This window comes from Micromonospora sp. NPDC003944 (assembly GCF_053605225.1).
The window spans coordinates 1-56414 of record NZ_JBSGIV010000012.1; the positions used below are offsets into that span (position 1 = coordinate 1).

At 71.5% G+C, this 56414-nt stretch carries 53 protein-coding genes, 1 tRNA gene and 1 other RNA gene (1 of these 55 running past the window's edge); 42 read left to right on the forward strand and 13 right to left on the reverse strand.

Features of this window, described 5'->3' with window-relative positions; all coding sequences use genetic code 11:
- Positions 1-168 precede the first annotated feature (168 nt).
- The 8 genes from nfi (at position 169) to ahcY (ending at position 9010) form a co-directional block, all read left to right on the forward strand.
- Complete coding sequence (gene nfi, locus ACWER9_RS08225) at positions 169-861, forward strand: deoxyribonuclease V (protein WP_452301142.1); 693 nt, start codon at positions 169-171, stop codon at positions 859-861.
- Positions 862-1031: 170 nt separating this feature from the next.
- Positions 1032-2093 (forward strand): hypothetical protein, encoded by a 1062-nt coding sequence (locus tag ACWER9_RS08230; protein ID WP_452301143.1) that lies wholly within the window; start codon positions 1032-1034, stop codon positions 2091-2093.
- 70 nt (positions 2094-2163) lie between these two features.
- Positions 2164-3549 carry a phosphomannomutase/phosphoglucomutase gene (locus tag ACWER9_RS08235; protein WP_452301144.1) on the forward strand — a complete coding sequence of 462 codons (1386 nt, stop codon included), beginning with the start codon at positions 2164-2166 and terminating at the stop codon, positions 3547-3549.
- A gap of 61 nt (positions 3550-3610) precedes the next feature.
- Positions 3611-3796 (forward strand): Trm112 family protein, encoded by a 186-nt coding sequence (locus ACWER9_RS08240; protein WP_091394023.1) that lies wholly within the window; start codon positions 3611-3613, stop codon positions 3794-3796.
- Positions 3793-4989 (forward strand): SIS domain-containing protein, encoded by a 1197-nt coding sequence (locus tag ACWER9_RS08245; RefSeq protein ID WP_452301145.1) that lies wholly within the window; start codon positions 3793-3795, stop codon positions 4987-4989. The genes ACWER9_RS08240 and ACWER9_RS08245 overlap by 4 nt, the downstream gene beginning before the upstream one ends.
- Positions 4990-5056: 67 nt before the next feature.
- Positions 5057-6064 (forward strand): cation diffusion facilitator family transporter, encoded by a 1008-nt coding sequence (locus tag ACWER9_RS08250; RefSeq protein WP_452301146.1) that lies wholly within the window; start codon positions 5057-5059, stop codon positions 6062-6064.
- A gap of 3 nt (positions 6065-6067) precedes the next feature.
- Positions 6068-7231 carry a mannose-6-phosphate isomerase, class I gene (gene manA, locus ACWER9_RS08255; protein WP_452301147.1) on the forward strand — a complete coding sequence of 388 codons (1164 nt, stop codon included), beginning with the start codon at positions 6068-6070 and terminating at the stop codon, positions 7229-7231.
- A 279-nt stretch (positions 7232-7510) separates the two neighbouring features.
- The gene (gene ahcY, locus ACWER9_RS08260; RefSeq protein WP_452301148.1) at positions 7511-9010 is read left to right on the forward strand and encodes an adenosylhomocysteinase; all 1500 of its coding nucleotides are present in this window, start codon (positions 7511-7513) and stop codon (positions 9008-9010) included.
- 190 nt (positions 9011-9200) lie between these two features.
- On the opposite strand, the gene ACWER9_RS08265 is transcribed toward ahcY, so the two are convergent.
- On the reverse strand, positions 9201-9347 hold the full coding sequence (locus ACWER9_RS08265; protein WP_452301149.1) for a hypothetical protein: 147 nt from the start codon (positions 9345-9347) through the stop codon (positions 9201-9203).
- 137 nt (positions 9348-9484) lie between these two features.
- Here ACWER9_RS08265 and efeU point away from each other — a divergent pair, with 137 nt between their 5' ends.
- The 8 genes from efeU to hpf all read left to right on the forward strand — a co-directional run bounded on the left by efeU (position 9485) and on the right by hpf (position 18864).
- Entirely contained in the window at positions 9485-10384 is a 900-nt protein-coding gene (gene efeU / locus ACWER9_RS08270; protein WP_452301150.1) for an iron uptake transporter permease EfeU, read from the forward strand.
- A 22-nt stretch (positions 10385-10406) separates the two neighbouring features.
- The gene (gene efeO / locus ACWER9_RS08275; protein ID WP_452301151.1) at positions 10407-11540 is read left to right on the forward strand and encodes an iron uptake system protein EfeO; all 1134 of its coding nucleotides are present in this window, start codon (positions 10407-10409) and stop codon (positions 11538-11540) included.
- A 25-nt stretch (positions 11541-11565) separates the two neighbouring features.
- Positions 11566-12843 carry an iron uptake transporter deferrochelatase/peroxidase subunit gene (gene efeB, locus ACWER9_RS08280; protein WP_452301152.1) on the forward strand — a complete coding sequence of 426 codons (1278 nt, stop codon included), beginning with the start codon at positions 11566-11568 and terminating at the stop codon, positions 12841-12843.
- Between the two features lie 156 nt (positions 12844-12999).
- On the forward strand, positions 13000-13689 hold the full coding sequence (mtrA, locus tag ACWER9_RS08285) for an MtrAB system response regulator MtrA (RefSeq protein WP_030331519.1): 690 nt from the start codon (positions 13000-13002) through the stop codon (positions 13687-13689).
- 12 nt (positions 13690-13701) lie between these two features.
- Positions 13702-15459, forward strand: coding sequence for an MtrAB system histidine kinase MtrB (mtrB, locus tag ACWER9_RS08290; protein WP_452301153.1), 1758 nt, complete (start codon positions 13702-13704; stop codon positions 15457-15459).
- Positions 15456-17270: an LpqB family beta-propeller domain-containing protein gene (locus ACWER9_RS08295; RefSeq protein WP_452301154.1), complete on the forward strand. Its 1815-nt coding sequence runs from the start codon at positions 15456-15458 to the stop codon at positions 17268-17270. Before mtrB ends, ACWER9_RS08295 begins: the two co-directional genes overlap by 4 nt.
- Before the next feature lie 4 nt (positions 17271-17274).
- Positions 17275-17982: a ComF family protein gene (locus ACWER9_RS08300; RefSeq protein WP_452301155.1), complete on the forward strand. Its 708-nt coding sequence runs from the start codon at positions 17275-17277 to the stop codon at positions 17980-17982.
- A 246-nt stretch (positions 17983-18228) separates the two neighbouring features.
- Positions 18229-18864: a ribosome hibernation-promoting factor, HPF/YfiA family gene (gene hpf, locus ACWER9_RS08305; RefSeq protein WP_452301156.1), complete on the forward strand. Its 636-nt coding sequence runs from the start codon at positions 18229-18231 to the stop codon at positions 18862-18864.
- Between the two features lie 54 nt (positions 18865-18918).
- On the opposite strand, the gene ACWER9_RS08310 is transcribed toward hpf, so the two are convergent.
- Entirely contained in the window at positions 18919-20031 is a 1113-nt protein-coding gene (locus tag ACWER9_RS08310) for a GNAT family N-acetyltransferase (RefSeq protein WP_452301157.1), read from the reverse strand.
- Complete coding sequence (locus ACWER9_RS08315; protein WP_452301158.1) at positions 20028-21179, reverse strand: GNAT family N-acetyltransferase; 1152 nt, start codon at positions 21177-21179, stop codon at positions 20028-20030. The genes ACWER9_RS08310 and ACWER9_RS08315 overlap by 4 nt, the downstream gene beginning before the upstream one ends.
- Before the next feature lie 168 nt (positions 21180-21347).
- Here ACWER9_RS08315 and secA point away from each other — a divergent pair, with 168 nt between their 5' ends.
- Complete coding sequence (secA, locus tag ACWER9_RS08320; RefSeq protein ID WP_452301159.1) at positions 21348-24275, forward strand: preprotein translocase subunit SecA; 2928 nt, start codon at positions 21348-21350, stop codon at positions 24273-24275.
- A 116-nt stretch (positions 24276-24391) separates the two neighbouring features.
- On the opposite strand, the gene ACWER9_RS08325 is transcribed toward secA, so the two are convergent.
- Both ACWER9_RS08325 and ACWER9_RS08330 read right to left on the reverse strand, forming a co-directional pair.
- A complete protein-coding gene (locus ACWER9_RS08325) occupies positions 24392-24982 on the reverse strand; it encodes an Rv3235 family protein (RefSeq protein WP_452301160.1) in 591 nt (196 codons plus the stop codon).
- 282 nt (positions 24983-25264) lie between these two features.
- Positions 25265-25492 (reverse strand): helix-turn-helix domain-containing protein, encoded by a 228-nt coding sequence (locus ACWER9_RS08330; RefSeq protein ID WP_357353395.1) that lies wholly within the window; start codon positions 25490-25492, stop codon positions 25265-25267.
- 216 nt (positions 25493-25708) lie between these two features.
- On the opposite strand from ACWER9_RS08330, the gene ACWER9_RS08335 reads away from it, so the two are divergent.
- Positions 25709-26218, forward strand: coding sequence for a DUF6912 family protein (locus ACWER9_RS08335; RefSeq protein ID WP_452301161.1), 510 nt, complete (start codon positions 25709-25711; stop codon positions 26216-26218).
- A 91-nt stretch (positions 26219-26309) separates the two neighbouring features.
- Here ACWER9_RS08335 and ACWER9_RS08340 read toward each other — a convergent pair whose 3' ends face one another.
- Positions 26310-27419 carry a hypothetical protein gene (locus tag ACWER9_RS08340; protein WP_452301162.1) on the reverse strand — a complete coding sequence of 370 codons (1110 nt, stop codon included), beginning with the start codon at positions 27417-27419 and terminating at the stop codon, positions 26310-26312.
- Positions 27420-27848: 429 nt separating this feature from the next.
- On the opposite strand from ACWER9_RS08340, the gene pruA reads away from it, so the two are divergent.
- The 10 genes from pruA (at position 27849) to ACWER9_RS08390 (ending at position 36597) form a co-directional block, all read left to right on the forward strand.
- The gene (pruA, locus tag ACWER9_RS08345; protein ID WP_452301163.1) at positions 27849-29477 is read left to right on the forward strand and encodes an L-glutamate gamma-semialdehyde dehydrogenase; all 1629 of its coding nucleotides are present in this window, start codon (positions 27849-27851) and stop codon (positions 29475-29477) included.
- A 175-nt stretch (positions 29478-29652) separates the two neighbouring features.
- Positions 29653-30168, forward strand: coding sequence for a PadR family transcriptional regulator (locus ACWER9_RS08350; protein WP_091393967.1), 516 nt, complete (start codon positions 29653-29655; stop codon positions 30166-30168).
- A gap of 64 nt (positions 30169-30232) precedes the next feature.
- Positions 30233-31354 carry a peptide chain release factor 2 gene (gene prfB / locus ACWER9_RS08355; RefSeq protein ID WP_452301164.1) on the forward strand — a complete coding sequence of 374 codons (1122 nt, stop codon included), beginning with the start codon at positions 30233-30235 and terminating at the stop codon, positions 31352-31354.
- Positions 31355-31472: 118 nt separating this feature from the next.
- Entirely contained in the window at positions 31473-32153 is a 681-nt protein-coding gene (ftsE, locus tag ACWER9_RS08360; protein ID WP_030331491.1) for a cell division ATP-binding protein FtsE, read from the forward strand.
- 67 nt (positions 32154-32220) lie between these two features.
- A complete protein-coding gene (gene ftsX / locus ACWER9_RS08365) occupies positions 32221-33096 on the forward strand; it encodes a permease-like cell division protein FtsX (RefSeq protein WP_452301165.1) in 876 nt (291 codons plus the stop codon).
- Between the two features lie 148 nt (positions 33097-33244).
- On the forward strand, positions 33245-33724 hold the full coding sequence (gene smpB / locus ACWER9_RS08370; protein WP_357593003.1) for an SsrA-binding protein SmpB: 480 nt from the start codon (positions 33245-33247) through the stop codon (positions 33722-33724).
- A 104-nt stretch (positions 33725-33828) separates the two neighbouring features.
- Positions 33829-34203, forward strand: a transfer-messenger RNA (tmRNA) gene (gene ssrA / locus ACWER9_RS08375).
- A 72-nt stretch (positions 34204-34275) separates the two neighbouring features.
- Positions 34276-34953, forward strand: coding sequence for a hypothetical protein (locus ACWER9_RS08380; RefSeq protein ID WP_452301166.1), 678 nt, complete (start codon positions 34276-34278; stop codon positions 34951-34953).
- A gap of 136 nt (positions 34954-35089) precedes the next feature.
- Positions 35090-35599: a hypothetical protein gene (locus ACWER9_RS08385; RefSeq protein ID WP_452301167.1), complete on the forward strand. Its 510-nt coding sequence runs from the start codon at positions 35090-35092 to the stop codon at positions 35597-35599.
- Between the two features lie 44 nt (positions 35600-35643).
- A complete protein-coding gene (locus tag ACWER9_RS08390; RefSeq protein ID WP_452301168.1) occupies positions 35644-36597 on the forward strand; it encodes a hypothetical protein in 954 nt (317 codons plus the stop codon).
- Between the two features lie 6 nt (positions 36598-36603).
- On the opposite strand, the gene mdlC is transcribed toward ACWER9_RS08390, so the two are convergent.
- The gene (gene mdlC, locus ACWER9_RS08395; protein ID WP_452301169.1) at positions 36604-38199 is read right to left on the reverse strand and encodes a benzoylformate decarboxylase; all 1596 of its coding nucleotides are present in this window, start codon (positions 38197-38199) and stop codon (positions 36604-36606) included.
- A gap of 322 nt (positions 38200-38521) precedes the next feature.
- On the opposite strand from mdlC, the gene ACWER9_RS08400 reads away from it, so the two are divergent.
- On the forward strand, positions 38522-39112 hold the full coding sequence (locus tag ACWER9_RS08400; RefSeq protein ID WP_112582369.1) for a YqgE/AlgH family protein: 591 nt from the start codon (positions 38522-38524) through the stop codon (positions 39110-39112).
- A gap of 89 nt (positions 39113-39201) precedes the next feature.
- Positions 39202-39274: transfer RNA gene (locus ACWER9_RS08405), tRNA-Ala, on the forward strand.
- A 221-nt stretch (positions 39275-39495) separates the two neighbouring features.
- On the opposite strand, the gene ACWER9_RS08410 is transcribed toward ACWER9_RS08405, so the two are convergent.
- Positions 39496-39618 (reverse strand): 50S ribosomal protein L36, encoded by a 123-nt coding sequence (locus ACWER9_RS08410; protein ID WP_030331473.1) that lies wholly within the window; start codon positions 39616-39618, stop codon positions 39496-39498.
- Between the two features lie 365 nt (positions 39619-39983).
- On the opposite strand from ACWER9_RS08410, the gene ACWER9_RS08415 reads away from it, so the two are divergent.
- Positions 39984-40895 carry a lytic polysaccharide monooxygenase auxiliary activity family 9 protein gene (locus ACWER9_RS08415; protein WP_452301170.1) on the forward strand — a complete coding sequence of 304 codons (912 nt, stop codon included), beginning with the start codon at positions 39984-39986 and terminating at the stop codon, positions 40893-40895.
- Between the two features lie 27 nt (positions 40896-40922).
- Here the strand turns inward: ACWER9_RS08415 and mgrA are convergent, their stop codons facing one another.
- Positions 40923-41918, reverse strand: coding sequence for an L-glyceraldehyde 3-phosphate reductase (gene mgrA, locus ACWER9_RS08420; RefSeq protein WP_452301171.1), 996 nt, complete (start codon positions 41916-41918; stop codon positions 40923-40925).
- Between the two features lie 71 nt (positions 41919-41989).
- On the opposite strand from mgrA, the gene ACWER9_RS08425 reads away from it, so the two are divergent.
- From ACWER9_RS08425 to ACWER9_RS08460, 8 genes are all read left to right on the forward strand, one after another.
- Positions 41990-42970 carry an aldo/keto reductase gene (locus ACWER9_RS08425; protein WP_452301172.1) on the forward strand — a complete coding sequence of 327 codons (981 nt, stop codon included), beginning with the start codon at positions 41990-41992 and terminating at the stop codon, positions 42968-42970.
- A 5-nt stretch (positions 42971-42975) separates the two neighbouring features.
- Positions 42976-43473 carry a hemerythrin domain-containing protein gene (locus tag ACWER9_RS08430; RefSeq protein ID WP_030331463.1) on the forward strand — a complete coding sequence of 166 codons (498 nt, stop codon included), beginning with the start codon at positions 42976-42978 and terminating at the stop codon, positions 43471-43473.
- 55 nt (positions 43474-43528) lie between these two features.
- Entirely contained in the window at positions 43529-44773 is a 1245-nt protein-coding gene (locus tag ACWER9_RS08435; RefSeq protein WP_452301173.1) for a sensor histidine kinase, read from the forward strand.
- A complete protein-coding gene (locus ACWER9_RS08440; protein ID WP_452301174.1) occupies positions 44770-45420 on the forward strand; it encodes a response regulator transcription factor in 651 nt (216 codons plus the stop codon). Before ACWER9_RS08435 ends, ACWER9_RS08440 begins: the two co-directional genes overlap by 4 nt.
- 76 nt (positions 45421-45496) lie before the next feature.
- Positions 45497-46564, forward strand: coding sequence for a hypothetical protein (locus ACWER9_RS08445; RefSeq protein ID WP_452301175.1), 1068 nt, complete (start codon positions 45497-45499; stop codon positions 46562-46564).
- A 57-nt stretch (positions 46565-46621) separates the two neighbouring features.
- Positions 46622-48082, forward strand: coding sequence for a magnesium chelatase (locus ACWER9_RS08450; RefSeq protein ID WP_452301176.1), 1461 nt, complete (start codon positions 46622-46624; stop codon positions 48080-48082).
- A gap of 2 nt (positions 48083-48084) precedes the next feature.
- Positions 48085-50037, forward strand: a complete 1953-nt coding sequence (locus ACWER9_RS08455) for a VWA domain-containing protein (RefSeq protein ID WP_452301177.1) — start codon at positions 48085-48087, stop codon at positions 50035-50037.
- A 28-nt stretch (positions 50038-50065) separates the two neighbouring features.
- A complete protein-coding gene (locus ACWER9_RS08460) occupies positions 50066-50530 on the forward strand; it encodes a hypothetical protein (protein WP_452301178.1) in 465 nt (154 codons plus the stop codon).
- Between the two features lie 165 nt (positions 50531-50695).
- Here ACWER9_RS08460 and ACWER9_RS08465 read toward each other — a convergent pair whose 3' ends face one another.
- Positions 50696-51703, reverse strand: coding sequence for a GlxA family transcriptional regulator (locus ACWER9_RS08465; protein ID WP_452301179.1), 1008 nt, complete (start codon positions 51701-51703; stop codon positions 50696-50698).
- A gap of 1 nt (position 51704) precedes the next feature.
- Here ACWER9_RS08465 and ACWER9_RS08470 point away from each other — a divergent pair, with 1 nt between their 5' ends.
- On the forward strand, positions 51705-53060 hold the full coding sequence (locus tag ACWER9_RS08470; protein ID WP_452301180.1) for an MFS transporter: 1356 nt from the start codon (positions 51705-51707) through the stop codon (positions 53058-53060).
- 19 nt (positions 53061-53079) lie between these two features.
- Here the strand turns inward: ACWER9_RS08470 and ACWER9_RS08475 are convergent, their stop codons facing one another.
- From ACWER9_RS08475 to ACWER9_RS08485, 3 genes are read right to left on the reverse strand one after another with little or no spacing between them, the layout of a single operon-like run.
- Positions 53080-53793 carry an RICIN domain-containing protein gene (locus tag ACWER9_RS08475; RefSeq protein WP_452301181.1) on the reverse strand — a complete coding sequence of 238 codons (714 nt, stop codon included), beginning with the start codon at positions 53791-53793 and terminating at the stop codon, positions 53080-53082.
- A gap of 46 nt (positions 53794-53839) precedes the next feature.
- The gene (locus tag ACWER9_RS08480; RefSeq protein ID WP_452301182.1) at positions 53840-54124 is read right to left on the reverse strand and encodes a DUF427 domain-containing protein; all 285 of its coding nucleotides are present in this window, start codon (positions 54122-54124) and stop codon (positions 53840-53842) included.
- 52 nt (positions 54125-54176) lie between these two features.
- The gene (locus ACWER9_RS08485) at positions 54177-54647 is read right to left on the reverse strand and encodes an aminoacyl-tRNA deacylase (RefSeq protein WP_452301183.1); all 471 of its coding nucleotides are present in this window, start codon (positions 54645-54647) and stop codon (positions 54177-54179) included.
- A gap of 93 nt (positions 54648-54740) precedes the next feature.
- On the opposite strand from ACWER9_RS08485, the gene ACWER9_RS08490 reads away from it, so the two are divergent.
- Together ACWER9_RS08490 and ACWER9_RS08495 are read left to right on the forward strand one after the other, a co-directional pair.
- On the forward strand, positions 54741-56138 hold the full coding sequence (locus ACWER9_RS08490; protein ID WP_452301184.1) for an FAD-binding oxidoreductase: 1398 nt from the start codon (positions 54741-54743) through the stop codon (positions 56136-56138).
- Positions 56135-56414, forward strand: the beginning of a protein-coding gene (locus ACWER9_RS08495; RefSeq protein WP_452301185.1) for a class I SAM-dependent methyltransferase. 1064 nt of this gene lie beyond the right edge of the window; 280 of the gene's 1344 nt are visible here — the first part of the coding sequence; its start codon is at positions 56135-56137; its stop codon lies beyond the right edge, outside the window. Before ACWER9_RS08490 ends, ACWER9_RS08495 begins: the two co-directional genes overlap by 4 nt.

The following is a 56414-nucleotide window of genomic DNA, read 5'->3' on the forward strand; positions in this document are numbered from 1 at the left end:
CGAACTCAACGGACGACCACGCCAAACCCTCGACTGGCAGAATCCAGCCGAGGTACTCCACAAACACCTCGTTGCAACAGCCGCTTGAAACCGCCACCCTCGGATGGCCCGACTTTCGTGAAGTCGAGTGGATCATCGCGAGCGCCGCGCCGTGGACGCGCGCTGGGCATGAGGGGCGCGCCGGGCAGAGGGGGCGCGCCGGGCAGTGTTGCCGAGGCGGTGGCCGTACAGGAGGAGTTGCGGCCGCTTGTGGACCTGGTCGGGCCGGGGCCGAGCGCGCCCGCGACGGTGGCCGGCCTGGATGTCGCGTACGCCGAGGGTGGTGACCTGCTGGCGGCGGCCGTGACGGTCCTGGATGTTCGGACGTTGGCCGTGGTGGACTCGGCGGTCGGCCTGGGGCGGCCGGCGTTCGACTATGTGCCGGGGCTGTTCGCCTTCCGTGAGGTGCCCGCGTTGCTCGGTGCGCTCGATCGCCTGACCACCGCCCCGGACCTGCTGGTCTGTGACGGGCACGGACTGGCCCATCCGCGCCGGTTCGGGCTCGCCTGCCATCTCGGGGTGGTCACCGGGTTGCCGGCGATCGGGGTGGGGAAGACGCCGCTGGTCGGGACGTGGGACCCGCCGTCCGCCGAGCGGGGTTCCTGGTCGCCGCTGCGCGACGGCGGTGAGGTCGTCGGTCGGGTGCTGCGGACCCGGGACGGGGTGAAGCCGGTCTTCGTCAGCGTCGGCCACCGGATGAGCCTGGAGAACGCGACAGCGCAGGTGCTGGCGTTGACGCCGCGCTACCGCCTGCCGGAGACGACCCGCACCGCCGACCGACTCTGTCGCGACGCCCTCGCCGAGGCGGAGCGGGCCGGCTGACTGCCGGAACAGGCCGACGGATCGGCTGGTCGGTCCGGCCAACGACAGGTCGCGGGGTGGGTGCTAAACCGTAACGCCGCACACATCCGGGCCGCTCTATAGCCGATGAGGTGGGTGGGCCGGTAGTAGCCTGACCCGCGGACCCCACCCGGGAGAACGGCGAGGTGATCATGACAGTGCGTCGACGCGTGGCACGGCTCGCGGCGGTCTGCGGTCTGGCGGGCGGCCTGGTGATGCTCGGTGCGTCGCCGGCCCTGGCCGATCAGGACTCGGTTCGGGTGGGTGCGGCCAGCAGCTTCGCCGCCGGTGGTTCCGCTCAGGGGGTGAACGTCGCGGTGCGCAAGCGCACCGACGGCTGCGTCCTGCTGCGTACCGCGCTGGGTTTCCGCCTGGACGGTCTGCAACCGAACCAGGTGACGGTCGAGGTCAACGCGGGCGGGCGCTGGTTCCCGGTCGCCGTCACCGGCGGTGCCGGCAGCGTGGCGACCGCGCAGACGTCACCACTGAAGCCGACTCTGTGCAAGGGCAAGGGCATCACCGTGCGCTACCGGGTGGCGTTCGCCGCGGGAGCCCCGGGCGGCCGTCTCGTCGTCACGGGCGCGGGGGTCAGCGCCGCCGGCCAGGAGTTGGGTCGGGCCACCGACGCCGCTCGGCTGACCGGAGCGCGGGTCACGCCGTCGCCGACCCCGTCGCGGTCGAAGACGCCGACGCCCACCCCGAGCCCGACCGAGGTCGCGACCGTCGACGAGGCGGTGAACCCGGCGGCGCAGGGCGTGGTGTCCGGCGCGCCGAACACCACGCCGACCGCCGCCGAGTCGTCCGGGGGAGGATCGCCGGTGATGTACTTCGGCATCGTGCTGGTGGCGGTCGGACTGCTGCTCATCGTGCTGTTGATCCGTCGCTCGCGGCAGGACCGGAAGCCGTCCGACGACGAGCCGGGCGCCGTGCCGGGCAACCCCGGCGGCACCACCTACCGGGCCGGGGGTGGGTTGCCGGCCGCGCCGGGTCGCCCCGGTCAGGTGTACGGCCAGCAGCCGCCGGCCGCCGGTTGGGGTACGGTGCCGTCCCCGCGTCCCGCCACCGGCGGGGTCTACGGAGCCCGGCCGGACACCCGGCCGCCGGCACCGGAGGCGACGCAGCCGATGCCGGGCCGGCCCGACGGTCGGCAGTCACCTGGTGAGCCGCCCGCCGACGGCGGCCACACCGTGTTCATTCCCCGGCTCCCCGGCTGAGCGGAGGACTGCCCGGCCGCTCCGTTAGGCTCAGGATCGGTGTCTAACCTGCGGCCAAGGAGTGGAACACGTGTCTGACCTGTCCCAGATCGTGAAGGCGTACGACGTCCGCGGGACGGTGCCGGACCAGTGGGACGAACGGGTCGCCGAGGCACTTGGTGCCGCCTTCACCCAACTGCTCAACTCCAGCGACGAGCCGGGCGACGCGGTCGTCGTCGGCTACGACATGCGGGCCACCTCGCCCGGCCTGGCCGCCGCCTTCGCCGCCGGCGTACGCGCCGAGGGGCGCTCGGTGATCGAGATCGGTCTCGCCTCCACCGACCTGCTCTACTACGCCTCCGGTTCGCTCGACCTGCCCGGCGCGATGTTCACCGCCAGTCACAACCCGGCCCAGTACAACGGCATCAAGATGTGTCGTTCCGGCGCCCGTCCGATCGGCCAGGAGAGCGGTCTGGCCGAGATCCGGGAGCGCGCCCAGGCCCTCCTCGACTCGGGCGACGCCCGTCCGGCCGGCCCGCCGACCCGGCCCGCCCAGCGGCGTGACCTGCTCCCCGACTACGCCGGCTACCTGCGCAAGCTTGTCGACCTCTCGGGCATCCGACCGTTGAAGGTGGTCGTCGACGCCGGCAACGGCATGGGTGGCTTCACCGTTCCGACGGTGCTCGGCGACGCGGCCCTGTCGGCGCTGCCGCTGGAGATCGTGCCGCTCTACTTCGAGCTGGACGGCAGCTTCCCCAACCACGAGGCCAACCCTCTGGACCCGGCGAACCTGGTCGACCTCCAGCGCGCGGTGGTCGAGCACGGGGCGGACATCGGGTTGGCCTTCGACGGTGACGCCGACAGGTGCTTCGTGGTGGACGAGCGGGGCGAGCCGGTCTCGCCGTCGGCGATCACCGCGCTCGTCGCCGCACGTGAGCTGGCCAAGCACCCGGGCTCCACGGTCATCCACGGTCTGATCACGTCAAGCGCGGTCGCGGAGATCATCCGTGAGCACGGCGGTCAGCCGGTCGTCGCCCGGGTCGGGCACTCGTTCATCAAGGCGGAGATGGCCCGCACCAACGCCGTCTTCGGCGGCGAGCACTCCGCGCACTACTACTTCCGGGACTTCTGGTTCGCCGACACCGGGATGCTCGCGGCGATGCACACGTTGGCCGCGCTTGGCGAGCAGTCGCTGCCGCTGTCCGTGTTGGCCGGTGAGTACGAGCGGTACATCGCCTCCGGCGAGATCAACTCGACGGTGACCGACCAGGCGGCGGCGGTCGCCGAGGTGCGCGCCGCGTACCCCGACGCGGTCGCCGACGAGATGGACGGCCTCACCCTACGTTTCTCCGATGGCGCCTGGTTCAACCTGCGTGCCTCCAACACGGAGCCGCTGCTGCGGCTCAACGTCGAGGCGCCCACCCGGGATCGGATGGTCTCGCTCCGGGACGACGTGCTCGACCGCGTTCGCCGATAAGATCGCCTGCGCCGGTCGGCACCGCCGTCGGTCAAGCCGCACACGTGGAAGGAGCCGTGCCATGGCCCTGGATCCGCAGTTGCTCGAGATCCTCGCCTGTCCGGACACGCACCACGCCCCGCTCACCTATGACGCCGAGGCGCAGACGTTGACCTGCACGGAGTGCGGTCGGATCTTCGAGGTCCGCGACGACGTGCCGGTCCTGCTGCTCGACGAGGCGCGCGGCGGCCCCGGACAGTCCTCATGATCGACGGTACGGCCGGGGTCAGCGGGCGGCGTGACGCCGACGAGGCCCTGCTCGACAACCCGCAGGCGCTGGCCGAGGCCGACCCGGGCGGCATGCTCCGGCACACCGCCTCGGCCGGTGCTCAGGTCCGCGAGAGTGCCGCGCTGGCGGCCGAGGCGAACCTGGCGGTGCTCGCCGACGACGGGCGGCCCCGAGCCGTCGTGATCGCCGGCATCGGCACCGCCGGGCGTACCGGGGACGTGCTGGCCACTGTCGCCGGGCCACGCTGCCCGGTGCCGATCATCGGGCACCGCTCCGCCGGCGTACCCGGTTGGGTGGGCGCGGCCGACGTGGTGATCGCGGTGAGCGCGTCCGGCCGCAGCCCGGAGGCGCTCGGCGCGGCCGAGGCGGCCCACCGTCGCGGAGCCCGACTCGTCGCCGTGGGCGCCCCGGACTCCCAGTTGCAGTCGATCGCCGAGCAGGCCCGGGCGCCGTTCATCCCGGTGCCCCGGCGTGCCCCGGCTCGGGCCAGCCTCTGGGCGCTCACCGTGCCGGTCCTGCTCGCCGCCCGTTCCCTCGGGCTCGTGAAGGTCAACGAGGCGGACCTGGCCGAGACCGCGGCCCGGCTCGACGCGGACGCGGACCGCTGCCGGTCCGCCGCCGAGTCCTTCGTCAACCCGGCGAAGTCACTGGCGCTGGGTCTGGCCGGCTCGATCCCCATCGTCTGGGGTTCGTCCCCGCTGGCCACGGTGGCCGCCCGCCGGTTCGGCGACACCCTGTCGGCAAACGCCCGCTACCCGGTGGTCACCGGCGCGCTGGGTGAGGCCGGGCGGGGTCGCGTCGGGCTGCTCGACGGTGTCTTCGGCGGCCTGGCCGAGGGGGAGCGGGACATCTTCGCCGACCCGGCCGAGGACGACGGCGAGGGCACCCGGCTGCGGCTGGTGCTGCTGCGTGACGGAGGGCTCAACGCCGAGGACGACACCGACGAGCCGCTCGCCGTCGAGGAGCGTCGTGCGGACGCGGTGCAGACCCTCGCCGAGCGCCGTGGCGTGCGGTGCGACGTGGTGACCGCCGAGGGCGGCTCCGCCCTGGAGCGGCTGGCGTCGCTTGTCGCCGTCCCGGACTTCGCCTCGATCTACCTTGCGCTGGCCCACGGGCTGGACCCGATGGCCGTTCCGGCCATCACCGAGATGAAGGAGCTGTCGAACCAGTGAACGGACGTACGGGGCGGCGCGTCATGCGCGGGCCGGTCGGCTTCGTGCGGCGAAACGGAGCGGTGGCATGAGCGCGAACGGTGGGACGAAGGCGATCGTCGCCGCCCTGCTGGCCAACATCGGCATCGCGGTCACCAAGTTCATCGCGTTCCTGCTCTCCGGCTCGTCGTCGATGCTGGCGGAGGCGGTCCACTCGGTCGCCGACTCCGGCAACCAGGGCCTTCTGCTGATCGGCGGCAAGCGGGCGAAGCGCGCGGCCACCCCGGAACACCCGTTCGGGTACGGCCGGGAGCGCTACATCTACGCGTTCATCGTGTCCATCGTGCTGTTCAGCATCGGCGGCCTGTTCGCCCTGTACGAGGCGTACCACAAGTGGGACCACGCGGAGGGCATCACGTCCTGGCACTGGCTGCCGGTCGTCGTCCTGGTGGTGGCGATCGTGCTGGAGTCGTTCTCGTTCCGGACCGCCATCAAGGAGTCCAACCACGTCCGGGGCAAGCAGTCCTGGGTGCGTTTCATCCGTCGCGCCAAGGCGCCGGAGCTGCCGGTGGTGCTTCTGGAGGACTTCGGCGCGCTCGTCGGTCTGGTGTTCGCGCTCTTCGGCGTCGGCATGACGTTGATCACCGGCAACGGCCGGTGGGACGCCGCCGGCACCGCGATGATCGGCATCCTGCTTGTCGTCATCGCCGTCGTGCTGGCCATCGAGACGAAGAGCCTGCTGCTCGGTGAGGGCGCCGAGGCGTCCGACCTGGCCACCATCGAGCGGGCCGTCACCGACGGCCCCGAGGTGGAGCGGATCATCCACATGAAGACGCTCTACCTGGGCCCGGAAGAGCTGATGGTGGCCGCGAAGATCGCCGTTCCGGAGTGGGAGAGCGCGCACGACCTGGCCCGCGGCATCAACGCCGTGGAGGCACGGATCCGCGCCGCGGTGCCGATCGCCCGGGTGATCTATCTGGAGCCGGACGTCTACAGCGCCGCCGCCGCGAAGGCCGGCACCGGTGCCGCCGCCGACACCGCAGTGTCGCAGCCGCAGGACGCGTCGGGCGAGGCGGCCGGGCGGCCCGGGGGCTGACGGGTGGAGCCACTGTACGGGCCGATCCGGGACTACGCCTGGGGCTCCCGCTCGGCCATCGCCCTGCTACAGGGGCGCTCGGTGCCGAGTGCCGGCCCGGAGGCGGAGCTGTGGTTGGGGGCCCACCCGGGCGCCCCGGCCCATGTCGACCGCGCCGGTCTGCGGGTGAGCCTCTGCGAGCTGGTGCGGGACGAACCAGGGCAGTGGCTCGGCCAGCGGGTGTCCGAGCGGTTCGGTAGTCGGCTGCCGTTCCTGCTCAAGGTGCTCGCGGCCGACGCTCCGCTGAGTTTGCAGGCGCATCCGGACGCCGAGCAGGCGCGGGCCGGCTACGCGGCGCAGGCGGGGCGTCCCGAGGGGCAGCGCAACTACTCCGACCCGCACCACAAGCCGGAGTTGCTCGTCGCGCTGACCCCGTTCGAGGCGCTGTGCGGTTTCCGGGATCCGGCGGAGTCGGCCGAGGCTCTCGCCGCGTTCGGCGTACCGGCGTTGGCGCCGGTGGTCACCGCGTTGCGGGCCGGGCCGGCGGGGCTGCGCACGGCGGTCCGGACGCTGCTCGGCTGGCCGGTCGCCGACCGTCATAACCTGCTGGCCGCCGTGCTGGCAGCGCCGGCCGACGGCCCGGACGCGGAGCTGACCCGCCGGCTGGCCACGGCGTACCCGGGGGATCCGGGTGCGCTTGTCGCGCTGCTGTTGCACCACGTGCGGCTGGTGGCGGGGGAGGCGATCTGGATGCCCGCCGGCAACCTGCACGCCTACCTGAGCGGTTGCGGCGTGGAGATCATGGCGGCCAGCGACAACGTGCTCCGGGGCGGCCTGACCCCGAAGCGGGTGGACGTCGACGAGCTGGTGCGGGTGCTGCGCTTCGAGGTGCTCGACGATCCGGTACGGGCCGCGCAGCCGGTCGGCCCCGGCGTGGACTGGTGGCCCGTACCGGTGGACGACTTCGCGCTGCACCGGGTGCGGGTCGACGCGGCCGTGCCCTCGGTGACGCTGTCGGTGCCCGGCCCCCGGGTGGTGCTCTGCGCCGGCGGCTCGATCACCGTTGACGACGGTGCCGGCTCGGTGACGCTGGTCTCCGGCGAGGCGGCGATCGGTACGGCATCCGGAGCGGCGCTGCGGATCGAGGGTGCCGGTGTGGCGTTTGTGGCGACGTCCGGCCTGCGCTGACCTGCACGCAGGAGAACGACACAAGTCCGACTTTCCCGGAATGGCTTGACGTTGCCCTGCCTGAGTGTGACTCTATGGGTACGCAGCGTTATCGCGACGACGGTCCGACAACGTGCGGGGGAACCAAACCGGGGGGATGCGCGGGGCGGGCGGGACGTGGGCGGGTAGGTCCGTCCATCACCGACCGCCCCGTGCGCTGTGTGCGGACCGTGCCTGATGCCTGTCGCCGACGCGCGTAAGGTGGAGGGTCGGCGCAGACATCGTTCGACAGGAGCTTTCATGACCAGCACCCTCCCGGCGTCCGCCAGCGGCACGCCGTCCGAGGCCCGGCCGAGCACGCTCGCCGACGGCGACTTCAAGGTGGCGGATCTGTCGCTCGCCGAGTTCGGGCGTAAAGAGATCCAGCTCGCCGAGCACGAGATGCCCGGCCTGATGGCGATCCGTCGGGAGTTCGCCGAGGCGCAGCCGCTCGCCGGCGCGCGGATCACCGGCTCGCTGCACATGACCATCCAGACCGCCGTCCTGATCGAGACGCTCGTCGCTCTCGGCGCTCAGGTGCGCTGGGCTTCGTGCAACATCTTCTCCACCCAGGACCACGCCGCCGCGGCGATCGTCGTCGGCCCGGACGGCACCCCCGAGGCTCCGGCCGGCGTCCCGGTGTACGCCTGGAAGGGCGAGACCCTTCCGGAGTACTGGTGGTGCACCGAGCAGGTACTCGCCTGGCCCGATGGGCAGGGCCCGAACATGATCCTCGACGACGGCGGCGATGCCACCCTGCTCGTACACAGGGGTGCCGAGTTCGAGAAGGCCGGTGCGGTCCCGCCGGTCGAGTCGGCCGACTCCGAGGAGTACGCGGTCATCCTCGAGCTGCTGCACCGCTCGCTCGGCGAGGACGGCCAGCGCTGGACCCGGATCTCCGCCGGCATCAAGGGCGTGACCGAGGAGACCACCACCGGCGTGCACCGGCTCTACGAGATGCACCGGGCCGGCACCCTGCTCTTCCCGGCCATCAACGTCAACGACTCGGTGACCAAGAGCAAGTTCGACAACAAGTACGGCTGCCGGCACTCGCTCATCGACGGCATCAACCGCGCCACCGACGTGCTGATCGGCGGCAAGATGGCTGTCGTCCTGGGCTACGGCGACGTGGGTAAGGGCTGTGCCGAGTCGCTGCGCGGCCAGGGCGCCCGGGTCGTGGTGACCGAGGTCGACCCGATCTGCGCGTTGCAGGCCGCGATGGACGGCTACCAGGTCGCCACCCTGGACGACGTGGTCGAGCAGGCCGACATCTTCATCACCGCCACCGGCTGCTTCGACGTCATCACCAACGAGCACATGGCCCGGATGAAGCACCAGGCCATCGTCGGCAACATCGGCCACTTCGACAACGAGATCGACATGGCCGGGCTGGCCAAGCGTTCCGACGTCGAGCGGGTCAACATCAAGCCGCAGGTCGACCTGTGGCGCTTCGCCGACGGGCACGCCATCATCGTGCTGTCCGAGGGCCGCCTGCTGAACCTCGGCAACGCGACCGGGCACCCGAGCTTCGTCATGTCGAACTCGTTCGCCAACCAGACGATCGCCCAGATCGAGCTCTTCACCAAGACCGAGGAGTACCCGATCGGCGTCTACGTGCTGCCCAAGCACCTCGACGAGAAGGTCGCCCGGCTGCACCTCGGCGCGCTCGGCGCCAAGCTGAGCACGCTGACCAAGGAGCAGGCCGCCTACCTCGGCGTCTCCACGGAGGGTCCGTTCAAGCCGGACCACTACCGCTACTGATCGACATCTCCGGACCGGGTCGGCTGCTGTCCGCAGCCGGCCCGGTCCGTCGTCTCCGCCCGCCCCGCCCTCACCCTTCCCGTTCCCGCGATCTTGCAGTTTCGGTTGGCGCTTCGCGGCTTGTGGTGCGATATGCCGCAGCAGAAAGTGCAAGATCGCGAGGGCGGGGGCGGGGCGGGGCGGGGGTGGGTTAGTTGCGGCGGGTGGGGCGGAACCAGGTCCACAGGCACCAGGCCAGCCAGCCGAGCGAGACGAGGGTGGCAAGTGCCCGTAGGCGTAGTGCGCTGAGCAGCAGCACCACGGCCAGCACCGTCAACCACGGCAGGAATCCCCTCACGGCGCGATCTTCGCACAGTGGTGTTCGCCGCAGACAGGGTGAGCTTGTCGTGAACGACTTGACGACGGCGCTGACCAGGGAGGAAGGTATGCCTGCCCTAAGTCAGCCAAGGCGTGCCTAACCTACTCGGAGCCCGGATGTTCGCCACCTACCTGATCGGTCTGCGGGAAGGGCTGGAAGCCACCCTGGTGGTCAGCATCCTCGTCGCCTTCCTGGTGAAGTCGCAGCGCCGGGACCGACTGCCGCAGGTCTGGGCTGGCGTCGGCCTGGCCGTGGTGCTGTCGGTGCTCTTCGGCTGGCTGATCGAGTACACGTCGACCTCGCTGCTGTCCCGTTCCGAGGACCGTGAGTTGTTCGAGGCGATCACCTCGGTCGCCGCCGTGGTCTTCGTGACCTGGATGATCTTCTGGATGCGTCGGGCCGCACGGACCATCGCCGGTGAGCTGCGGGGCAAGCTCAGCGAGGCGCTTGCCGTCGGGTCCCTCGCGGTCGCCGGGATGGCCTTCCTCGCGGTGATCCGGGAGGGCCTGGAGACCGCGTTGATCTTCTACTCGGCCGCCCAGGGCGCGGCCGGCGACAGCGGGCCGCTGCTCGCGTTGATCGGCGGAATCGTCACCGCCGTGGTGCTCGGCGTGCTGCTCTACGCCAGCGCGGTGCGGATCAACCTCAGCACGTTCTTCACCTGGACCGGCGCGCTGCTGATCCTGGTCGCCGCCGGCATCCTCAAGTACGGCGTGCACGACTTCCAGGAGGCCGGCGTCCTGCCCGGCCTGAACGACCTGGCCTTCGACATCACGAGCACGCTCGACCCGAGCACCTGGTACGCGGCCCTGCTCGCCGGCATGTTCAACGTGACCCCCGCACCCACGGTGTTGGAGACGATCGCCTGGGTCGCGTATGCCGTACCAATCCTCCTGCTCTTCCTGCGGCCGGCCCGGCGCAGGTCGGCACCCACCGCGACCACCACCACCGTCACCGAGCGCGGCGCCGACACCGGCACCGAGGCCGAGGCGGCGTCCACGCCGCAGCGTGCCTGACCCACGAGGAGAGACAGCTCAGATGCGTACCACCCAGTTCTTCGCGCTTGCCGCCGCCGGCGTGCTGGCGACGGCCGGTCTGGCCGCCTGCTCCGACTCCGACAAGGGTGACGAGGCCGCGGCCGGTGGCCCGATCGTGGTCAAGGCCAGTGACACCGCCTGTGAGGTCGGCTCGACCGACCTGGGCGCCGGCACCGCCACCTTCAAGATCACCAACTCGGGCGCGAAGGTGACCGAGTTCTACGTGTACGCCGACGGCGACCGCGTGATGGGCGAGGTGGAGAACATCGCCCCCGGGCTGAGCCGCGAGCTGCGCGTGGAGTTGCCGGCCGGCACGTACCAGACGGCCTGCAAGCCGGGGATGAGTGGCAAGGGCATCCGGGGCGCGCTCAAGGTCAGCGGCTCGGCGCAGCCGCTCACCGCCGACGCCGCGCTCGGTGACGCCACCGACAACTACCAGCGCTACGTCAAGAGTCAGACCAGCGCGCTGCTGGCCAAGACCGAGGAGTTCGTCGGCGCGGTCAAGGCCGGCGACGTCGCGAAGTCCAAGGCGCTCTACCCGGTCGCCCGCACCTACTGGGAGCGGATCGAGCCGGTTGCCGAGATCTTCGGTGACCTCGACCCCAAGATCGACGGCCGCGAGGAGGTCATCGAGGAGGGGATGGAGTTCACCGGCTTCCACCGGATCGAGAAGGACCTCTGGAAGTCCGGCGACATCAGCAAGGACGGCCCGATCGCCGACCGCCTGCTCGTCGACGTCAAGGAGATCGTGGCCAAGGCGAACGCCGAGAAGCTCTCTCCGCTCCAGCTCGCCAACGGTGCCAAGGAGCTGCTCGACGAGGTCGCCAGCGGCAAGATCACCGGCGAGGAGGACCGCTACTCGCACACCGACCTGTGGGACTTCGCCGCCAACCTCGAGGGGTCGAAGGCTGCCGTGTCCGCCCTGCGCCCCGCGCTTCAGCAGCGCTCGCCGGAGCTGGTCACCCAGTTGGACACCGAGTTCGCAAACGTCGAGGCGCTGCTCGGCAAGCACCGCGACGGCGACGGGTGGAAGCTGCACACCGCGCTGAGCAAGGCCGAGCTCAAGGAACTCTCCGACGGGATCAACGCGCTCGCCGAGCCGATCAGCAAGGTCGCCGCGGCCGTCGCGAAGTGACCGGACGGCAGGAAGGGTCGAGTCGATGAGCGGGAGCAGGTTGACCCGGCGCCGGGCGATCACCCTGGCCGGCGCCGGGGTGGCCGGGGTCGCCGGAGTGGCGGCCGGCGCGGGGGCGTTGCTGAACGGTTCCCATGGTCCGGCCGCGGCGAGCGACCACCCGGCCGGTGCGGTGCCGTTCCACGGTGAGCACCAGGCCGGCATCGTCACCCCGGCACAGGACCGCCTGCACTTCGTGGCCTTCGACGTGATCACCAAGGACCGGGCCCGGCTGGCCGGGCTGCTCGAAGAGTGGACGGCCGCCGCCGCCCGGATGACCGCGGGGCGCGACGCCGGGGTCATCGGCGCGGTCGGCGGGATGCCGGAGGCTCCACCGGACGACACCGGCGAAGCGCTCGGCCTACCCCCCTCGCAGCTCACCCTCACCATCGGCTTCGGGCCGACGCTGTTCCGCGACGCCGACGGGCGGGACCGCTTCGGCCTCGCCGACCGTCGGCCCGCCGCCCTGGCCGAGCTGCCGAAGTTCCCCGGCGACGCGTTGCAGCCGCAGCTCTCCGGCGGCGACCTCTGCGTCCAGGCCTGCTCCAACGATCCGCAGGTGGCGGTGCACGCGATCCGTAACCTGGCCCGGCTCGGCATGGGCGTGGTCAGCGTCCGCTGGTCGCAGCTCGGCTTCGGCCGTACCTCGTCGACCTCCCGGGGCCAGGCGACCGCGCGCAACCTCTTTGGCTTCAAGGACGGTACGGCCAACCTCAAGGCCGAGGACACCGACCTGCTGCGCGAGCAGTTGTGGGTGCAGCCGGGCGACGGACCGGACTGGATGGCCGGGGGCTCGTACCTGGTCACCCGCAAGATCCGGATGCTGGTGGAGACCTGGGATCGGACCTCCCTCGCGGAGCAGGAGGAGATCGTGGGCCGCAGCAAGGGCAGCGGCGCGCCACTCGGTCGCAGCGACGAGTTCGACGAGCTCGACTTCGCCGCGCGGGGTGCGGACGGAAAGCCGGTGATCGCCGAGCACGCCCATGTCGCGCTTGCCCACCCGAGCCGGAACGGCGGCGCCCAGCTGCTGCGCCGGGGTTACAACTTCGTCGACGGCTCGGACGGTCTCGGCCGGCTCGACGCGGGCCTCTTCTTCATCGCCTACCAGCGTGATCCGCGCCGCCAGTTCGTGCCGATCCAGACCCAGTTGGCGCGGCACGACGTCATGAACGAGTACCTGCGCCACGTCTCCAGCGGCGTGTTCGCCTGCCCGCCCGGGGTACGCGACGGCGGGGACCACTGGGGGCGTGGGCTGTTCGGCTGACCGTCGTCCGGATGGCGACAGCCGGATCGCCGCAGCCTGTGGTGGCGCCGGACGGCGCCGAAGGGGGATCATGGTGGCAGCCTGCCCACGGCGGCGAGAAGCATTACCGGCGGACGCCGGTCCCACCGAACTGAATGAGGATGCAATATTAATCCCATGAGAGCCCGCGTACTGGTGGTCGACGATGACCCCGCGCTCGCCGAGATGCTCGGCATCGTGCTGCGCAGTGAGGGTTTCCTGCCCTCGTTTGTGGCGGACGGCGAGCGGGCGTTGGCCGCTTTTCGCGACAGTCGTCCCGATATCGTGCTGCTTGACCTGATGCTTCCCGGCATGAGCGGCATCGACGTCGCCCGGTCGATCCGGGCGGAGTCCGGCGTGCCCATCGTCATGCTGACCGCCAAGAGCGACACCGTCGACGTCGTGCTCGGCCTGGAGTCCGGTGCCGACGACTACGTGGTCAAGCCGTTCAAGCCCAAGGAGCTGGTGGCCCGGATGCGGGCCCGACTGCGTCGGGGCGAGGACGTGGCCCCCGAGATGCTCACCATCGGGCCACCCGACAACCAGATCACCATCGACGTGCCGGCGCACACCGTGAGCCGCAACGACGAGGAGGTGAAGCTGACTCCGCTGGAGTTCGACCTGCTGGTCGCCCTCGCCCGCAAGCCACGTCAGGTCTTCACCCGTGAGGTGCTGCTCGAGCAGGTCTGGGGCTACCGGCACGCGGCCGACACCCGGCTGGTCAACGTGCACGTCCAGCGGTTGCGGGCCAAGATCGAGCCGGACCCGGAGCGGCCGGAAATCATCCTCACCGTGCGGGGCGTGGGCTACAAGGCAGGGACCGGATAGCCTGGTCACACTGTGTCGACCTCGCCACCCCCACCCTCCCCGAGCGCGACTCCCCGCCGGCCCGGCGCCAGCGGGGAGTTCTGGCGTGCGGTGAGTGGCCGGGTCGCCCGGATGGTGGGTCGGGCGCACCAGACCTGGCGCCGTTCGCTCCAGGTGCGAGTGGTGACCATCACGCTTGTCGCGTCCAGCCTGCTTGTCGGCGGTTTCGCGTTCCTCATCGCGGACAAGATCACCACCATCCTGCTCGACAGCGCCCGCAGTGACGTCCGGCAGCGGGTGACGAGCGGTGCCAGCTACGCGGCCAAGCAGGTCTCGTTCTACGGGCAGCCGCAGGAGGCGCAGCTCCAAGAGACCATCGACGGCACCGTCAACTACCTGGCCGGCGGCGACCCCCAGCAGACCAGCGGGGTGATCGTGGCGATCACCGCCGCCGACTACCCCAACGACATCCAGACGCGCACCTCGCCGTCCGCGAACGTCCAGTCGCTGATCAGCCCCGAGCTGCGGGCCGCGATCGCGGACGGCAAGGTGGCCAGCCAGATCCGCACCGGGCGACTCACCGGCGAGACCACCAAGTACCTGGTCTACGGCTCACCGGTGCCCACCCGCTTCGGTCAGATCGAGCTCTACTATCTGGTGCCGCTGGGCCGGCAGGACGTCACCGCCGCCGACGCCCGAGCCACGGTGGTGGCCACCGGGGTCGCCCTGGTGATCCTGCTCGGGTTGCTCGCGGCGCTCGTCACCCGGCTGGTGGTCAACCCGGTCCGGGTCGCCGCACGCACCGCCCAGCGGCTCTCCGCCGGTCTGCTCGACCAGCGGATGGTGGTCAACGGCGAGGACGACCTCGCCCTGCTCGCCGCGTCGTTCAACCAGATGGCCACCAACCTGCAACGGCAGATCCTGCGGCTCGAAGAGATGTCCCGGTTGCAGCGCCGCTTCACCTCCGACGTCTCCCACGAACTGCGTACGCCGTTGACCACGGTCCGGATGGCCGCCGACCTGATCTTCGCTGAGCGCGACGAGTTCGACCCGGCGGTCGCCCGCAGCGCCGAGCTGCTCCAGGCCGAGCTGGATCGATTCGAGGAGTTGCTCACCGACCTGCTGGAGATCAGCCGGTTCGACGCCGGCTTCGCCATGCTGGACTCCGAGCCGACCGATCTGGTGCCGGTGGTGCACCGGGTGGTCGACCGGCTGGCCGGCCTGGCCGAGCGGGTGGGCGTACCGATCGAACTCGACCTGCCGGGCACTCCGGTGATCGCCGAGGTCGACCCGCGCCGGGTCGAGCGGGTGTTGCGCAACCTGGTCGGCAACGCCGTCGAGCACGGGGAGGCCCGCCCGGTGTTGATCACCCTCGGCATCGACGAGACCGCCGTGGCGATCACCGTCCGGGACCGGGGGGTGGGGCTGAAGGTGGGCGAGGAGAAGTTGGTGTTCAACCGGTTCTGGCGGGCGGACCCGTCCCGCGCTCGACAGACCGGCGGCACCGGGCTGGGCCTGTCGATCAGCCTGGAGGACGCGCGGCTGCACGGCGGCTGGTTGGAGGCCTGGGGCGCTCCCGGGCAGGGCGCGCAGTTCCGGCTCACCCTGCCGGCGCGTGCCGGCGACCGGCTGACCACCTCGCCGCTGCGGCTGGTGCCGGCCGACGCGGCGCTGCCGTTCGGCGGTCCCCGCGACGGTGGCCCGCTGGCCATCGGTCCCGGCACCGGCGGGGCATTGGCGATCGGCCCGGCCCCGACCGGGGACGGCAAGCGGACGGAGGTGCGCTCATGAGACGGCCAACTCTGCTCGGGGCCCTCGGCGTGGTGGTGCTGCTGGGCGCCGGCTGCGGCATCCCGGCGTCGTCCGACGTGCGGGTGGACGGCAAGGGCGGCGCCGCGACCGAGGCCGGTGTGATCAGTCGGGGCAGTGAGCCACCGACGCGTACGGCCAGCGGCAGCGTCAACGAGGCGTTCGTCCGCAACTTTCTGTCCGCCGCCGCCGGCGAGCCGGACCGGGCGTACGAGCGGGTCAAGGCGTTCCTCGCCCCGGAGGACAAGATCCGCCTGCAGGACAAGAAGGGCAGCGAGGTCGCGCTGACCGTGGTCCGGCTGCGCGAGGCCGTCTACACCCTCAACAGCGACTCGACGACGACCGTGAAGATCACCGTGCAGCAGATCGGTGTGCTGCGGGCCAACGGCACCCTGGCCCCGCCGGTGGCGACCGAGACGGAGTACGAGTTCGGTCTGCGCAGCGCGTCGTTCAACGGCGGCGTCAACGACGACCGGGCCGGCCTGTACGTCATCAACCCGCCAAACGTGCTGCTGCTGACCGACACCGCGCTTCGGCAGTACTACCAGGACGAGACGATCTACTTCTGGAGTTCGGACCGCAGCCGCCTGGTGCCCGACCAGCGCTACCGGCCGCAGGCGGTGCCGGTCGAGCGGCGCGTCAACGAGGTGGTGAAGTGGCTTGTCGGCGGTCCCTCCGACTGGCTGCGCCCGGGGGTCGTCGGGCTACCGGACCGCACCGAGCTGATCAACAACGCCACCGGCGGCAACGGTCGGTGGGAGGTCAACCTGGACATGTCCGGTGACGACCGCAACGGGATCGACCAGTTGATCACGCAGATCGCCTGGTCGTTGGGGGACCTGTCCGGCAAACTCGAGTTGAAGATCCGCAACAACGCGCAACCCGTGGTCGACCTGGGCGAGCGACGAGAGTCCGAACAGCTCTACCCGCACGCCGCCAGCCCGCAGCGGTTCGGGGTGTACGACGGCGCGATCCACCCGCTCGACTTCGAAGGCGAGCCCAGCGGCACGGTGCCGTTGTCGCCGGAGGTCAACCGCAACGTCGTCTCCGCCGGTCTCGGGCTGGCCAAGGACCGGCGGATCCTCGCGGCGATGGTGGTCACCGGCAGCAACAAGAACAGGTACCGACTCGCCGTGGGCACGGGTGCCGACCCGGTCTCCGTGCTCAGCCGCAGCGGCACCGAGTACTCCTCCATCAGCCGGCCGGTCTGGCTGCGTACCGTCGACGACCGCCCCGGCCGCGGCCTGGTGGTGGCCGACGGGCATCTCTACCGGTTCGACGACGCGGCCCGGATGTACCCGGTGCCGCTCAACCTGCCCTCCGCCGAGGTCACCGCGGTGGCCACCGCGTTGGACGGCCAGCGGGTCGCGCTGATCGTCGGCGGCCGGCTCTACGTCGCCGCGGTCAACCTCGACGGCGGCGGGGTCTCCATCGGCCCGCCCCGAGAGCTGGTCACCTCGCTGACCAACCCCACGGCCGTCGACTGGGGCAGGGAGGACCAGCTGGTGGTGGCCGGGTCGGTCGGTCAGCCGGCGGTCTACGAGATCAGTGTCGACGGCGCCCTGGAGACGCCGCTGAGGACCGACCTCGGCGCCAAGGTCAACCACCTGACCGCGTACCCGAGCAACCGCAGCGTCCGGGTGCCCAGCGGGGCCTACATGTACGAGGCGAACGGGGTGGCCTACCGCAGCAGCCCGTTCGAACGGATCGAGCCCGGCCGGGTGCGCGGCATCGCTCCGGTGCCGGCCGGCGTACGGCCCAGCAACCCGTCGGCGCCGTTCTTCCTCTACTGACACCATGGGCGGGCTCTGGGCGGACCTCACCGATCTGGTGCTGCCCGCCGACTGCGCCGGTTGTCGGGAGCGCCGCCCCGGTCTGCGGCACGGGGTCTGCCCAACCTGCGTCGCGGCACTCGGCGACCTGCGGCCACGGGCGGTCCGCCCCACTCCCGCCCCGCCGGGCCTGCCGTCCTGCGTGGCGCTCGGCCCGTACGCGGGTCCGCTGCGCGAGGCACTGCTGGCGTACAAGGAGCACGGCCGACACGGCCTCGCCCGCCCGCTCGGCGCCCTGCTCGCCGAGGTCGTCGCGGCGGCCGTCGGTGAGCCCCGTCCGCTGGCGTTGGTGCCGGTCCCGGACACGGCGGCGGCGGCCCGGTCCCGTTACGGGGACCACCTCGACCGGCTGGCCCGGCACTGCGCGAGCCGGCTCAACCGGGGCGGTTGGGCCGCACGGGTGTGCCGTCCGCTGCGCGCGCTGCCCCGGCCCGACTCGGTCACGCTGGACAGCGCCGGACGGGCGGCAGCGGCGGAGGCGGCCTTCCGGCCCCGCTCGACCGGGCCGGTCCGGGGCCGTGCCGCGGCCGCGCCGCCGGTCGTGGTGCTTCTCGACGACATCGTCACCACCGGCGTGACCCTCGCCGCCGCGAGCAGGGTGCTGACCGCGACGGGATGGGGACCGAGGGTTGCGGCGGTGCTCGCGGCGACCGAGAAAAGACACCAGTTGTAACCGATCGTGTTTCCGTTTCACCCATTGGTGTACGAGCTGCGAAAAATTCTGGGCCGTCTCGGCAACATGGGGTGACTGCCGGGCAAACAAGAGTTAGCGTTTCGCTGTCGGGGGTAGGAGGTCGTTCCAACCGCCCCCGGCGGTGAGAGGAGGCGTAGCCGTACCAACCGGTCGACGCCAGCGGGTCCCCCCACGGCGCGCGGCCGGGTAAACCGGATCGAAGACCGTCCGAACAAGGGAGGTCACGTGGACATCGTGGTCAAGGGCCGAAACGTCGAAGTGCCGGACCATTACCGGGTACACGTAGCCGAGAAACTCGCGAAGATCGAACGCTACGACCACAAACTTATTCGCGTCGATGTCGAGCTGTTTCACGAGCGCAATCCGCGCCAGGCCGACCACTGCCAGCGGGTGGAGATCACCTGCGTTTCCCGGGGCCCGGTCATTCGGGCCGAGGCCTGCACGAACGACTTCTACAGCGCGCTCGACGCGGCCATCGCGAAGCTCGACACCCGGCTGCGCCGCGCGGCCGACCGTCGCCGCGTACACCGGGGCCGGCACGCGCCGATCTCCGTCGCCGAGGCCACCGCAGGCCTGCCGGTCGCGGACCTGGTCGCCCCCGCGCTGAGCGCGCCGACTGACGGCGCTCGCGCCGGCACCGCGGTCGCGGAGCGGGTCGAAGAGGAGCACGACGACCAGCCGTGGCACATCGCCCGGGAGAAGGTGCACCCGGCGGAGCCGATGACCATCGACGACGCGCTCTTCGAGATGGAGCTCGTCGGCCACGACTTCTACCTGTTCCAGGACAAGGAGTCCGGCCGGCCCAGCGTCGTCTACCGACGTCACGCCTACGACTACGGCATCATCTCCCTCGCCACCTGACCGGCAGTTCGTGGGGCTGCGGTGGGCACTCCCACCGCAGCCCCACGACACCTGTCAACCCAGGTCGGCGGGGAGCAACGCGAACGTCAGGTCGTCCAGTCGGGTGCCGGCCAGCCCCGGCAGCCGACCACGTTGCAGGCCCTCGCGCTGGAACCCGACCCGTTCCAGCACCCGGTGCGACGCCGTGTTGTCCGGCACCGTCCCGGCCGACAGCCGGGCGATACCGGCCGGGCCGAACGCCCAGCCCGCGAGCAACCGGACCGCCCGTGTGGCGTACCCCCGGCCGCGCCAGTCGGGAAGCAACGCGTAGCCGACCGACGCCTCGCCGGCGGCCACATCGGTGTACGACAGGCCGCAACTGCCCACGGGCTCTCCGCTGGCCACATCCGTGACCACCAGCCGGGCGATCTCGCCGGTCAACCATCCGCTGCCGGCGAGCCGACAACGCCGCTCCATCGCCTCGCGCGTCGGCGGCACCGGCGGCGCCTGGTTCGCCACCACCTCGGGTCGGCTGTGCAGCCGGTACATCATCGTCGCGTCGTCCGGCCCGAGCGGGCGCAGCGCCACCACGTCGTCGGTGAGCACCCCGCCGGGCAGGTCGGGCAGGAGCCGGGCGGCCGGGCCGGGCGGATCACCGGCCACACGTACCCAGGCCAGCAGGTCATGCCGACCCCCGTCCCGGGACGCGCCAGCCGACCGACGCAGACCCTCGTGGCGGAAGCCGGCCGCCAGCGCGACCCGCTGGCTCGAGCCGTTCTCCGGTTCGGTGAGCAACTCCAGTCGGGCCGTCCCGGTGGCGAACGCGTGGTCACTCAGCGCACGCGTCGCCGCGGTGGCCAGCCCGCGTCCGCGCGCCGACGGCCGGACCCAGTAGCCGATCTCCAGCTGCCCCCGGGCGGGCACCGGGTCGTTCAGCCCCACCGCACCCAGCAGCCGGTCGGTGGTGGGGTCCGCGATGGCATACGCCGCGCCGCCGCCGGTCCAGGCCGCCGGAGCGCCGACGTCGATCCACAAGCGGGCATCCGTCTCGGTGTACGGCACGGGCAGGTTCGACACGAACCGTTGGGTCAGCGGGTCCGCGCAGCCGTCGACGACGTCGGCGCTGTCCTCGGCACGGAACGGGCGGAGCCGCACCCCGTGCGCCTCGACGACCTGTCGCAGTGTCATCCGAGGTCCTTGGCGAGTAGCGCCCCGACCCACACGTCCACCCGTTCGCCCCGGTGCTGCACAGCGCCCCGGGCGGTCCCCTCGACCAGGAAACCCGCCTTCTCGGCCGCCCGACGGGAGGCATTGTTACCGACGTTCGCCCTCCACTCGATCCGCGCCAGGCCCAGGGTGCTGAAGCCCCAGGCGCTGAGCGCGACCAGCGCGGCGGACAGCTGGCCCCGGCCCCGGGCGGCCGGTGCCGTCATGAAGCCGACGTCGGCCACCAGCGGGTCGGTGGGGGAGAGCCGCAGGTCGAGCGAGCCGGCGTACCTGTCGTCGGAGTCGGCGATCACGAAGCAGGCGGCGTCCCCCCGAGCCCAGGCGTCGCGGCTGTACGTCTGGTACCCCAGCGCGTCGGCGCGCTCGTACGGATCCGGCACGGTCGTCCAGCGGATGGTCTCCGGGTCCCGACAGGTCTGCACGACGGCGTCCAGGTCCTGCTCCTCCATCGGCCGCAGCCGCAGCTCACCGGCCCCGGTCTCGGCGAACAGCACGGGCTGCGGACGGCCGAAGACAGCGGCCCGCCGGGCGGCGAGGGTGCCCGGGCCGGCCGGACCCGTCGTCCCGGCGGCGGGCACCTCACCGGGCAGCAGCGAGCCGATCCAGCCGTCCGCGCTGGCGTGCAGCGCCGGGTCGGCCAGCCGCAACCGGCCGTCGACCCGGAAACCGGCCCGCAGGGCCACCAGCCGGGAGGCGTGGTTGCCCACCTCGGCCTGCCAGATGAGCCGACGGAGCCCGAGGGTGTCGAAGGACCAGCGGGCCACCGCCCGGGTGGCCCGGACCATCACGCCCCGACCGCGCGCCCAGGGCGCCGTCCAGTAGCCGACCTCACCGGTGCCGTTTCCGTCGATCGAAATCAGCCCGCTGGAACCCCACACCTCGCCGGTGCTCGGGTCGCAGACCGCGAACGGCGCCCCGGTGCCCTTGGCCCAGGCCTTCCGGCTGATCTCGGTGACGAATCCGTGTGCGTGTTCCGGCCGATACGGGCGCGGTACGGTGGTCCAGCGCTGGATGTCCGGGTCCTGGCAGGCTCGGTGCACGGCCTCGGCATCCGTCTCTCGCCAGGGCCGCAGCAGCACGCCGTCCTCGATGATCTCTACGGGCTCCACCCGTGCATCCTGCCGCAGCGTTCGCCGACGGCGTAACCGGATAACGTTTGGGGCGTGTGCAGGACGCGAGTTATGTCGGGTTCGGCGGGGTCGAGCACCGCCACCAGTGACCATCGCGCCGGTGGAGCGCCTACGATGGTTCGAGACTGTCTAGGGGAGCGTTGATCCGTGTCGATTCTGGAAAAGGTCCTTAACGCCGGCGAGGGCCGCATGGTGCGCCGGCTCAAGGCCATCGCTGCCGCCGTCAGCTCGATCGAGGACGACTACGTCAACCTCACCGACGAGGAACTGGCCGGCATGACCGAACAGTTCCGGGAGCGGCTCGACGAGGGCGAGACCCTCGACGACCTGCTGCCGGAGGCGTTCGCGGTGGCCCGCGAGGCGGCCGCCAGGGTGCTCGGCCAGCGTCCGTACGACGTCCAGGTGATGGGCGGCGCGGCGCTGCACTTCGGCAACATCGCCGAGATGAAGACCGGTGAGGGCAAGACGCTGACCTCGGTCATGGCCGTCTACCTCAACGCGCTCTCCGGCAAGGGCGTCCACGTGATCACGGTCAACGACTACCTCGCCCAGCGTGACGCGGCGTGGATGGGCCGGGTGCACGAGTTCCTCGGGCTGACCGTCGGCGTGGTGCTGCCCAACCGGCCGGCAAGCGAGCACAAGGCCGCCTACGAGTGCGACATCACCTACGGCACCAACAACGAGTTCGGCTTCGACTACCTGCGCGACAACATGGCCTGGTCGAAGGACGAGCTGGTGCAGCGCGGCCACAACTTCGCGGTGGTCGACGAGGTCGACTCCATCCTGATCGACGAGGCCCGCACCCCCCTGATCATCTCCGGCCCGGCCGAGCACTCCGCCCGCTGGTACGGCGAGTTCGCCGGCGTGGTGGCCCGGCTCCAGCCCGGCACCGACGGCGAGGGTGACTACGAGGTCGACCACTCCAAGCGCACCATCGCGGTCACCGAACGGGGTGTCGCCAAGGTCGAGGACCGGCTCGGCATCGACAACCTCTACGAGTCGGTCAACACCCCGCTGGTCGGTTACCTCAACAACGCCATCAAGGCCAAGGAGCTCTACAAGCGCGACAAGGACTACATCGTCAGCGACGGTGAGGTCCTGATCGTCGACGAGTTCACCGGTCGCATCCTGCACGGCCGTCGCTACAACGAGGGCATGCACCAGGCGATCGAGGCCAAGGAGGGGGTGGAGATCAAGCAGGAGAACCAGACCCTGGCCACCATCACCCTCCAGAACTACTTCCGCCTCTACGAGAAGCTGTCCGGCATGACCGGTACGGCGCAGACCGAGGCGAGCGAGTTCAACAAGGTCTACAAGGTCGGCGTCGTGACCATCCCGACCCACCGCCCGATGGTTCGCGAAGACCGGCCGGACGTCATCTACAAGACGGAGAAGGCCAAGTTCAACGCCGTCATCGAGGACATCGCCGAGCGGCACCAGATGGGCCAGCCGGTGCTCGTGGGCACCGTCTCGGTGGAAAACTCCGAGATCCTCTCCCAGTTGCTGCGCCGCCGTGGCATCCCGCACAACGTGCTGAACGCCAAGTTCCACGCACGGGAGGCCGAGATCGTCGCCCAGGCGGGGCGTAAGGGCGCGGTCACCGTGGCCACCAACATGGCCGGCCGCGGCACCGACATCCTGCTCGGCGGCAACGCCGAGTTCCTCGCCGCGAGCGAGCTGCGCCAGCGTGGCCTCGACCCGCTGGAAAACGAGGAAGAGTACGCCAAGGCGATGGAGGAGGTCCTTCCCACCTGGAAGCAGGCCTGCGACGCCGAGGCGGACGAGGTCTCGGCCGCCGGTGGTCTCTACGTGCTGGGCACCGAGCGGCACGAGTCCCGGCGAATCGACAACCAGCTCCGCGGTCGTGCCGGCCGGCAGGGTGACCCGGGCGAGTCCCGCTTCTACCTGTCCCTCCAGGACGAGCTGATGCGGCGCTTCCGGGCCGGAGCCGTCGAGGCGGTGATGGAGCGCTTCAACATCCCGGAGGACGTGCCCATCGAGTCGAAGATGGTCACCCGGCAGATCAAGAGCGCCCAGGCCCAGATCGAGGGCCAGAACGCCGAGATCCGCAAGAACGTGCTCAAGTACGACGAGGTGCTCAACAAGCAGCGCCAGGTCGTCTACGCCGAGCGGCTCCGGGTGCTCAACGGCGAAGACCTATCCGACCAGGTCCGCAACATGATCGACGAAACCGTCGAGGCGTACGTTCGGGGCGCCACCTCCGACGGCTACGGCGAAGACTGGGACCTCGAGCAGCTCTGGTCCAGCCTCAAGCAGCTCTACCCGGTCGGCGTCACGATCGAGGAGCTGGAGGAGGAGGCCGGCGGCTCCCGCGCCGGCATGGACGCCGACTTCCTTGTCGCCCGCCTCAGGGACGACGCCAACGCCGCGTACGACCGGCGTGAGGAGCAACTCGGCACCGAGGGGGTGCGCCAACTCGAGCGGATGGTGCTGCTCCAGGTCATCGACCGCAAGTGGCGCGAGCACCTCTACGAGATGGACTACCTCCAGGAGGGCATCAACCTCCGGGCGTACGCCCAGCGCGACCCGGTGGTGGAATACCAGCGCGAGGGCTTCGACATGTTCGCCACCATGATGGACGGCATCAAGGAGGAGACCGTCGGTTTCCTCTACAACGTCGACGTCCAGGTGACCGAACCGGAGCCGGAGGCGGGGGCCGACGAGGTCACGCTGCTCGACAAGCCGGTGGAGATCCGGGCCAAGGGCCTCAACCAGGCGCCGCGGCGGCAGGGCCTGCAATACTCGGCGCCCACCATCGACGGTGAGGCCAGCCCGGGCGCGGTCGCCGTGGAGCAGGCCGAGCAGCAGGCTCCGGCGCTTGGCGTGGGCCGACCGGCCCAGGGTGCTCCGGCGGCGCCGGGGCAGAGCGCCCCGTCCGCTCCGCAGCGGCCGGCATCCGGGCTGCGCGGGCCGGCCCTCCCGTCGGCAGGTGCCCGTCGATCGGCTCCGAACCAGGCCGAGGCGAGCAACGGTCCGTCCCGCAACGCGCCGTGCCCCTGTGGCTCGGGCCGCAAGTACAAGCGTTGCCACGGCGCCCCCAACGGCGGCAACTGACCGACGCCTCCTGCACCGACAGCGTCTGACCGACGGGTCCCGGCCGACCAGGCCGGGGCCCGTCGGTGTCTCCAACCCCGACTGAGCGATGGGGCCAGCGGGGATGGGTGGGGTGGTCAGAGCACGTGCAGGGCGGTGCACAGCCAGCGGCCCCGGCGATGCTCGAGGCGCAGGGCTATCGCCCAACTTCGCCCGCCCGCGCCGGTGAGGACTGCCGCCGCCTCCACCGCGGCCTCTCGGGGCTCGCAGACTCGCAGGCGTAGCAGTCGGACCAGTGGTCGACCGGCGCGCCGGCGGGATGACCCGGCCCGGCCGGATGCGCGGGCAAGTTCGGTCAGCAAATCGCCTGCTCGGGCCGGGTCGAGCAGTGCTCGCACCTGGGTTGGCGAGCGGTATCCGTTGACCACCTCCAGGCAGGTGCCGACGAAGCGGTGCGCGGCTCGGGTGGATTCCGGAGTGGTGGCGGGCGGCAACGAGACCGGGTGGGTGGTGGTGGACCGGCTGGGGACCGGGCGCAGGTTCGCTCGCCGCTCCGACTGCCGGATGGGGCTGGGACGGGTGGAGGCGAAGAGGTCGAGGGCGAGCTGACCGTCGGTCGGTGCCGGCCAGTACGACCCTTCGGTCTCGTCGACGTACGGCGGGTCGAAGGGCGGGACGGGGCGCAGCCGCACGGGCGGGCGGGAAGGACCGGGTCGCGCTCCGCTCATCAGAGACCCTCTCGATCTTGCGTTTGCCTACGTTTGCCTTTGACAAGCTCGATTCTGAGCGACAGAGTTGCCTCGGTCAATGGCTTTGAGGCAGCCTCCGCCCAACAAAACGCATGATCCACTCGGGTTCCTTGATATCGCGGCATCCCCGCGACCCCAACACCCCGACTTCCGCAAACCCGAGTGGATCAAGCCGCGCAACCGAGCGGATCAAGTCGTGCAACCGAGTGGATCAAGCTGCGGCCACGGCCACGGCCACGGCCGGCTGGTTGGGCTTGTCGGCTACTCGGGATCGCGGTCGACGAGCGGGTTGCTCTGCACCCACACTGCGGTCTCGTCGTATTTGCGCGCTATGTACTCCTCCAGGCGCGCGCGCTCGACCCGCCACTGGCCGCGCCCGCCGATCTTGATCGCGGGCAGCTCGCCGCTGCGCACCATGTGGTAGACCTGCGAGTCCGACACGTTGAGCTCGGCCGCCACGTCGGAGAGCAGCAGGAACCTCGGCTCCACAGGGACCCCCGGAGTTGACGTCGTTTGGCTCAGTTTGCCACCGACAGCCCCGACCGCCCAGTACCGGGCCGGGCCGGTGGCGAGGCCGACCGAGCGGGACACACCGGCTGGAAACTTCCACCAGCCGGAGGCGGGGTGTATGACGGTCAGGGCGTGCGGCAAGATCTGCGCCCGTGCCGGCGGCCGCCGGTGGAGGACGACGCGGGGAGACGACCGGTGACCGACCAGCTTGTCCGGGTGTACGTGCCGGCGACCGTACCGATGCTGGCCCGGCTGCGTGAGGAAGGGCTCTCCGCGGACCAGGCGCATGCCGTGACCCCGGCGCTGCGCGAGTGGTACGCCGAGGGCGACGAGGAGGAGTTGGAGTACGTGGCGTTCACCCGGGCTGCCCAGGACGCCCTGCACCTGCTCCGGGCCGACCCGACCGCTCCCCGCCGTCGCGTCGTCGTCTCGGTCGACCTGCCGTCGGGGGCGGTCGGGCGCGGCGACGGTGAGCCGGGTTCCAGCACGGTGACGTTGACGGGCCCCGTGCCGGTGGGTGCCGTCGCGGCCATCCACGTGGACGGCACGGACGCGGTCGAGGAGGTCGGCGCGGCGGTCGACGTGGTGGCCGAGGCGGCCGCCGGGGACCCCGACGCCCAGTTCACCGTCGACGGCGCCGAGGACCACGAGCTGGAGTGGTACGACGTGACAGAGCTGGACCAGCTGCTCTCCGCAGCCGACTGACCCCCCGGACCCCGGGCACGCCAGCCGGAGTCGAGCGCCGCCAGGCCACGTCAGCCGGAGCCGGCCACCGGCCCGGGAAGCGCGTCGGGCGTCAGCGAGCGGGGTCGGCCTTCGCAGGGTTCGCGTCGCGCGTCTCGGCCTGGTCCTCGTCGTACTCCTCGGCGTAGCCCGGCTTGTCGTCCTCCGGGTCGACCTCGGCCGTTACCGGGCTCGGGGCGTCGACGGTTTCGTCGTCGTCACTGTGGGCCGGGCTGAGCGTGCGTCCGAACGCGATGAGCGCGGTCAGCGCCCCCACGAAGAGCACCCAGATGCCGTTGTCCACCCGCGAGGTGCCAAGCGAGGTCTGCGCCACCGCGTCCGCCTCGCTGAGCGCGCTGGCGAGGTCGAGCAGCGACCGGCCGCCGATCCGGATGATCACCTCGGCGAGCAGCAGGAGGAGCCCCGGGCCGGCGCCGGCGAGCAGGTACGCCGGCCAGCGCAGCGTCGGAGCCTCGGGGTCGCGGCGGACGGCTCGACGCCGTGCCCAGGTGAGGTAGCCGAAGGCCAGGAGACCGGCGAGCAGCCCGGCGACGAGCGACTCGGTACGGGACACCCACTTCGCCGCGTTGACAAGCGATTCCTGGCTGTCGCCGGCACCGAAGAGGTCGAACAGCGGGTCCCGGGCGGGGCTGAACGCGACCACGAAGATCAGCGTGCCCAGCGCGGCGGTGACCACCGCGCCGATCGCCGGGGCGGTCCGCGCGCCGGCGAGCGCGCCCCCGATGATCGCCGCGGCCGCCGTGGTGCCGGCGATCACGTTGGTCGTGGACGTGTCGAAGTAGGTGAGGTTGATGGCCAGCGCGGCGGCGAGCCCGACGAGCATTCCGCCGCCGATCGCTCCGGCGAAGCGCAGGGTGGCCCAGTCGCCGTACCGGCGGGCCAGCAGGTTGCCGCCGGCCAGCGCGACGGCCGCCCCGGCCACCAGCGAGGCCGAGATCACCCCGGGCAGGGCGAACGCGGAGAGGCTGAGCGCGGTGACCCCGGCCGCCGCCGAGGTGATGGCCTCCCGGGTGGACCAGAGCATGGCGGCCAGCCACCCGAGCGCCAGCAGCGCGAGCACTGCGGCGCCGGGAGCGGGAAGCGGGCGACCGTTGGCGCTTGCCGCGTCGACCGCCGGCTCGTCCGACTCGGCGGCCGGGACGCGGCCGGGCTGCTTGGTCATCGTCTCCCCTTCGAGGCGGCAGGTCACCGACCATTCAGGGTACGCGGGTCCGCTGGGCGGCCCGCCGCCCCGGGACGGCGGAGGCTCCGACGGGCCCGCCGGGACCCCGCTGCCCGGAGGTGCCCGGGCGGGGCGGCGACGGGTCGGGCTCGACGGGCGTGCCATCGACGTGGCCGGAGGGTGCCGGGGCCAGGGGGCGGCGCGACCTGCGGCGGGTCATCGGATCGAGGCCGATCGGTAAGGGGAGGAGTAGTAGGGCGGTCCTTGGCGCGAAGCGGTGGCGGAGGTGGGCCGTGCGGGCCGTCATGGGACAATCTCGGGAGGTCCCGCCGCTGCCCGGCACTCCCGTGCGGCGTCCGGTGTCCGGCTACCCGGTCGGTGCCCGCGGGTCCGGTTTCGCCACTGCTGTCGAGATCGCCAGGAGCCTTGATGGATGCCGTGTTCTCCGTTCCCGAGCCGCGCAACGAGCCGGTTCGCAACTACGAGCCGGGCAGCCCCGACCGGGACCGGCTCCAGCGGCGGCTGAGCGAGCTCGCCGCCGAGCGCATCGACCTGCCGATGACCATCGGCGGTGAGCAGCGGATGGCCGGCGGTGACCCGATCGACGTGGTGCAGCCGCACAAGCACGCCCATGTGCTGGGGGTGACCGGGCACGCCACCCACGACGACGCCCGCGCCGCGACCAAGGCGGCCAAGGACGCCGCGCCGATGTGGCGGGCGCTGCCCTTCGAGGAGCGCGCCGCGATCTTCCTGCGTGCCGCCGAGTTGCTCGCCGGTCCCTGGCGGGACACTCTCAACGCCGCCACCATGCTCGGTCAGTCGAAGACCGCGATCCAGGCGGAGATCGACGCGGCGTGCGAGTTCATCGACTTCCTGCGGTTCAACGTGCACTTCGCGCGCCGCCTGATCGAGGAGCAGCCGGCGTCCTCGCCCGGCGTCTGGAACCGCTTCGACCACCGCCCGCTGGAGGGCTTCGTCTACGCGGTCACCCCGTTCAACTTCACCGCCATCGCGGGCAACCTGCCGTCGGCGCCGGCCCTGCTGGGCAACACGGTGGTCTGGAAGCCGGGCCCGACCCAGCAGTTCGCCGCGCACTTCACCATGCGGCTGTTCGAGGCCGCCGGCCTGCCGCCCGGCGTGATCAACATGGTCACCGGCCGGGGCGAGGAGGTCTCCGATGTGGTTCTCGCCGACCCGGATCTGGCCGGCATCCACTTCACCGGGTCGACGAAGGTCTTCCAGCAGTTGTGGCGGACCGTGGGCGACAACATCGCCAGCTACCGGGGCTACCCGCGGCTGGTCGGCGAGACCGGCGGCAAGGACTTCGTCGTGGCGCACACCAGCGCCGACGTGGACGCTCTGCACACCGCGCTGATCCGCGGCGCGTACGAGTACCAGGGCCAGAAGTGCTCGGCCGCCTCACGGGCGTACGTGCCGCGCTCGATCTGGGAGGGCGGGCTACGGGACCGGCTGGCCGCCACCACCGAGTCGCTGACCTACGGTGACGTGGCCGACTTCGGCAACTTCGGCGGTGCCGTGATCGACGACAAGGCGTTCGCCCGGCACACCGCCGCGCTGGAGCTGATCGCCGGCGACGACTCCTGCCGGGTGCTTGCCGGTGGCACCGCCGACGACTCGGTCGGCTACTTCGTGCGCCCGACGCTCTTCGAGTGCGGCGACGCCGCCCACGAGACCTTCACCACCGAGTACTTCGGGCCGATCCTGGGCGTGCACGTCTTCGACGACTCCCGCTTCGACGACGTGGTCGCGCAGGCGGAGTCGATCGCCCCGTACGCGCTGACCGGCTCGGTGTTCGCCACCGACCGCCGGGTCGTCGAGTCGGTCGGCGAGCGGATGCGGTACGCGGCGGGCAACTTCTACATCAACGACAAGCCCACCGGCGCGGTGGTCGGGCAGCAGCCGTTCGGTGGCGCCCGCGCCAGCGGCACCAACGACAAGGCTGGCTCCTGGCTCAACCTCGTCCGCTGGGTCTCCCCGCGGACGATCAAGGAGACCTTCGTGCCGCCGACCGACCACACGTACCCCCACATGGGCTGACCGGCGCCGACCCGCCGGCGGCGTGTGTGACGCCGCCGGCGGACGCCCGGAATGTCCAATCCATCGATAGTCCTCAACGGACAGTCTGCCGCCGACAGTGCACTTAGGAAGTCCTGTCGGGTGGCAAACCGGCAAATCCTGGACGCCGCGTGCGCAAAGTGGCAGCGTAGTGGGCATGGCGGATTCCGGAGTCAACCCTACGGCGGCGGCCCTGCTCGGCCTCCTCCACGAGGGCCCGATGACAGGCGGTCAGTTGATGGCCGCCGCTGAGCGCCGTCTGGCGCCGTACTGGTCGATGACCCGCAGTCAGGTGTACCGCGAGTTGCCGGTGCTGGCTGAGCGGGGTTTCGTGCGGCTCGGCAAGCCGGGCCCGCGGATGAGTCAGCCCTACGCGCTGACCGCAAGCGGAAAACGGACGTTCTCCCGCTGGCTCGCGGAGAACCCGGGGCGGGACACCATCCGCAACCCGATAGCGCTCCGGATGGCCTTCGGCAACCTGCACTCCGCCAGCCAGCTCAAGGGCCTGTACGCCTCGGCCAACGAATACCACACCGAGGCCCTCGCCCAGGTCCGGGAACAGGTGAAGAACGCCAAACGGGACGGCGAGACCTACGACGCCAGCGCGTTGGAGTTCGCCGTCGCGTACCACCGGGCTGCCCTGTCGTGGTTGAAATCCGCCCCCGTCGGGTGACGATCAGCGGGTTCGCGCACAGGCAACGAGCTGCTTCCCGTCCGGCACAGTACGCTTGTCTGTCGTGACCGCTGCCGATTACGCCGAACAGCTCAAGGAACTCGACGCAACCCTGCGAAACATCGAGGCCGTCCTCAACCTCGACCGGCTCCACGAGGACAAGGCCCGCCTTGAGCAGGAGGCCTCCGCCCCCGACCTGTGGGACGACCAGGCGAAGGCCCAGCAGGTGACCTCGCAGCTGTCGTACGTCAACGGCGAGATCAACAAGCTGGGCAGCCTGCGGTCCGGCCTCGACGACGCCCAGGTGCTGCTGGAGCTGGCCGAGGCCGAGGCCGACCCGGGCGTGCTGACCGAGGTCGAGTCGGAGATCACCGGGCTGACCAAGTCCATCCAGGAGATGGAGGTCCGCACCCTGCTCTCCGGCGAGTACGACTCCCGGGAGGCGCTTGTCGCCATCCGGGCCGGCGCCGGTGGCGTGGACGCCGCGGACTTCGCCGAGATGCTGCTGCGGATGTACCTGCGCTGGGCGGAGCGGCACGGCTACCCGACCGAGGTCTACGAGACCTCGTACGCCGAAGAGGCGGGCCTGAAGTCGGCCACCTTCGCGGTCAAGGTGCCGTACGCGTACGGCACGCTCAGCGTCGAGTCGGGCACGCACCGGTTGGTCCGGATCAGCCCGTTCGACAACCAGGGTCGTCGGCAGACCAGCTTCGCGGGGGTCGAGGTGCTGCCGGTCACCGAGCAGACCGACCACATCGACATCCCGGAGAACGAGGTACGGGTCGACGTCTACCGCTCCTCCGGCCCGGGTGGGCAGAGCGTCAACACCACCGACTCGGCGGTGCGGCTGACCCACATCCCGACCGGCATCGTGGTGACCTGCCAGAACGAGAAGTCCCAACTGCAGAACAAGGCCTCCGCGCTGCGGGTGCTCCAGGCCCGACTGCTGGAGCGCAAGCGCCAGGAGGAGCAGGCCAAGCTCGAAGGGCTCAAGGAGAACGCGGCGGGCTCGTGGGGCGACCAGATGCGCTCGTACGTCCTGCACCCGTATCAGATGGTGAAGGATCTCCGAACTGAGCAGGAGACCGGCAATCCGAGCGCGGTCTTCGACGGCGAGTTGGACGGTTTCATCGAGGCGGGCATCCGGTGGCGCAAGCAGCGGCAGCTTTCCAGCAACGGTGCGTGACGGCCCGCGGGCGGAGCGCGTCGTCGATCTCCAGGTAGAAGCCTGATTCGACGACTCGTGTCGGTTCGGCGGGGCGTAGGACTTGGCTCAGTTGTCACACCGCGTAGACTCACCACCCGTGATTCAGCTTGAGCAAGTGACGAAGACGTACCCGAAGGCGTCCCGGCCTTCGCTCGACAACGTGTCCGTCTCGATCGAGAAGGGCGAGTTCGTCTTCTTCATCGGTCCATCCGGCTCCGGCAAGTCCACGATCATCAAGATGCTGCTGCACGAGGTGGCCCCCAACAAGGGGCGCGTCGTCGTCAACGGCAAGGACGTCACGTCGATGCGTTCCTGGAAGCGACCCCACTTCCGGCGCTCGATCGGCTGTGTCTTCCAGGACTTCCGGCTGCTGCCCAACCGCACCGCCTACGAGAACGTGGCGTTCGCCCTCGAGGTGATCGGCAAGACGAAGGCGGTTGCCCGCCGAGTCGTGCCGGAGGTGCTGGAGCTGGTCGGGCTCGGTGGCAAGGAGCACCGCTACCCGCACGAGCTCTCCGGTGGTGAGCAGCAGCGGGTCGCCGTCGCCCGGGCGTTCGTGAACCGTCCGCTGATCCTGCTTGCGGACGAGCCCACCGGAAACCTGGACCCGGACACCTCAATCGAGATCATGCGTCTGCTGGACCGGATCAATCGCACCGGCACGACCGTCGTGATGGTCACCCACGACTCCAACATCGTGAACCAGATGCGCCGCCGGGTCGTTGAGATCGAGAGCGGTCGCATCGTGCGTGACCAGGCCCGCGGCGTCTACGGGTGAGCCGGCGCTCCACCCCTGCGCAGCCTGACGACGAACACCTCATGCCGGAGACCCGGAGGAAATCCCGATGCGCGTGAAATACGTCCTGTCCGAGGTACTGGTCGGACTGTGGCGCAACGTGACCATGTCCATCGCGATGATCATCACGATGGCGGTCTCGCTGACCATGCTCGGCGCCAGCGGTCTGATGTACCGCCAGGTCGACGACATGAAGGACCTCTACTACAAGAACATCGAAGTCTCGATCTTCTTGACCCAGGAGGTGACCGAGCAGGAGCGCACCGAACTCCAGACCAAGCTCGACAGCGACCCCCTGGTCAAGGATGTCCTCTACGTCAACAAGGACGAGGCGTACAAGCGCTTCAAGGAGATGTACCAGGACGCGCCGGACCTGGTGAACGCGGTCAAGCCGGACCAGCTGCCCGAGGCGTTCCGGCTCAAGCTGAACAACCCGGAGCAGTACAAGAACGTCTACGACCAGTACAAGGACACCGCGGGTGTCGAGGAGATCATCGACCAGAGTCGACTGCTCGACAAGATCTTCAACATCCTCACCTCGATCCAGAACATCGCTCTGGCTGCCGCCATCGTGATGGCGATCGCGGCCCTGCTGCTCGTCGCGAACACCATTCAGGTGGCCGCGTACAGCAAGCGGCGTGAGGTGGCGGTCATGAAGCTGGTCGGCGCGTCCAACTGGTTCATCCAGGCGCCGTTCGTGCTGGAGGCGGTGGTGGCCGGCCTGATCGGTTCACTGCTGGGTCTGGTGGCCCTGGTCGCGGCGAAGTATCTGCTCTTCGACGGGTCGTTGAGCGCGTTGCAGGGTCTGCTCTCGCCGATCACCTGGGGCGACATCCTGTTCATCTTCCCGGTGATGGCCGGCGTCGGTGGTCTGGTCAGCGCGGGCACCGCCTGGATCACCCTGCGCTTCTACCTGCGGGTCTAGGCACCGCACGGGTCGTCCCGTCGTCCCCCGAGGACCCTCCCGCAGCCGGAAATAAACGGCGCGGGAGGGTCCTTACCATTCGGGTAGCATGATCGGTTGTCCGGCCGGGGTGAACCCGGCCGCTGACGAAGGAGAGGGGGTGGCACCGATGCCACGGGAGAAGGGGCGCAAGGTGGTCGCCTCCAACAAGAAGGCGCGCCACGACTACGCCATCCTCGACACGTACGAGGCGGGCATGGCGCTGACCGGCACCGAGGTCAAGTCGCTGCGGGCGGGGCGAGCGTCGCTTGTCGACGCGTTCGCGCAGGAACGTGACGGCGAGTTGTACCTGCACGCGATGCACATCCCGGAGTACACCCAGGGCACCTGGACCAACCATGAGCCCCGGCGCACCCGGAAGCTGCTGCTCAACCGGGCCGAGATCGACAAGCTGGTCGGCAAGACCCGCGAGGGTGGTTTCACGATCGTCCCGTTGCAGGTCTACTTCTCCGACGGCTGGGCCAAGGTCGAGATCGCCCTGGCCAAGGGCAAGAAGTCGTACGACAAGCGTCAGGACCTCGCCAAGCGTGACGCGGACCGGGAGATCGCCCGGGTGTCCGGTCGACGCGGCAAGGGCATGGACGACTAGTTCATCCTCTTTGTCCGGGTCGGCGTGCCGGCCCGGGGCTCGGGATGAAAGCTGTTGCGGCAGGCGTTAGTCTTGTCAGTGCTGCCACATCGGCGGCCTGTCGAGGGGGTGACTGGTTTCGACTTCGTACGCAGCGACAGGGGAAGCGAGCCGAGGAAGCCGACGTCGTCTCGAGAATCGGTCGTCGGAACTTATAAGCGCCAATAACAATCGCGCTGACTTCGCTCTCGCCGCCTGAGGCGAGTAGCTAAGTCTGTCGGTCTGGGAACGCCTTCGTCCCAGTAGCCGGCATCAGCTAGGAGGCTGGCCAATCGGACCCGGTCGCGGGGTCCGTGCGGCGAGATCAATCAGCGACTGGGCCCGTCACACCAACTTGCTCGCGTGAGCGGTGGGGCCGAGTAGAGGCACAGCGAGCTGCGCTCGGAGAAGCCCTGACAAACCGGCGAAGGACCCGGGTTCGATTCCCGGCACCTCCACCACCTCGAACGAAGCGCCCCGGCCCACCAGCCGGGGCGCTTTCGTCGTGTGCGGCGGGTCTTACGCTGCCCTCTGTGACCAACCAGGAGTTGCGCCTGTCGGTCGGCGCGTCGCCCGCTCAGCGCGTCGTGGCGGTGGTGGTCGGCGTCCTCCTCGTGGCGGTCGGCGCGGCGTTCGTGGCGCTGCCCCTCGTCGCCGACGGGTTGCTGCGCCGGCTGACCGGCCCGGGTGACCCGTTCGCCTCCTATGAGGAGGCTCGCGACCTGCCCCCGGGGTTGCTGCCGCCCGCGCTCCGCGACTCAACTGACCCCGACCAGGCCGGTCCGAGCCCGTTCATCGGCCTCTGTGGTCTGCCCTTCGTGCTGCTCGGCCTCTATCTGGTGCTGCGGGTGCTGCGCACGGCGGCCTGGCTGGACGGCAGCCGGGTGCGGGTACGGGGCGCGCTGCGTACCCGCACCGTCGACCTCGTCAGCGCCCGGGTCGAGTCCGGCGCGGTGTCGTACCGCAAGGCTGATGACGACGGCCCGGCCGGCGGACGGCAGGTGCGGGCCATCCTGGCGACCGACCGGGGGAGTACGCGCGGAGTCACCATCCCCCTGCGCGGCATGGGTCTGCCCGTCCTGCCGCCGCCCGAGCTGCGGGCGCTTGCCGACGCCATCACGACGGGTCGAGCAGGCGACGAGTGGGCCGGCGAGGCGCACGCCGTGGCCGATCACCTGCACCGCCTGGCGGAGCGTCCGTCGACCGGCTGAGGATTGTGCACCAGTGCGGCTCGTGAGGTCAGCGGGGCCAACGGGGCAGAAGAGACGGTTCGGGGCCCTGGACAGAGCGGGCCGGGCAGCCGCACCATCGCGGTATGGGGTAGCAGCGCGCCGCGCGGGAGGTGCCATGGTCACCGGTCCGGTCCAGCAGCCGTCACTCGTCGCCCGACCACGCGTCGCGCATCCGGCGGGGCTCCCCGCCGATCCACCACCCATCGGACTACCCGGCGAGCCGCGCCCGGCCGGCCTCGCCGGTGACGTGCACGCCCTCGGCCGGGCTGTCGCCGTCACCAGCACCGAGCCGCGCTGGCGCGAAGACGTTCTCCTTCGGCTGCGACCGGTGCGTCAGGGCTTCGCCGAGCACGTCCGGGTCACCGAAGGCCCCACCGGCCTCTACCGGGAGTTGCTCACCCAGTCGCCGCGACTGGACCACGGCGTGCGGCTGCTGACCCGGGAGCACGCCGCGATCGTTGCCGCGATCCTGGCGGTCCAGCAGATCGCCGAGCGGCCCGGGGCGCACCCCGACGAGCTGCGGCACCGGGCCGGGCACCTGCTGCGGAGGTTGGCCCGGCACCGTCGACGCGGCGCCGACCTGCTTTGGGAGGCGTACCAGACGGATCTGGGCGGCGAAACCTGAGCCCAGGTCGGGAACCGGCAGGTCCGCGGGCACGTCGAACCGGCATGCGTCGACAGGCCCTGCTGCTCGTACTCCCGTTGTTGCTTCTTGCGGGTTGTGCCGCGCCGGGTGCCGGTCCGGCCGGCGGCCCGCCCAGCCGCACGGACGGCACGGAGGCGTTCGACGAGCGGGCCGCTCAGGTCGCGGAGGCGTGGCGGCCCGGCCCCGACTGGCGCACGGGTTACGTGCCGCTGGAGGGGCCGACCCTGCTCACCGGCGACCCCGGCTTCACGCCCGAGACCGAGGCGGCCTTCCGAGCCGGCTGGTTTAGCGCGCAGGTCCCGATTCACCCCACCCGGGTCGGCGGCGAGATCCAGTTCCCGGACGGACGGCTGACGCTGCCGCTGGTCAGCGCCGCCGAGGCGTACCGGCAACTCGACCAGGGTGACCCACTGCCCTGCCCGGGGCGACCGAAGCGGCCGGGCCGGCCCACCCCCGGCGGCCCCACCGTCGAGCCGGGCCCCGACGGGTGGACCACGAGCGGCACGCAGACCGCCTGTCTCCCGCTCACCGTCACCGCTGTCACGTTCGGTGCCGTGCCGGTGCGCACGAGCCGGGGTGTGGCGCAGGTTCCGGCCTGGCTGTTCAGCATCAAGGAGCTGGCCACCCCGGTGGTCCGGCTCGCCGTGGCGCCGACGGCGGTCACCCCCGTCCCCGAGCCCGCCGCCCCCACCCGGCCGCTGCCGGACGGTCTGGTGGCGGCCCAGGACCTGGCCGCCGTCGACGGCGCCCGGTTGACCGTGCGGCTCGGCGTCGGCGCGTGCGACACCGGGATCACGCCCCTGGTGTGGGAACGACCGGACGTCGTGGTGGTCGGCGGGCACGTCACCCGGGCCAGCGGCGAATGCATCGACCTGCTGAAGATGGAGCCGGTCACCGCCACCCTGGCGACACCGCTGGGCGCCCGACCGGTGCTCGACGTCTCCACCGGCGCTCCGCTGACGATCGCAGCGCGGTGACCCGGCTCAGAGGATGCTGGGCACGTCGGTGCTGATCGGCGCCGGCAGCACGGTGGGCCGGTCGGCACGCAGCCCGGCGGTGAGCGCCGCCCCGAGCTGGTCGGGGGTCTCCACCACCTCGGTGGCGCAGCCGTAGCCGGCCGCGATCGCGACGACGTCCAACCCCGGCAGGTCCAGGCCGGGCACCCCGGGAGTGTGCTTCAGCTCGGCGAACGCCTTGAGGATCGCGTACTGCTTGTTGACCGGGACGACGACCACCACCGGCAGTGCCAGGCGCGCGGCCGTCCAGAGCGCCTGCACCGAGTAGTGCAGGGAGCCGTCACCGATCACTGCCACCACCGGGCGACCCCGCCCGGAGTCCCGCTCGGCCAGGGCGACACCGACCGCCGCCGGCAGCCCGTAGCCGAGGCCGCCGCTGGCCATCGTGAAGTACGACGCCGGGCGGGTGATCCGCAGTTGACGACGCAGCGCGGACAGATTGGACGGTGACTCCTGGACCAGCACGCCGTCGGTCGGCCAGTGGGCGGCCAGGGCGGCGAACAGGGCGTCGGCACTCAGTGGGGTGCCGACCTCCGGCGGTGGCAGTTCGTCGCGTCGGGTGGGTGGCGGCCGGTCGCTCGGTGGCACCTGGTCGACGAGCGCGGCAAGCGCGAGCCCCGGGTCACTGAGCAGGCTGTCGCCGACCGGGGCGCGCGCGGTCTCGTCCGGGTCGTCGGTGACGTGCAGCAGCCGGGCGCCGTCCGGCAGGTGCCCGCCGGGCACGTGCGGGTAGTAGCGGAACACCGGGGCTCCGACGACAAGCACCGTGTCGTGTCCGCGCAGCGCGTCGGCGAGCGGTCCGATCGCGTACGGCAGCACGCCGCGGAAGTGCGGGTGGTCCTCGGGGAACACGGCCCGCTCCGGGGCGGGGGCCGACCAGACCGGCGCGGCGAGCCGCTCGGCGAGCGCGACGGCGCTCGCCCAGCTTCCGGAGCGGTCCACGCCCGGCCCGTACACGAGCACCGGGTTGCGACTGCCGGCGAGCACCCGGACGAACTCCGTCAACCGCTCGGGGTCCGGGGCGAACCGGGTCGCCACCGTACGCGGGGCGGGCGGGGAATCGGCCGGCTGGGCCCAGTCGTCCATCGGCAGGGAGAGAAAGACCGGCCCGGCCGGTGGCTGCACAGCCGTTGCGTACGCCCGCAGCATCGCCGCGGGGATGTCCTGCGCCCGAGACGGCTCGTAGGCCCACTTCACGTAGGGCTGCGGTAGCTCGGTGGGTCGGCGGCTGGCCAGCCGGGGTTCGAGGAGCAGCATCTCCCGCGTCTGCTGGCCGGCGGTGACGATCAGCGGGGTCTTGTTGTGCCAGGCGGTGACCAGATTGCCCATGCCGTTGCCGGTGCCTGGGGCGGTGTGCAGGTTGACGTGGGCGGGCACCCCGCTGGCCTGGGCGTAGCCGTCGGCCATCGCGACGGCAGTCGCCTCGTGCAGCGCGTGGACGTAGTGGAAGTCGGCGGGGAAGTCCTGGAGGAACGGCTCTTCGGTGGAGCCGGGGTTGCCGAAGACAGTGGTCATACCGAGGGTGCGGAGCATGTCGTACGTCGCGTCCCGGACAGTTGCCATCGCCACCCGCCTCCGTGTCGCGGGCAGGGGCAACCGCGATCACCCTCCCGATCAGCCGAATCTATCGGGATGTGACGGACCTTTCGGGCGTTTCTCGGCCGTCGGTGGTCCCGATACGTCGATCACCGGGAGGTTGGCCGTTGGGTGCATCGGCCCTTCGTCTTAACTGTCCGATCACCCGCCGGTCAGACCTTAGCCAGCGCCCAGCACGCAGGCTATGGTGCCAGGCATGGCGTTGACAGCGCGGCTGAACCCCATGCGGCGGGTGGATCCGGTCGATGACCGGCCCTCGGCGCGGGCTCACGGTTGACGGGTGTGTGGCATGCAGGGAGAGGGCCAGGCGATCGGCGGACGAGCGATGGAGTCGATGACCGGGCGGCTGCTGGTCGCGACTCCGGCGCTCAAGGACCCGAACTTCGACCGTACGGTGGTGCTGCTCGTCGCCCACGAGCCGGGCGGCGCGCTCGGCGTGGTGTTGAACCGGGCCACCGAGGTGCCGGTGGCGGAGGTGCTCGGTGACTGGAGCGACCTGGCCCGCCACCCGGCGGTGCTCTTCGAGGGTGGCCCGGTGCAGCCCGACTCGGCCATCTGCCTCGCCCGGATGCGGCACCCGATGCGCCGGGTGAAGGGCTTCCACCAGGTCTCCGGGGCGGTCGGCACGATCGACCTCTCGGTCGACCCGGAGCGGCTGCGGGAGAGCATCGGTGGCATCCGGGTCTTCGCCGGCTACTCCGGCTGGGGCAGCGGCCAGTTGGAGCAGGAGATCGCCGACGGGTCCTGGTTCGTGCTGGACGGGCTGCCCGGTGACGCCTTCGTCGACCGGCCCGACGACCTGTGGCCGATGGTGCTGCGCCGGCAGGGCGGGATGATGGCCGCCGTCGCGCACTTCCCGCCGGATGTGGCGCTCAACTGACCCGGCCCGGCAGGGGACCCCGCGAGATGACCATGCGGGCCCGTCTGTGTATAGTTTCCCAGTGCCCGGGCGACCGGGGGCAACAGCAAGGGGCCGTGGCGCAGCTGGTAGCGCACCACACTGGCAGTGTGGGGGTCAGGGGTTCGAGTCCCCTCGGCTCCACCCTTGTTCAGCACGGAGGGTCCACCGACAGAAGTCGGTGGACCCTGACTTTTTGGTCACCTTCGTGCTCACGGAGGTCCTCGGCCCTGCTCCGCTCACCTCGCGGACAGGAAGCCGTCATCGTCGACGAACGGCCGCTCTTGCTTGGCGAGAGAGCGAAACGCCCCGACCGGATGACCCGGTCGGGGCGTTGGTGACTGTATGTCCGGTAAGGGCCGGGGTCAGCCCTGGCGGCTCTTCCACTGGGGGTTGGCGCGGTTCACCACGACCGTCCGGCCGCGACGGCGGACCACCACCGAACCCGGCTTCTGCTTCAGTGCACGCAACGAGCTACGTACCTTCATCTCTGCCTCCTCGGTGCTAGCGGTTCCGAGTATCGAAACGCCACACCCACCCGCAGGATTCCCGGGTGAGCGAGACGCCGCGTCACCCCGGTGCCGCCTCGTCGCCCCCCCCCGTGCCACATGTCGATCAAGGAGTTGTGGTGGGCGACAAAGCACGCGCGTGTTCCCAAACCAGGCACCACAACTCCTTGATCGGCAAGTCCAGGTGGCCAGCGCGCCGATCTTGCACCTTCGGTTGCCGGCTAGCGACTTATGCCCCTTTTGTCGGAGCGGAAAGTGCAAGATCGCGGGCGCGGGTGCAGCCGGCCGCCGAGCGTCGAACCTTTGCCGTCCCCCGGCCGTACCAGTGGGCGGAGGTCACCCTCATGTCCGTACGCCGGCTCCTCGTCACGGTGCTCGTCGCTGCCGCGACCGTGCCCCTGAGCGCCACGCCCGCCGCCGCCCACGGCGCCCCGACCGACCCGATCAGTCGCGCGGCTGCGTGTGGCCCCGAGGGCCGGTACGCGGCCACCAGCGCCTGCCGGGCCGCGGTGAAGGCGGGCGCGGCGGTACGCGAATGGGACAACGTCCGGGTCGCCGCGATCAACGGGCGGGACCGGGAACGGATCCCGGACGGTGAGTTGTGCAGCGGGGGGCTGTCCGCGTACCGGGGACTGGACCTGCCCCGCACCGACTGGCCGAGCACCACGCTCACCAGCGGCGCGACGTTCACCTTCCGGTACCGGACCACCATCGAGCACCGGGGCACCTTCCGGCTCTACGTCACCACCCCCGAGTACGACCCCCGCAAGAAGCTGACCTGGGCGGATCTGGAAGCGCGTCCGTTCCTGACCCGGACCGACCCGCCGGTGCGGGCCGGGGCGTACCAGCTGGCGGGTCGGCTGCCGGCCGGCCGCAGCGGTCGACACCTGATCTACACGATCTGGCAGAACTCCAACACCCCGGACACCTACTACTCCTGCTCGGACGTGGTGTTCCGCGGTGCCAAGGCCGCTGCCACCCCGACGAGGGCCGCCGCACCGAAGGGCGCGCCGCGTACCACCGCGAGTGCGCCGGCTGCCACCGAGTCGGCGGTGGCGGCGGCGGCCGACCCGGGCGTGCCGGTGGCGTCGGTGACCGATCTCGGTGACCGCTGGTCGGTGCTTGCCGGTGCCGCCGTCGTGCTGGTCCTGGCGTTGCTGATGGGTGTCGGATGGCGACGGCGCAGCGTCGCCGCGCCGGTGGGCCGGCAGTGCGAGGTCCGCAACCACCGGGCCGGGCGGCGTCGGATCTGGTGACCCGACCCGCCCGGAACGCGCCGGCGTTCAGCCGAGGTGGCGCTCGATCTCGGCCAACTCGTCGGCCGTGAAGTCGAGGTTGTCCAGCGCGGCGATGTTCGTCTCCAACTGCTCGACGCTGCTCGCCCCGATGATCAGGCTGGTCATCCGCGGGTCACGCAGCGCCCAGGCCAACGCGAGCTGCGCGAGGGACTGGCCGCGACCTGCGGCGACCGCGCCGAGCCCACGGATGGTGGCCATCTTCTCGTCGCTGAGGTCGCTCTCGTTGAGGAAGACGCTGGTCCGGACCCGCGAGTCGGCGGGGATGCCGCCCAGGTAGCGGTCGGTCAGCAGGCCCTGCGCCAGCGGGCTGTACGCGATGCAGCCGGCGCCGACCTGCTCCAGCGTGTCGAGCAGGCCGTCGGACTCGGTCCAGCGGTTCAACATCGAGTACGACGGCTGGTTGATCAGCAGCGGCGTACCCAGGTCGCGCAGGATCGCGGCGGCCCGGGTGGTCTGCTCCGAGTTGTAGTTCGAGATGCCCACGTAGAGCGCCTTGCCGGAGCGGACGATGGCGTCGAGCGCGCCCATCGTCTCCTCGAGCGGGGTCTCCGGGTCGAACCGGTGTGAGTAGAAGATGTCGACGTAGTCCAGCCCCATCCGGCCCAGCGACTGGTCCAGTGACGAGATCAGGTTCTTGCGCGAACCCCACTCGCCGTACGGGCCGGGCCACATCAGGTACCCGGCCTTGCTGGAGATGACCAGTTCGTCCCGGTACGGCTTCAGGTCGGTGGCGAGCATCCGGCCGAAGTTCTCCTCGGCCGAGCCGGGCGGCGGGCCGTAGTTGTTGGCCAGGTCGAAGTGGGTGACACCCAGGTCGAAGGCGCGGCGCACGATGTCGCGCTGCCGTTCGAACGGGCGGTCCGGACCGAAGTTGTGCCACAGCCCGAGCGAGACGGCAGGCAGCCGCAGGCCACTGCGTCCACTGCGCCGGTAGGTCATGGTGTCGTAGCGGTCATCCGCGGCGAGGTAGGTCACGATCATGAGCCTAGCTCCGGCCCGCCCCCGGCGCGGATCGCGCGTACTAACCAGGACATCGGGGTAGTTTCGACGCCATGCGTTTCATTGCGCTCGACACCCCCAAACCACTGTCCAAGATCGGGTTAGGTACCTGGCAGTTCGGCTCCCGGGAATGGGGGTACGGCCCGGACTTCGAGCGGCAGGCCGCGCAGATCGTCAGGCGGGCCGTCGAACTGGGAGTCACGGTCTTCGACAGCGCCGAGGTCTACGGCTTCGGGCGCAGCGAACGCATCCTCGGCGCGGCCCTCGGCGACGACCGGCCCAAGGTGGTGGTCGCGTCCAAGATCCTGCCGGTGCTGCCGGTCGCCGCGGTGGTGCAGCAGCGGGCTGTCGCCTCGGCGGCCCGGCTCGGCGTCACAAGCATCGACCTCTATCAGGTGCACCAGGCCAACCCGCTCGTCGCCGACCACACCACCATGCGCGGCATGCGCGTCCTGCAGGACGTCGGGCTGGTCGGCGAGGTCGGGGTGAGCAACTACGGGCTACGCCGTTGGCAGGTCGCCGAAGCGGCGCTCGGCCGACGGGTGCTCAGCAACCAGGTCCGCTACAGCATGCTCGACCGGGCACCCGAGCAGGACCTGCTGCCGTACGCGCGGCAGACCGGCCGGCTGGTCATCGCGTACAGCCCACTGGCGCAGGGCTTCCTCTCCGGCCGCTACGACGCCAAGAACCCGCCCAGCGGCGCGGTCCGGCGGGCCAACCCGTACTTCCTGCCGGAGAACCTGGAACGCGGCGCGGCGCTCATCGACACCCTGCGCCAGGTCGCCGAAGCCCACGACGCCACCCCCAGTCAGATCGCGCTCGCCTACCTGCTGCGTCACCCGAACGTGCTCGCCATCCCCGGCGCGTCCGCGGTCGAGCAGATGGAACGCAACGCCGCCGCCGCCGACATCGACCTCGCCGACGACGAGTACACGGCGCTGGCCGAGGCCGCGAAACGCTTCCGCCCGATCACCGGGCTCGCCGCGGTGCCGGCGATGCTGCGGTCCCGGTTCGCCAATCCATCCAGAGAGTGAGCACAGTGGACGACATCACCGCACTGATCCTGGACGACCACGCCGCCTTCCGGCGTGGCTTCGCCCGCCTCGACGACGCCCGCGACGAGCAGGAGATGCTCGCCATCTGGGACGCCCTCGCCCTGCACCTGGACATCCACGCCGAGGCGGAGGAAGCGATCCTCTACCCGCACCTGGTCAAGCACGGCGACGACGGCGAGGACGAGACCGCCGACGCGATCGGCGACCACAACAAGATCCGTGACGCCATCGCCGAGGCGAAGCTGCACCCGGTCGGCTCGGACCAGTGGTGGGAGGCGGTCGGCACGGCCCGCCGGGAGAACAGCGAGCACCTGGCCGAGGAGGAGGACGAGGCGCTTCCCGACTTCCGCCGGCACGCCAGCACCGAACTCCGCGCCGAGCTGGGCCAACGCTGGCTGACCTTCTACGGCGAACACAAGAACGGTCGCAACCTCCCGTTCCGCGACAAGGACCCGCAGCAGTACGTCGCCGACCACCGCTGACATCTCCCCGGCACGGGGGAGTCGCCGGGACCATCCCCGGCCGCAGAATGGCGAGGTGACCCTCCGAGCGGCGCTGGCCCCGCTGGTCGCCGGCAGCACCTGGCGGCGCGGCGTGTTCCTGCTGCTCGGCGGCGTGCTGGCGCTGCCGTACGGGCTCCTCGCGGCGACCTTCGCCCAGATGCTGGCCGACTCGGCGATCCCGCGCCCGCTGGTGTGGGTCCTGCTTGTCGTCGCCCTGCTGATCGCCGTGGTTCCGCTGCTGCTGGACGGCAGCCGGGCCCTGGAGATCGCCGCCGTACGGGCCCTGCTCGGTGTCGACCTGCCCGACCCCGCACCCGGGCACCACGGTGACCGGGAGACCCGGCTGCGCAGCGCGCTCTGGATCGCCACCCACCTGATCGTCGGCGCGGTGGTGATGATCGGGCTGTTCAGCGCCCTGCCGATGGCGCTCGCGTTCATCGCCCAACAGTTCGGCATCGGCACCGAGCTGACCAGCCGGGAACGGTTCGGGCCACTCGACGGACAGGACGGCGGATGGCTGACCCTGGCCGGGGTGCTCCTGCTTGTCGGCCTCGGCTACGCCGTCGCCGGCCTCGGCGCGCTCGCCGGCTCCATGGCGCCCGTGCTGCTCGGCCCGGCCCAGGCGGAACGGATCGCCGCTCTCGAAGCGCGGGCCGCCCGGCTCGCCGAACGCAACCGGCTGGCCCGGGAGCTGCACGACTCCGTCGGTCACGCGCTGACCGTGGCCACCCTCCAGGCCGGGGCCGCCCGCGAGGTCCTCGACACCGACCCGGAGTTCGTCCGGCGGGCGCTCACCGCCATCGAGGACGTCGGGCGGACCGCGATGGACGACCTCGACCACGTGCTCGGGCTGCTCCGGGAGAACGGACGTGACCGGCCCGTGGTGGCGCCGCAGCGTACCCTCGCCGACCTGGACCGACTTGTCACCGACGCCCGCGCTGCGGGCCTGGCCGTGCACGCGCACCGCGCCGGTGACCCGACCCGGGTGCCCGCGGCGGTCTCCCGGGAGGGTTACCGCATCGTCCAGGAAGGACTGACCAACGCCGCCCGGCACGGCCACGGTCCGGTGACGGTACGCCTGGACCTGCACCCGGACGCGCTGGAGCTGGAGCTGGTCAACGCGGTGCGCCACCCCGACCGGGCCCGGCCGGGCCGGGAAGGTCGGGGTCTGGACGGCATGCGGGAGCGGGTACTGCTGCTCGGCGGCCGGCTCACCGTCGGCCCGGACGGCGACCGGTGGCTGATCCGGGCCCGCCTGCCCTACGAGGAGACCCGATGACAGTTGGCGTGCTCATCGTCGACGACGACGAGCTGATCCGGGTCGGGCTGCGGGCGATCATCGACGCCCAACCCGACCTGCACGTGCTCGCCGAAGCCGCGGACGGGGCCGAGGTGCCGCCACTTGTCGCCCGGCACCGGCCCGACGTGGTGCTGATGGACGTACGGATGCCCGGCATCGACGGCATCCAGGCCACCCGGCACCTGCTGGCCACCTCCGCCGACCCGCCCCGGGTGCTCGTGGTCACCACGTTCGCCAACGACGAGTACGTCTACGAGGCGCTGCGCGCCGGTGCCTCGGGCTTCCTGCTCAAACGGGCCCGGCCCGCCGAGGTGGTGGAGGCGGTCCGGGTGGTCGCTGCGGGCGAGTCGCTGCTCTTTCCGGCCGCGATCCGCCAGTTGGTCGGGGCGTACGGCCCGGCCGGCGGGGACCAGCTGTGCAAGGCCCGGCTCACCGAACGGGAGGCCGAGGTGCTGCGGTTGATGACCACCGGTCGGTCCAACCCGGAGATCGCCGCGCACCTGGTGGTCGGGGTGGAGACGGTCAAGACGCACGTCGGGAACGTGCTGGCCAAGCTCGGTGTCCGCGACCGTACGCAGGCGGTCATCGCCGCCTACGAGTCCGGCTTCGTCACCCCGTCGGGCTGATCGGTCCCTCCACCGGGGGAGCGGGTTCACCAGCGGCCGGGAGGGAATCCGGCGGTCGTCCGTCGAGGCTGAGAGCATGACGACGATCACTGCCTCCCGACCCCGTACCGACTCCCGCTGGCCGGACCGGCTCGCCCCCCTGGCCGCCGGGTGGCTCGGCCTGTGGGGCGTGCTCGCCCTGGTCGGCACGCTCACCGGTGCCGGCTACCCGTTCGGCGCGAACGACCACAACGGCGGCGACGGCAGCCTGCTCCGCCTGGTGCCGGTGGAGGTGTCCACCCCGCTCTTCGCCGGCGTACTGCTCACCGCCGCGGTGGCCGCGCTGGCCATGAGCCGGCCGGCCGCGCGCCCACCCGGCCTACTGCGGGCGCTGCTCGCCGGCTACGGCTGGGCGGTCGCGTTCGTGCTCGTCCTGGTCGTGCCGGATGTTCGAGTACTGCTCGTGCTGGGCTACCTGCCGATACTGATCGTCGGGGCGCCGTTCGGCTGGCCGCCGGTCGACTACTCCGACGTCTTCAACTGGGCGCTGTTCGCCCGGTTCGCGGCGCTGGCCGGCGGGCTGCTGCTGGCCGGGGCGGTACTCGCCTGGCAGCGCCGCACCGCCGGGGCCTGCGTCGGCTGTGGCCGCACCGGCACGGCCCGGGGATGGACCACCCCGGCCGCCGCCACGCGCTGGGGCCGGTGGGCCGCCGGCATCGCCGCGGCCATCCCGCTGATGTACGCGCTGACCCGGTTCGCCTGGGCGGCCGGCATCCCGCTCGGCATCTCCCGGGAGTTCCTGACCGAGATGCAGGACACCGGGCTGGTCTGGGCCGGGTTCGGGCTGGCCGCCTTCGCCACCGTCGGCGCGATCCTCACCCTCGGCCTGGTGCAGCGCTGGGGGGAGCGGTTCCCGCGCTGGATGATCAGTCTCGCCGGCCGTCGGGTGCCGGTGAAGCTGGCAGTGGCGCCGGCCACCCTTGTCGCCATCGCCGTGACCGCAGCCAGCCTGGGGATGCTCGGCCAACCCGAATTCTGGACGGGGATCGACCTGGCCGGGTTCCCCCAGCGGCTCTGGCCGCTGTGGGGCGTGGCGCTCGGCGCGGCCACGTACGCGTACCACCTGCGCCGCCGCGGCACCTGCCGGCGTTGCGATTGGGGCTGAGGGTGGGAGCGGGGGTGCCCCCCGATGCCCGGGGCACCCCGGCGAATGTGAGCTAGCGTGGGTCGGGTGACTGCGCCTACCCCGGTAATCCCGGTTCCACCGGCCGACCTGCCCGGCACGCTCGGCGCGCTACGGGCGGCCGGTCACCAGTACCGCACCGTCAAGCAGGAACTCCGCGACAACCTCCTCGCCCGGATGCGCTCCGGCGAGACCCGTTTCCCCGGCATCGTCGGCTACGACGACACCGTGCTGCCCGAGGTCGAGCGGGCCCTGCTCGCCGGGCACGACATGGTGCTGCTCGGCGAGCGCGGCCAGGGCAAGACCCGGCTGATCCGCTCACTCGGCGCGCTCCTCGACGAGTGGACCCCGGTCCTCCCCGGCTCGGTGCTCAACGAGCACCCGATGCACCCGCTCACCCCGGCGTCGGTCGCCCAGGTCGCCGAGGCCGGCGACGAGCTGCCGATCGGCTGGCTGCACCGCTCGATGCGGTACGGCGAGAAGCTCGCCACCCCGGACACCAGCGTCGGCGACCTGATCGGTGACGTCGACCCGATCCGGATCGCCCAGGGTCGTACCCTCGGCGACCCGGAGACCATCCACTTCGGGTTGGTGCCGCGCACCAACCGGGGCATCTTCGCCGTCAACGAGCTGCCCGACCTGGCCGAGCGCATCCAGGTGGCACTGCTCAACGTGCTTGAGGAGCGGGACATCCAGGTCCGCGGCTACCAGCTGCGCCTACCACTGGACCTGCTCCTGGTGGCCAGCGCCAACCCGGAGGACTACACCAACCGGGGCCGGATCATCACCCCCCTCAAGGACCGCTTCGGCGCGGAGATCCGCACCCACTACCCGGTCGAGCTGGATCTGGAGCTGGCGCTGATCCGCCAGGAGGCCGATCTCGTCGCCGAGGTGCCGGAGCACGTCCTGGAGGTGCTGGCCCGCTTCGCCCGCGCCGTGCGGGAGTCGCCGTCGGTGGACCCGCGCTCCGGTGTCTCCGCCCGGTTCGCCATCGCCGCCGCCGAGACGGTCGCCGGTGCCGCGCTGCGTCGCGCCGGTCTGCTCGCCGGTGCCGGCACCCCGGAGGCACGCCCCGAGGCCGCCGTCGCCCGCGTCGGTGACGCGGTGTCGGTGACCAGCACGCTTCGCGGCAAGGTCGAGTTCGAGAGCGGCGAGGAGGGCCGGGAGATCGAGATCCTCGCGCACCTGCTGCGGACGGCGACCGCCGAGACGTTCCGGGCCCGTCTCGCCGGGCTGGACCTGTCCGGGTTCACCGCCCTGGTCGAGGACGGCGCCGCGATCGAGACCGGCGAGTTGGTGAGCGCCGCCGAGCTGCTGCGCCAGGTCGGCACCGTACCCGGGTTGGCGAAGGTCCTGGACCGGCTCGACCTGGGCGACGCGCCCACCTCGGAGGAGGCCGCCGCCGCCGTCGAGTTCGTACTCGAAGGGCTGCACCTGACCCGCCGGCTCGGCAAGGACGTCACCGACTCGGGGCGCACCGTCTACGGCGGCCGGGGCTGACCGTGGCCGGCAACCGGTTCCGTTACGGGCAGTGGAACGGCGGGCCCGACCCGCTCGCACCCCCGTACGACGTGCGCGAGGCGGTGGACGCGGTCGGCGCCGAGGTGCTGGCCGGCGGCAGCCTGCGGGAGGCCCTGCGCGACCTGCTGCGCCGGGGCCCGCAGGGGCGGGGTGGTCTGGACGACCTGGCCGCCCGGGCTCGGCGGCTGCGCCGGGAGGCGCTGCGCAGGGGCGACCTGGACGGCGCGGTGACCAGGGCCCGGGCCCTCCTCGACCAGGCCCTCGCCGCCGAGCGGGACGAGCTGCGGGGTCGCGACGACGACGACGCGCGGTTCGCCGAGGCGGTGCTGGACAATCTGCCCCGCTCCACGGCGCGGGCGGTGGAGGAGCTGTCCGGCTACCAGTGGGCCAGCGACGACGCCCGCCGCTCGTACCAGCAGATCCTCGACCAACTCCGCGACGACGTGCTCGGTCAGCGTTTCGCCGGGCTGCGCGACGCGGTGCGCGCCTCCGCCGACCCGGCCGCCCAGCAGCGGCTCGCCGAGATGATGGGCGACCTGAACGACCTGCTGGCCCGGCACGGTCGCGCGGAGGACACCACCGACGCGTTCGCCGAGTTCATGCGCCGACACGGTGACTTCTTTCCGGAGAAACCGGAGACCGTCGACGAGTTGATCGACGTGTTGGCCCGCCGGGCGGCGGCCGGGGAGCGGCTGATGAACTCGCTCTCCGAGCGGCAGCGCGCCGAACTGGCCGGCCTCATGCAGCAGTCGCTCGGCGACCGTCTTGCGGGGGAGCTGTCCGCGCTCGACGCGAACCTGCGTGGGTTGCGACCTGACCTGCGTTGGGGGCGGGGCGAGCGGGTCCGCGGCGACCAGCCGCTCGACTACGCCGACGCGGCGGGCGCGCTCGGTGAGATCGGCGAGCTGGACGACCTGCTGGACCAGCTCGACCAGGAACACCCGGGGGCCACCCTCGACGACGTGGACGTCGACGCGGTGGCGCGCACGCTGGGCCGGGAGGCCGCCGACGACGTTCGCCGGCTGCGCGACCTGGAGCGGGAGCTGCGCCGCCAGGGCTGGGTGAGCCGGGACGCGGAGGGGCTCACGCTGAGCCCGAAGGCGCTGCGCCGGCTGGGCGGGACCGCGCTGCGCCGGGTCTTCGCCGAGCTGACCGCCGGGCCGCGCGGGCAGCACGACCTGCGCTCGGCCGGTGCGGCGGGCGAGGTCAGCGGTGCGTCCAGGCCCTGGGAGTACGGCGACGAGCAACCACTGGACGTGGTCCGGACGCTGACCCGGGCGGTCAGTCGGGCCGGGCCGACGGTTCCGGTGCAGCTCACGGTTGACGACTTCGAGGTGGTGGAGACCGAGAAACGAGCCTCGGCCGCCGTGGTGCTCTGCGTCGACCTGTCGTACTCGATGATCTCGCAGGGTCGTTGGGGGCCGATGAAGCAGACGGCGCTGGCGTTGGCGCACCTCATGGAGACGCGCTTCCCGCAGGACGCGTTGCAGATCGTGGGCTTCGGCCGGGAGGCGATGACGCTCACCCAGCAGGAGTTGGCGGCCGTGGAGCCGGACATGGAGCAGGGCACCAACCTTCAGCACGCGCTGCGGTTGGCGGGCCGGCACCTGCGCCGGCACCCGGACGCCGAGCCGGTCGTGCTGGTGGTCACCGACGGTGAGCCGACCGCGCACCTGGACCCGGACGACGGGGAGGCGCTGTTCCACTGGCCGCCGCTGCCGGAGACGATCGAGGCGACGGTCCGCGAGGTGGACCGGCTGAGCCGCTACGGTGCGACGCTCAACCTGTTCATGCTCGGCGACGACCCGGGTCTGCGCCGCTTCGTCGACGCCGTGGCCCGCCGCAGCCGGGGCCGCATGTTCACCCCGGACACCGACGACCTGGGCGAGTACGTGGTCAGCGACTACCTCCGCTCCCGCCAATCCCGCCGCTAACCGTGGCTCCGGCGGGTTGACTGGGAGGATGGAGAGCGGAGGATTGCGGCGGGCTTACGGTGCCCTGTTCGCGGAGGTCGACGCCGGCGGGTTCGGTCCGGCGCCGGACGGGCAGCTCAGTGCCGAGCAGATCGTCGCGCACCTGGTCGCCAACGACGAGCTGATGATCCAGGCCACCGAGGCGTTGCTGGCCGGGTCGCCGTTCGCCTACTACGAGGTGGAAGAGGACGTGCACCGCCCGCAGCTCGATGCGCTCGCCGCCGAGCAGGGTGGTCTGCGCGGCCTGACCGCGCTGCTGCACGGCACCAGCGACCGGCTGTGCGGGCTTGTCGACCAGCTCGGCCTGGCCGCGGAGACCCCGGTCGAGACGCACCTACGCGAGGGCTTCGACCTCATCGTCGACGAGCCGCTGCCCTGGTCCCGCACCCTGGACCTGCACACCCGGGTGCACCTGCCGAAGCACCAGTCCCAACTGCACCAGCTCCGCCCCTGAGCCAAGCCGCCCGGCCCGCCGCCCCTCACCCTCACCCTCGCCGATCTAGCAGTTTCTGTCCCGATGAACAGTGATGGAACGGGCATTCCGGCAACCCAAAGTGCAAGATCGGCGGGGCGGGGCTCGGCGGGGCGGGGCTCGGCGGGGCGAGGGGCGAGCTGGGCGTCAGAGTTCGACGAGTTCGGGGCGGGGGTGGAAGGTGCGGCGGTAGGTGGACGGGGCCACCCCGATGCGTTGGTGGAGTTGCTGGCGTAGGGCGGCGGTGGTGCCGAAACCGCAGCGGTGGGCGATCTGGTCGACGGTGAGGTCGGTCGTCTCCAGCAGCAGTCTCGCGTGGTCGGTGCGCTGTTGCAGCAGCCACTGGGCCGGGCTCAGGCCGGTCTCCGAGCGGAAGCGCCGGGTGAAGGTGCGCACGCTCATCCGCGCCTGTTCGGCCAGGTCACGCAGCGCGATCGGCTCGTGCAGCCGCTGCCGCGCCCACTCCCGGGTGCCGGCCGTGCTGGTGTCGGCAGCCTTCGGCACCGGCTGCTCGATGTACTGCGCCTGGCCGCCGTCGCGCCAGGGTGGCATCACGCAGCGGCGGGCCGTTCGGTTGGCCACCTCGCTGCCGTGGTCCAGGCGGATGACGTGTAGGCAGAGGTCGATGCCGGCGGCGACTCCGGCCGAGGTGAGCACCCGGTCGTCGGCGATGAAGAGCACACCCGGGTCGAGCTCCACTTGGGGGTGCAGGTGGCGGAAGCGTTCGGCGTACGCCCAGTGGGTGGTCGCCCGCCGACCGTCGAGCAGCTCGGCGGCGGCGAGCACGAACGCCCCGGTGCAGATCGACATGATCCGGGCGCCCCGTTCGTGCGCCGCGCGCAGCGCCGCGATCACCTCCGGCTCGACCGTGCCCGAGGACAGCACGGTGTCGTCGTGGATGCCGGGAACGATCACCGTGTCGGCGGTGTCGAGCAGTTCGAGCCCGTGGTCGGGGAGCACCTGGAAGCCGGCGGTGCTGCGCACCGGCTGCCCGCCCGGGGTGCACACCCGGACGTCGTAGAAGGGTGTGCCGTCGGCGGCCCGGGCGGTGCTGAAGACCTGGGACGGGGTGCCGAGGTCCAGGCCGACCACCTGGTGCAGAGCGAGGACGGCGATCCGGTGCGGGCGAACGGTCATGGCCCGATTATTGCGCATGATGGCTTTCTGGCCACTCGTCGAGCTGACCGGCCCACCCCAGACTTGTCCCGTGACCAAGAACCGCCGTCTGCATCCCGCCTGGCTGGTCGCCGCCGTCGCCTTCGTGGCGCTGGTCGGCGCGGCCGGCTTCCGCGCCACCCCGTCGGTGCTGCTGCACCCGCTGCACGAGGAGTTCGGCTGGCCGCTGGCCACGATCTCCGCGGCCGTCTCGGTCAACCTGCTGCTCTACGGGCTCACCGCGCCGTTCGCTGCTGCCCTGATGGATCGGTTCGGCATCCGCCGGGTGGTCTCGGTGGCGCTGCTGCTGGTCGCCGCGGGCAGCGGGTTGACGGTCTTCATGACCGCAAGTTGGCAGCTCCTGCTCTGCTGGGGTGTGCTGGTCGGGCTGGGCACCGGCTCGATGGCGCTGGCGTTCGTGGCCACCGTCACCGGCCGGTGGTTCGTTCACCGGCGGGGGCTGGTCACCGGAGTGCTGACCGCCGGCGGTGCGGCCGGACAACTGGTGTTCCTGCCACTGATCGCCATCCTGGTCCGCGACCACGGCTGGCGGACGGCGGCACTCGTCGTGGCCGGAGCGGCGCTTGCGGTCGTACCCCTGGTGGTGTGGCTGCTGCGCGAGCACCCGGCGGATCTCGGCCTGCCCGCCTACGGGGCGACCGAGGTCGTCGCGGCGCCGTCGGCGACCGGCGGCGCGGCGACCCGGGCGCTCGGCGCGCTTGCCACCGCGGCCCGGACCCGACCGTTCTGGCTGCTCGCCGGAGGGTTCGCGATCTGCGGGGCGACCACGAACGGCCTGGTCGGTACGCACTTCGTGCCGGCCGCGCACGACCACGGCATGGCCCAGACCACGGCGGCCGGGCTGCTCGCCCTGGTGGGGCTCTTCGACATCGTCGGCACGATCGCCTCCGGTTGGCTCACCGACCGGGTGGACAGCCGGTTGCTCCTCGGTGCGTACTACGCGCTGCGGGGGTTGTCCCTGCTGGTGCTGCCGAGCCTCTTCTCCGGCACGGCCGAGCCGAGCATGCTGGTGTTCATCGTCTTCTACGGCCTGGACTGGGTGGCCACCGTGCCGCCGACCGTGGCGTTGTGCCGGGAGTACTTCGGCGGCGCCGGGGCGGTGGTCTTCGGCTGGGTGTTCGCCGCGCACCAACTCGGCGCGGCGGTCGCCGCCACCGGCGCCGGGCTGGTCCGGGACCGGCTTGGCGACTACGCGATGGCCTGGTACGTGGCGGGCGCGCTGTCGATCGGGGCCGCCGGGCTGTCGTTGCTGCTGCGTCGGCGACCGGGCCGAGGAGTGCCGGAGGCCGTGCTGGTGGCCGCCACCGCGCCCCGGGCCTGGAGCTTCCGGGGCTGAACAGCGTCGGGTCGGCCGGTCAGCTCAGGGTCCACTGCTGGGCCGGCCGGCCGTCGCACTGTCGCTGCCGGATGTCGTCGCCGGCCTCGACGGCGTCGTCGTCGGCCTGGGCGCACCTGTTGCTGTGTGCGGCGACGAGCAGCACCGCGCTGGTGCCGGTCCCGCCGAACCGCCACTGCTGGTTGACCCCGCCGTGGCAGGGGAACTGCAGCACGCGCGCGCCGTCGTCCTGACTGCCGCCCTCGACGTCGAGGCACTGCCCGTACGCGGCGTTCGTCAACGAGTGCACGCCCGCGCCGGTCGGGCTGACCACCCACTGCTGCGCCGGGGTGCCGTCGCACACCGCCAACTCGGCACCGGCCTCCTCGCCGTCACCGTCGAGCCCCAGGCAGAGGCCCGAAGCGGCACGGAGCACCCGGGGCCCGGTGGGTGGGGCGGCCGGCGTGCTTGCCGACGGGGTCGGTGACGGCTCGGCCGGTGCGGTCGGGCTCGGCTCGCCGGTCGGGGCGCTGGGCTGCGGTGCGCTCGACGGCGTACCCACCGCCGCCGGCACGGCCGGCTCGTCGTCACCGTCGAACAGCCCGGTGGCGAAGACGACCCCCAGGAGTACGCCGACGACCCCGACCGCCGCCGCGACCCGCAGCAGCGGATCTGCCAGCGGCCCGGGGCGGGGTGCCGGACGGCCGCCGTAGACGGTGCCGGCGGGGTCGGGGCGTTGCTCGGGCGCGGACATAGGCGCCATCCTCACCCACGACGTCGCGCCGGAGCCAGCCCGGCGGTCAGTCGACGACCCGGACGTCCTTCCAGAACGCCACCCGGTCGCGCACCATCTCGGCGTCCGGCTTGGGCTCGGGGTAGTACCAGACGGCGTCCTCGCTGGTGCTGCCCTCGTGAGTGAGGGTGTAGTACGAGGCGGTGCCCTTCCACGGGCAGACGGTGTGGGTCGGGGACTCCCGGATCAGGTCGTCGCGCAGCGCCGACCGGGGGAAGTAGTGGTTGCCCTCCACCAGCACGGTGTCGTCGCTGTCGGCGATGACCAGGTCTTTCCAGACGGCTTTCGGCATGACACCAAGACTAGGCCGGGCCACCGACGTCGGCAGTGGTTGGTGCCGCCGCTCAGCGGCTGGGTTGCGGGTCGGTGACGTCGGCCACGGTGGCGTCGAGAGCGGCGATCGCGGCGTCGGCGGCGACCGCGATGGCGAGACCGCGCTCACCGGCACCCAGGGTGATCTCCCGGCCGCGCAACCGCTCGTCGGCGACCACCGGCCAGGCCGTGCTCGCGCCGAACGGGGTGATGGTGCCGCGTTCGTAGCCGGTGGCGGCCAGGGCGCCCGCCGCGTCCGGCATGGAGAGCCGGTGCACCCCGAGCAGGGCGCGCAGCTTGGGCCAGGAGACGACCCGGTCCCCGGGGGTGAGCACGAACAGGTGATCGTCCTCACCGCGCCGGACCACGATCGTCTTGACGACATCGGCGACGGCCACGCCCTGGGCGTCGGCGGCCTCCGCGAGACTGTCTACCGCACCGCGGCTGACCAGCCGATATGGCAGTTGGGCGGCGTCCAGGGCGGCGATCGCTGGCGATGGCATGCCCGCCACGGTAGCCGTCGGACCTGCCACCGGACGGGAAACTGCCGCCGCCGACATCCCACGGTTTCCAAACGGCGAGCGTAAGGTGATCACATGCGCGCTGAGCGTGTGGATCACCCCATTGACCATGATCAAGCGGTGGACACGCTGCGACGGTCGTACGCCGCGGTGCCCACGGGCGAGCCTGTCCGGCTGGCCAAACGCACCTCCAACCTGTTCCGCCCCCGGTCCGCTCCCCGGACTCCGGGGCTCGACGTGAGCGGTCTGAACGGTGTGCTGTCGGTCGACCCGGCCGGCCGTACCGCAGACGTGCAGGGCATGTGCACGTACGAGGACCTGGTCGACGCGACGCTGCCGCACGGGCTGATGCCGCTCGTGGTGCCGCAGTTGCGCACCATCACGCTCGGCGGCGCGGTGACCGGCCTCGGGATCGAGTCGACCTCGTTCCGCAACGGCCTGCCGCACGAGTCGGTCCGGGAGTTGGACGTGCTCACCGGCTCCGGCGAGATCGTCACCGCCCGACCCGACGGCGAGCACGCCGACCTGTTCACCGCGTTCCCCAACTCGCTGGGCAGCCTCGGTTACGCCACCCGGTTGCGCATCGAGCTGCAACCGGTCGGCCGGTACGTTGCGCTGCGCAACGTCAGGTTCACCCAGTTGGAGGCGCTTGTCGACGCCATCGCGGAGGTGAGCGCGACCCGCTCCTGGGCCGGTGAGCCGGTGGACGCGATGGACGGGGTGATGTTCAGCCCCGGCGAGGCCTACCTGGTCTTCGCCACGTTCACCGACGGGGCCGGCCCGCCAAGCGACTACACCGGTCAGGGGATCTACTACCGGTCGCTGCGCCGGCGGACCCGCGACGTGCTCACCGCGTACGACTATCTGTGGCGCTGGGACACCGACTGGTTCTGGTGCTCGGCGGCGTTCGGCGCGCAGCACCCGGTCGTGCGCCGGCTCTGGCCGGCGCGGTATCGGCGCAGCGACTTCTACCACCGGCTGGTCCGGCTGGAGCACCGGCACCAGGTGGCGGCCCGGATCGACAGGCTGCGCGGGCAGCCGGCCCGGGAGCGGGTGGTGCAGGACGTGGAGATTCCGCTGGACCGTACCGCCGACTTCCTGCGCTGGTTCGCCGGCGCGGTGGGGATGAACCCGGTGTGGCTGTGCCCGTTGCGCCTGCGTGAGCCGGCGGGTCCCGGTTCCGCGCGGGCCTGGCCGCTGTATCCACTACGGCCGGGGCAGGACTACGTCAACATTGGGTTCTGGGGGAGCGTGCCGATCGCGCCGGGCGCCGCCGACGGCGACGTCAACCGCACGATCGAACGCAGGGTGTCGGAGTCGGGCGGGCACAAGTCGCTCTACTCCGACGCGTACTACGACCGGGACGCCTTCGACCGCCTGTACGGCGGCGACACGTGGCGGGCGGTGAAAGACCGCTACGACCCGGACCACCGGCTGACGGGACTGTACGAAAAGGCGGTAGCACGAGCATGAGCCTGACCGACAGAGATCAGGGGGCGGCGAGCGTCCCCGCCACCCCGCCGGCGGGGGGCCGGCACACGGGTCCGACCGTCGCGGACGTCGTCCGCGCGGTCACCACGGGGCCGTTGCCGGTGCGGATCACCGGGTACGACGGCAGCGCCGTCGGCCCGTCCGACGCCGGCATCACCCTGGCGATCCGCTCCGAGCGTGGGCTGTCGTACCTGCTCACCGCCCCTGGCGACCTGGGCATGGCCCGGGCGTACGTCAGTGGTGACCTGGCGTTGCAGG

Excerpts from the sequence above, each read along its gene's own strand:
- ACWER9_RS08310 (WP_452301157.1), bottom strand. The coding sequence starts at position 20,031 with ATGACACTGCGACAGGTCGTCGAGGCGCACGGGGTGCGGCTCCGCCCG.
- mtrA (WP_030331519.1), top strand. The coding sequence starts at position 13,000 with ATGAGAGCCCGCGTACTGGTGGTCGACGATGACCCCGCGCTCGCCGAG.
- nfi (WP_452301142.1), top strand. The coding sequence starts at position 169 with ATGAGGGGCGCGCCGGGCAGAGGGGGCGCGCCGGGCAGTGTTGCCGAG.
- ACWER9_RS08295 (WP_452301154.1), top strand. The coding sequence starts at position 15,456 with ATGAGACGGCCAACTCTGCTCGGGGCCCTCGGCGTGGTGGTGCTGCTG.
- ACWER9_RS08440 (WP_452301174.1), top strand. The coding sequence starts at position 44,770 with ATGACAGTTGGCGTGCTCATCGTCGACGACGACGAGCTGATCCGGGTC.
- ACWER9_RS08400 (WP_112582369.1), top strand. The coding sequence starts at position 38,522 with ATGCAGGGAGAGGGCCAGGCGATCGGCGGACGAGCGATGGAGTCGATG.
- efeO (WP_452301151.1), top strand. The coding sequence starts at position 10,407 with ATGCGTACCACCCAGTTCTTCGCGCTTGCCGCCGCCGGCGTGCTGGCG.
- mgrA (WP_452301171.1), bottom strand. The coding sequence starts at position 41,918 with ATGATCGTGACCTACCTCGCCGCGGATGACCGCTACGACACCATGACC.
- efeU (WP_452301150.1), top strand. The coding sequence starts at position 9,485 with ATGTTCGCCACCTACCTGATCGGTCTGCGGGAAGGGCTGGAAGCCACC.
- ACWER9_RS08470 (WP_452301180.1), top strand. The coding sequence starts at position 51,705 with ATGGCTTTCTGGCCACTCGTCGAGCTGACCGGCCCACCCCAGACTTGT.
- ahcY (WP_452301148.1), top strand. The coding sequence starts at position 7,511 with ATGACCAGCACCCTCCCGGCGTCCGCCAGCGGCACGCCGTCCGAGGCC.
- ACWER9_RS08425 (WP_452301172.1), top strand. The coding sequence starts at position 41,990 with ATGCGTTTCATTGCGCTCGACACCCCCAAACCACTGTCCAAGATCGGG.
- ACWER9_RS08230 (WP_452301143.1), top strand. The coding sequence starts at position 1,032 with ATGACAGTGCGTCGACGCGTGGCACGGCTCGCGGCGGTCTGCGGTCTG.
- ACWER9_RS08465 (WP_452301179.1), bottom strand. The coding sequence starts at position 51,703 with ATGCGCAATAATCGGGCCATGACCGTTCGCCCGCACCGGATCGCCGTC.
- ACWER9_RS08490 (WP_452301184.1), top strand. The coding sequence starts at position 54,741 with ATGCGCGCTGAGCGTGTGGATCACCCCATTGACCATGATCAAGCGGTG.
- ACWER9_RS08300 (WP_452301155.1), top strand. The coding sequence starts at position 17,275 with ATGGGCGGGCTCTGGGCGGACCTCACCGATCTGGTGCTGCCCGCCGAC.
- ACWER9_RS08340 (WP_452301162.1), bottom strand. The coding sequence starts at position 27,419 with ATGACCAAGCAGCCCGGCCGCGTCCCGGCCGCCGAGTCGGACGAGCCG.
- ACWER9_RS08385 (WP_452301167.1), top strand. The coding sequence starts at position 35,090 with ATGGTCACCGGTCCGGTCCAGCAGCCGTCACTCGTCGCCCGACCACGC.
- ACWER9_RS08445 (WP_452301175.1), top strand. The coding sequence starts at position 45,497 with ATGACGACGATCACTGCCTCCCGACCCCGTACCGACTCCCGCTGGCCG.
- ACWER9_RS08410 (WP_030331473.1), bottom strand. The coding sequence starts at position 39,618 with ATGAAGGTACGTAGCTCGTTGCGTGCACTGAAGCAGAAGCCGGGTTCG.
- mdlC (WP_452301169.1), bottom strand. The coding sequence starts at position 38,199 with ATGGCAACTGTCCGGGACGCGACGTACGACATGCTCCGCACCCTCGGT.
- ACWER9_RS08325 (WP_452301160.1), bottom strand. The coding sequence starts at position 24,982 with ATGAGCGGAGCGCGACCCGGTCCTTCCCGCCCGCCCGTGCGGCTGCGC.
- ACWER9_RS08250 (WP_452301146.1), top strand. The coding sequence starts at position 5,057 with ATGAGCGCGAACGGTGGGACGAAGGCGATCGTCGCCGCCCTGCTGGCC.
- efeB (WP_452301152.1), top strand. The coding sequence starts at position 11,566 with ATGAGCGGGAGCAGGTTGACCCGGCGCCGGGCGATCACCCTGGCCGGC.
- ACWER9_RS08350 (WP_091393967.1), top strand. The coding sequence starts at position 29,653 with ATGGCGGATTCCGGAGTCAACCCTACGGCGGCGGCCCTGCTCGGCCTC.
- smpB (WP_357593003.1), top strand. The coding sequence starts at position 33,245 with ATGCCACGGGAGAAGGGGCGCAAGGTGGTCGCCTCCAACAAGAAGGCG.
- ACWER9_RS08480 (WP_452301182.1), bottom strand. The coding sequence starts at position 54,124 with ATGCCGAAAGCCGTCTGGAAAGACCTGGTCATCGCCGACAGCGACGAC.
- ACWER9_RS08415 (WP_452301170.1), top strand. The coding sequence starts at position 39,984 with ATGTCCGTACGCCGGCTCCTCGTCACGGTGCTCGTCGCTGCCGCGACC.
- ACWER9_RS08240 (WP_091394023.1), top strand. The coding sequence starts at position 3,611 with ATGGCCCTGGATCCGCAGTTGCTCGAGATCCTCGCCTGTCCGGACACG.
- ACWER9_RS08460 (WP_452301178.1), top strand. The coding sequence starts at position 50,066 with ATGGAGAGCGGAGGATTGCGGCGGGCTTACGGTGCCCTGTTCGCGGAG.
- ACWER9_RS08390 (WP_452301168.1), top strand. The coding sequence starts at position 35,644 with ATGCGTCGACAGGCCCTGCTGCTCGTACTCCCGTTGTTGCTTCTTGCG.
- pruA (WP_452301163.1), top strand. The coding sequence starts at position 27,849 with ATGGATGCCGTGTTCTCCGTTCCCGAGCCGCGCAACGAGCCGGTTCGC.
- ACWER9_RS08245 (WP_452301145.1), top strand. The coding sequence starts at position 3,793 with ATGATCGACGGTACGGCCGGGGTCAGCGGGCGGCGTGACGCCGACGAG.
- ACWER9_RS08475 (WP_452301181.1), bottom strand. The coding sequence starts at position 53,793 with ATGTCCGCGCCCGAGCAACGCCCCGACCCCGCCGGCACCGTCTACGGC.
- ACWER9_RS08485 (WP_452301183.1), bottom strand. The coding sequence starts at position 54,647 with ATGCCATCGCCAGCGATCGCCGCCCTGGACGCCGCCCAACTGCCATAT.
- ftsX (WP_452301165.1), top strand. The coding sequence starts at position 32,221 with ATGCGCGTGAAATACGTCCTGTCCGAGGTACTGGTCGGACTGTGGCGC.